The 55,793-nt window shown below is 61.7% G+C and carries 60 protein-coding genes (2 of these 60 cut by a window edge); 29 read left to right on the top strand and 31 right to left on the bottom strand.

Translation table 11 applies throughout. From position 1 onward, the window contains the following. Positions 1-74, bottom strand: partial view of an ABC transporter substrate-binding protein gene (locus MOV14_RS02255; RefSeq protein WP_318537609.1) — the 5' portion only. 1,258 nt of this gene lie to the left of the window's left edge; the window shows 74 of its 1,332 coding nt (coding positions 1-74); it begins with the start codon at positions 72-74; the stop codon falls past the left edge of the window. Between the two features lie 20 nt (positions 75-94). On the opposite strand from MOV14_RS02255, the gene MOV14_RS09935 reads away from it, so the two are divergent. Then, on the top strand, positions 95-226 hold the full coding sequence (locus tag MOV14_RS09935) for a hypothetical protein (protein ID WP_326403750.1): 132 nt from the start codon (positions 95-97) through the stop codon (positions 224-226). A gap of 151 nt (positions 227-377) precedes the next feature. On the opposite strand, the gene MOV14_RS02250 is transcribed toward MOV14_RS09935, so the two are convergent. The 7 genes from MOV14_RS02250 to MOV14_RS02220 form a co-directional block, all read right to left on the bottom strand. Further along, the gene (locus MOV14_RS02250) at positions 378-1,577 is read right to left on the bottom strand and encodes a hypothetical protein (RefSeq protein WP_318537608.1); all 1,200 of its coding nucleotides are present in this window, start codon (positions 1,575-1,577) and stop codon (positions 378-380) included. A gap of 51 nt (positions 1,578-1,628) precedes the next feature. Further along, a complete protein-coding gene (locus MOV14_RS02245) occupies positions 1,629-3,743 on the bottom strand; it encodes a metallophosphoesterase family protein (protein ID WP_318537607.1) in 2,115 nt (704 codons plus the stop codon). A gap of 28 nt (positions 3,744-3,771) precedes the next feature. After that, positions 3,772-4,398: a hypothetical protein gene (locus MOV14_RS02240; RefSeq protein ID WP_318537606.1), complete on the bottom strand. Its 627-nt coding sequence runs from the start codon at positions 4,396-4,398 to the stop codon at positions 3,772-3,774. An 11-nt stretch (positions 4,399-4,409) separates the two neighbouring features. Further along, positions 4,410-6,254, bottom strand: coding sequence for an ATP-dependent DNA helicase (locus MOV14_RS02235; RefSeq protein ID WP_318537605.1), 1,845 nt, complete (start codon positions 6,252-6,254; stop codon positions 4,410-4,412). 96 nt (positions 6,255-6,350) lie between these two features. Then, the gene (locus MOV14_RS02230) at positions 6,351-7,205 is read right to left on the bottom strand and encodes an ABC transporter permease (protein ID WP_318537604.1); all 855 of its coding nucleotides are present in this window, start codon (positions 7,203-7,205) and stop codon (positions 6,351-6,353) included. Then, a complete protein-coding gene (locus MOV14_RS02225) occupies positions 7,168-8,007 on the bottom strand; it encodes an ABC transporter permease (RefSeq protein ID WP_318537603.1) in 840 nt (279 codons plus the stop codon). Before MOV14_RS02225 ends, MOV14_RS02230 begins: the two co-directional genes overlap by 38 nt. Then, positions 7,988-8,995, bottom strand: a complete 1,008-nt coding sequence (locus MOV14_RS02220; protein ID WP_318537602.1) for an ABC transporter ATP-binding protein — start codon at positions 8,993-8,995, stop codon at positions 7,988-7,990. Before MOV14_RS02220 ends, MOV14_RS02225 begins: the two co-directional genes overlap by 20 nt. Positions 8,996-9,107: 112 nt before the next feature. Between MOV14_RS02220 and MOV14_RS02215 the strand changes: the two genes are divergently transcribed. The 4 genes from MOV14_RS02215 to MOV14_RS02200 are packed head-to-tail and all read left to right on the top strand — an operon-like array spanning position 9,108 to position 13,062. Beyond that, positions 9,108-9,551 carry a PadR family transcriptional regulator gene (locus MOV14_RS02215; RefSeq protein WP_318537601.1) on the top strand — a complete coding sequence of 148 codons (444 nt, stop codon included), beginning with the start codon at positions 9,108-9,110 and terminating at the stop codon, positions 9,549-9,551. 37 nt (positions 9,552-9,588) lie between these two features. Then, positions 9,589-11,163 (top strand): COG1361 S-layer family protein, encoded by a 1,575-nt coding sequence (locus MOV14_RS02210; RefSeq protein WP_318537600.1) that lies wholly within the window; start codon positions 9,589-9,591, stop codon positions 11,161-11,163. Beyond that, positions 11,160-12,338 carry an ABC transporter permease gene (locus MOV14_RS02205; RefSeq protein WP_318537599.1) on the top strand — a complete coding sequence of 393 codons (1,179 nt, stop codon included), beginning with the start codon at positions 11,160-11,162 and terminating at the stop codon, positions 12,336-12,338. The genes MOV14_RS02210 and MOV14_RS02205 overlap by 4 nt, the downstream gene beginning before the upstream one ends. Beyond that, complete coding sequence (locus tag MOV14_RS02200; protein ID WP_318537598.1) at positions 12,331-13,062, top strand: ABC transporter ATP-binding protein; 732 nt, start codon at positions 12,331-12,333, stop codon at positions 13,060-13,062. The genes MOV14_RS02205 and MOV14_RS02200 overlap by 8 nt, the downstream gene beginning before the upstream one ends. Here the strand turns inward: MOV14_RS02200 and MOV14_RS02195 are convergent. Further along, complete coding sequence (locus MOV14_RS02195) at positions 13,059-13,391, bottom strand: hypothetical protein (RefSeq protein WP_318537597.1); 333 nt, start codon at positions 13,389-13,391, stop codon at positions 13,059-13,061. The genes MOV14_RS02200 and MOV14_RS02195 overlap by 4 nt on opposite strands. A gap of 614 nt (positions 13,392-14,005) precedes the next feature. Next, positions 14,006-15,232, bottom strand: coding sequence for a hydrogenase formation protein HypD (gene hypD / locus MOV14_RS02190; protein ID WP_318537596.1), 1,227 nt, complete (start codon positions 15,230-15,232; stop codon positions 14,006-14,008). A gap of 77 nt (positions 15,233-15,309) precedes the next feature. On the opposite strand from hypD, the gene MOV14_RS02185 reads away from it, so the two are divergent. Then, positions 15,310-17,268, top strand: coding sequence for a molybdopterin-dependent oxidoreductase (locus tag MOV14_RS02185; protein WP_318537595.1), 1,959 nt, complete (start codon positions 15,310-15,312; stop codon positions 17,266-17,268). On the opposite strand, the gene MOV14_RS02180 is transcribed toward MOV14_RS02185, so the two are convergent. Together MOV14_RS02180 and MOV14_RS02175 are read right to left on the bottom strand one after the other, a co-directional pair. Continuing rightward, positions 17,243-17,536: a ferritin family protein gene (locus MOV14_RS02180; protein WP_318537594.1), complete on the bottom strand. Its 294-nt coding sequence runs from the start codon at positions 17,534-17,536 to the stop codon at positions 17,243-17,245. The genes MOV14_RS02185 and MOV14_RS02180 overlap by 26 nt on opposite strands. Positions 17,537-17,571: 35 nt before the next feature. Beyond that, on the bottom strand, positions 17,572-18,030 hold the full coding sequence (locus tag MOV14_RS02175; protein WP_318537593.1) for an NUDIX hydrolase: 459 nt from the start codon (positions 18,028-18,030) through the stop codon (positions 17,572-17,574). 285 nt (positions 18,031-18,315) lie between these two features. Between MOV14_RS02175 and MOV14_RS02170 the strand changes: the two genes are divergently transcribed. Together MOV14_RS02170 and MOV14_RS02165 are read left to right on the top strand one after the other, a co-directional pair. Beyond that, positions 18,316-18,453, top strand: a complete 138-nt coding sequence (locus tag MOV14_RS02170) for a hypothetical protein (protein ID WP_318537592.1) — start codon at positions 18,316-18,318, stop codon at positions 18,451-18,453. Between the two features lie 45 nt (positions 18,454-18,498). After that, positions 18,499-19,494, top strand: coding sequence for a hypothetical protein (locus tag MOV14_RS02165; RefSeq protein ID WP_318537591.1), 996 nt, complete (start codon positions 18,499-18,501; stop codon positions 19,492-19,494). Between the two features lie 77 nt (positions 19,495-19,571). On the opposite strand, the gene MOV14_RS02160 is transcribed toward MOV14_RS02165, so the two are convergent. Then, a complete protein-coding gene (locus MOV14_RS02160) occupies positions 19,572-19,811 on the bottom strand; it encodes a hypothetical protein (protein ID WP_318537590.1) in 240 nt (79 codons plus the stop codon). A gap of 97 nt (positions 19,812-19,908) precedes the next feature. Here MOV14_RS02160 and MOV14_RS02155 point away from each other — a divergent pair, with 97 nt between their 5' ends. Continuing rightward, positions 19,909-20,403 carry a nitroreductase family protein gene (locus tag MOV14_RS02155; protein ID WP_318537589.1) on the top strand — a complete coding sequence of 165 codons (495 nt, stop codon included), beginning with the start codon at positions 19,909-19,911 and terminating at the stop codon, positions 20,401-20,403. Here the strand turns inward: MOV14_RS02155 and MOV14_RS02150 are convergent. From MOV14_RS02150 to MOV14_RS02130, 5 genes are all read right to left on the bottom strand, one after another. Then, on the bottom strand, positions 20,321-20,818 hold the full coding sequence (locus MOV14_RS02150) for a YkgJ family cysteine cluster protein (protein ID WP_318537588.1): 498 nt from the start codon (positions 20,816-20,818) through the stop codon (positions 20,321-20,323). The genes MOV14_RS02155 and MOV14_RS02150 overlap by 83 nt on opposite strands. Before the next feature lie 3 nt (positions 20,819-20,821). Then, on the bottom strand, positions 20,822-21,718 hold the full coding sequence (locus MOV14_RS02145) for a VIT1/CCC1 transporter family protein (RefSeq protein ID WP_318537587.1): 897 nt from the start codon (positions 21,716-21,718) through the stop codon (positions 20,822-20,824). 42 nt (positions 21,719-21,760) lie between these two features. Then, the gene (locus MOV14_RS02140; RefSeq protein WP_318537586.1) at positions 21,761-22,699 is read right to left on the bottom strand and encodes a carbohydrate kinase family protein; all 939 of its coding nucleotides are present in this window, start codon (positions 22,697-22,699) and stop codon (positions 21,761-21,763) included. 2 nt (positions 22,700-22,701) lie between these two features. Beyond that, positions 22,702-23,514: a class I fructose-bisphosphate aldolase gene (gene fba, locus MOV14_RS02135; RefSeq protein ID WP_318537585.1), complete on the bottom strand. Its 813-nt coding sequence runs from the start codon at positions 23,512-23,514 to the stop codon at positions 22,702-22,704. A 192-nt stretch (positions 23,515-23,706) separates the two neighbouring features. After that, the gene (locus MOV14_RS02130) at positions 23,707-25,284 is read right to left on the bottom strand and encodes an NAD(P)H-hydrate dehydratase (RefSeq protein ID WP_318537584.1); all 1,578 of its coding nucleotides are present in this window, start codon (positions 25,282-25,284) and stop codon (positions 23,707-23,709) included. A gap of 249 nt (positions 25,285-25,533) precedes the next feature. On the opposite strand from MOV14_RS02130, the gene MOV14_RS02125 reads away from it, so the two are divergent. Next, complete coding sequence (locus tag MOV14_RS02125; RefSeq protein WP_318537583.1) at positions 25,534-26,838, top strand: MATE family efflux transporter; 1,305 nt, start codon at positions 25,534-25,536, stop codon at positions 26,836-26,838. On the opposite strand, the gene MOV14_RS02120 is transcribed toward MOV14_RS02125, so the two are convergent. The 3 genes from MOV14_RS02120 to MOV14_RS02110 form a co-directional block, all read right to left on the bottom strand. Next, on the bottom strand, positions 26,835-27,827 hold the full coding sequence (locus MOV14_RS02120) for an AIR synthase family protein (protein WP_318538117.1): 993 nt from the start codon (positions 27,825-27,827) through the stop codon (positions 26,835-26,837). The two genes, MOV14_RS02125 and MOV14_RS02120, sit on opposite strands and share 4 nt — an antisense overlap. 18 nt (positions 27,828-27,845) lie before the next feature. Further along, positions 27,846-28,334 carry an ECF transporter S component gene (locus MOV14_RS02115; RefSeq protein WP_318537582.1) on the bottom strand — a complete coding sequence of 163 codons (489 nt, stop codon included), beginning with the start codon at positions 28,332-28,334 and terminating at the stop codon, positions 27,846-27,848. Positions 28,335-29,057: 723 nt separating this feature from the next. Continuing rightward, positions 29,058-29,198 (bottom strand): hypothetical protein, encoded by a 141-nt coding sequence (locus MOV14_RS02110; RefSeq protein ID WP_318537581.1) that lies wholly within the window; start codon positions 29,196-29,198, stop codon positions 29,058-29,060. A 326-nt stretch (positions 29,199-29,524) separates the two neighbouring features. Here MOV14_RS02110 and MOV14_RS02105 point away from each other — a divergent pair, with 326 nt between their 5' ends. From MOV14_RS02105 to MOV14_RS02095, 3 genes are all read left to right on the top strand, one after another. Then, positions 29,525-31,027 (top strand): transposase, encoded by a 1,503-nt coding sequence (locus tag MOV14_RS02105; RefSeq protein WP_318537580.1) that lies wholly within the window; start codon positions 29,525-29,527, stop codon positions 31,025-31,027. 205 nt (positions 31,028-31,232) lie between these two features. Next, complete coding sequence (locus MOV14_RS02100) at positions 31,233-33,173, top strand: DNA polymerase domain-containing protein (protein ID WP_318537579.1); 1,941 nt, start codon at positions 31,233-31,235, stop codon at positions 33,171-33,173. A 143-nt stretch (positions 33,174-33,316) separates the two neighbouring features. Then, entirely contained in the window at positions 33,317-33,700 is a 384-nt protein-coding gene (locus tag MOV14_RS02095) for a hypothetical protein (protein ID WP_318537578.1), read from the top strand. Here the strand turns inward: MOV14_RS02095 and MOV14_RS02090 are convergent. Further along, the gene (locus MOV14_RS02090; protein WP_318537577.1) at positions 33,678-34,409 is read right to left on the bottom strand and encodes a class II glutamine amidotransferase; all 732 of its coding nucleotides are present in this window, start codon (positions 34,407-34,409) and stop codon (positions 33,678-33,680) included. The two genes, MOV14_RS02095 and MOV14_RS02090, sit on opposite strands and share 23 nt — an antisense overlap. Before the next feature lie 105 nt (positions 34,410-34,514). Here MOV14_RS02090 and MOV14_RS02085 point away from each other — a divergent pair, with 105 nt between their 5' ends. After that, positions 34,515-35,078 carry a TMEM165/GDT1 family protein gene (locus tag MOV14_RS02085; RefSeq protein WP_318537576.1) on the top strand — a complete coding sequence of 188 codons (564 nt, stop codon included), beginning with the start codon at positions 34,515-34,517 and terminating at the stop codon, positions 35,076-35,078. On the opposite strand, the gene MOV14_RS02080 is transcribed toward MOV14_RS02085, so the two are convergent. Next, a complete protein-coding gene (locus MOV14_RS02080; protein WP_318537575.1) occupies positions 35,067-36,110 on the bottom strand; it encodes an iron-containing alcohol dehydrogenase in 1,044 nt (347 codons plus the stop codon). The genes MOV14_RS02085 and MOV14_RS02080 overlap by 12 nt on opposite strands. Positions 36,111-36,222: 112 nt before the next feature. On the opposite strand from MOV14_RS02080, the gene MOV14_RS02075 reads away from it, so the two are divergent. The 7 genes from MOV14_RS02075 to MOV14_RS02045 all read left to right on the top strand — a co-directional run bounded on the left by MOV14_RS02075 (position 36,223) and on the right by MOV14_RS02045 (position 43,579). Then, positions 36,223-37,518: a phosphoadenosine phosphosulfate reductase domain-containing protein gene (locus tag MOV14_RS02075; protein WP_318537574.1), complete on the top strand. Its 1,296-nt coding sequence runs from the start codon at positions 36,223-36,225 to the stop codon at positions 37,516-37,518. 37 nt (positions 37,519-37,555) lie between these two features. Continuing rightward, positions 37,556-38,620, top strand: a complete 1,065-nt coding sequence (locus MOV14_RS02070; RefSeq protein WP_318537573.1) for an extracellular solute-binding protein — start codon at positions 37,556-37,558, stop codon at positions 38,618-38,620. 102 nt (positions 38,621-38,722) lie between these two features. Continuing rightward, a complete protein-coding gene (locus tag MOV14_RS02065) occupies positions 38,723-40,282 on the top strand; it encodes an ABC transporter permease (RefSeq protein WP_318537572.1) in 1,560 nt (519 codons plus the stop codon). Positions 40,283-40,295: 13 nt separating this feature from the next. Continuing rightward, positions 40,296-41,360 (top strand): ABC transporter ATP-binding protein, encoded by a 1,065-nt coding sequence (locus MOV14_RS02060; protein WP_318537571.1) that lies wholly within the window; start codon positions 40,296-40,298, stop codon positions 41,358-41,360. A 283-nt stretch (positions 41,361-41,643) separates the two neighbouring features. Further along, the gene (locus MOV14_RS02055; protein WP_318537570.1) at positions 41,644-42,126 is read left to right on the top strand and encodes a hydrogenase maturation protease; all 483 of its coding nucleotides are present in this window, start codon (positions 41,644-41,646) and stop codon (positions 42,124-42,126) included. Positions 42,127-42,233: 107 nt separating this feature from the next. After that, positions 42,234-42,944, top strand: a complete 711-nt coding sequence (locus MOV14_RS02050; RefSeq protein WP_318537569.1) for a hypothetical protein — start codon at positions 42,234-42,236, stop codon at positions 42,942-42,944. 5 nt (positions 42,945-42,949) lie between these two features. After that, entirely contained in the window at positions 42,950-43,579 is a 630-nt protein-coding gene (locus MOV14_RS02045) for a hypothetical protein (protein ID WP_318537568.1), read from the top strand. A 7-nt stretch (positions 43,580-43,586) separates the two neighbouring features. On the opposite strand, the gene MOV14_RS02040 is transcribed toward MOV14_RS02045, so the two are convergent. Next, positions 43,587-44,999, bottom strand: coding sequence for a hypothetical protein (locus tag MOV14_RS02040; protein WP_318537567.1), 1,413 nt, complete (start codon positions 44,997-44,999; stop codon positions 43,587-43,589). Positions 45,000-45,194: 195 nt separating this feature from the next. On the opposite strand from MOV14_RS02040, the gene MOV14_RS02035 reads away from it, so the two are divergent. The 3 genes from MOV14_RS02035 to MOV14_RS02025 are packed head-to-tail and all read left to right on the top strand — an operon-like array spanning position 45,195 to position 48,348. Continuing rightward, positions 45,195-46,619 (top strand): ABC transporter substrate-binding protein, encoded by a 1,425-nt coding sequence (locus MOV14_RS02035; protein ID WP_318537566.1) that lies wholly within the window; start codon positions 45,195-45,197, stop codon positions 46,617-46,619. A 41-nt stretch (positions 46,620-46,660) separates the two neighbouring features. Then, a complete protein-coding gene (locus MOV14_RS02030) occupies positions 46,661-47,521 on the top strand; it encodes a carbohydrate ABC transporter permease (RefSeq protein ID WP_318537565.1) in 861 nt (286 codons plus the stop codon). Further along, positions 47,518-48,348 carry a carbohydrate ABC transporter permease gene (locus MOV14_RS02025; protein WP_318537564.1) on the top strand — a complete coding sequence of 277 codons (831 nt, stop codon included), beginning with the start codon at positions 47,518-47,520 and terminating at the stop codon, positions 48,346-48,348. Before MOV14_RS02030 ends, MOV14_RS02025 begins: the two co-directional genes overlap by 4 nt. A 10-nt stretch (positions 48,349-48,358) precedes the next feature. Here the strand turns inward: MOV14_RS02025 and MOV14_RS02020 are convergent, their stop codons facing one another. Further along, the gene (locus MOV14_RS02020; RefSeq protein WP_318537563.1) at positions 48,359-49,054 is read right to left on the bottom strand and encodes a 4Fe-4S dicluster domain-containing protein; all 696 of its coding nucleotides are present in this window, start codon (positions 49,052-49,054) and stop codon (positions 48,359-48,361) included. Between the two features lie 75 nt (positions 49,055-49,129). Here MOV14_RS02020 and MOV14_RS02015 point away from each other — a divergent pair, with 75 nt between their 5' ends. Then, positions 49,130-49,435 carry a winged helix-turn-helix domain-containing protein gene (locus MOV14_RS02015; protein ID WP_318537562.1) on the top strand — a complete coding sequence of 102 codons (306 nt, stop codon included), beginning with the start codon at positions 49,130-49,132 and terminating at the stop codon, positions 49,433-49,435. 232 nt (positions 49,436-49,667) lie between these two features. Here MOV14_RS02015 and MOV14_RS02010 read toward each other — a convergent pair whose 3' ends face one another. Beyond that, positions 49,668-49,862: a hypothetical protein gene (locus tag MOV14_RS02010; protein WP_318537561.1), complete on the bottom strand. Its 195-nt coding sequence runs from the start codon at positions 49,860-49,862 to the stop codon at positions 49,668-49,670. Positions 49,863-49,889: 27 nt separating this feature from the next. Next, positions 49,890-50,045, bottom strand: coding sequence for a hypothetical protein (locus MOV14_RS02005; protein ID WP_318537560.1), 156 nt, complete (start codon positions 50,043-50,045; stop codon positions 49,890-49,892). 177 nt (positions 50,046-50,222) lie between these two features. On the opposite strand from MOV14_RS02005, the gene MOV14_RS02000 reads away from it, so the two are divergent. Next, positions 50,223-50,435 carry a hypothetical protein gene (locus MOV14_RS02000; protein WP_318537559.1) on the top strand — a complete coding sequence of 71 codons (213 nt, stop codon included), beginning with the start codon at positions 50,223-50,225 and terminating at the stop codon, positions 50,433-50,435. Here MOV14_RS02000 and MOV14_RS01995 read toward each other — a convergent pair. The 4 genes from MOV14_RS01995 to MOV14_RS01980 form a co-directional block, all read right to left on the bottom strand. Then, positions 50,432-51,358 (bottom strand): hypothetical protein, encoded by a 927-nt coding sequence (locus MOV14_RS01995; protein WP_318537558.1) that lies wholly within the window; start codon positions 51,356-51,358, stop codon positions 50,432-50,434. The genes MOV14_RS02000 and MOV14_RS01995 overlap by 4 nt on opposite strands. Positions 51,359-51,483: 125 nt before the next feature. Beyond that, on the bottom strand, positions 51,484-51,885 hold the full coding sequence (gene hepT / locus MOV14_RS01990) for a type VII toxin-antitoxin system HepT family RNase toxin (RefSeq protein ID WP_318537557.1): 402 nt from the start codon (positions 51,883-51,885) through the stop codon (positions 51,484-51,486). Beyond that, positions 51,872-52,321 (bottom strand): nucleotidyltransferase domain-containing protein, encoded by a 450-nt coding sequence (locus tag MOV14_RS01985; protein ID WP_318537556.1) that lies wholly within the window; start codon positions 52,319-52,321, stop codon positions 51,872-51,874. The genes hepT and MOV14_RS01985 overlap by 14 nt, the downstream gene beginning before the upstream one ends. Positions 52,322-52,405: 84 nt before the next feature. Beyond that, complete coding sequence (locus MOV14_RS01980) at positions 52,406-53,947, bottom strand: APC family permease (RefSeq protein ID WP_318537555.1); 1,542 nt, start codon at positions 53,945-53,947, stop codon at positions 52,406-52,408. A gap of 210 nt (positions 53,948-54,157) precedes the next feature. Here MOV14_RS01980 and MOV14_RS01975 point away from each other — a divergent pair, with 210 nt between their 5' ends. From MOV14_RS01975 to MOV14_RS01965, 3 genes are all read left to right on the top strand, one after another. Continuing rightward, positions 54,158-54,355 (top strand): hypothetical protein, encoded by a 198-nt coding sequence (locus tag MOV14_RS01975; protein ID WP_318537554.1) that lies wholly within the window; start codon positions 54,158-54,160, stop codon positions 54,353-54,355. An 81-nt stretch (positions 54,356-54,436) separates the two neighbouring features. After that, positions 54,437-54,964, top strand: a complete 528-nt coding sequence (locus MOV14_RS01970) for a hypothetical protein (protein WP_318537553.1) — start codon at positions 54,437-54,439, stop codon at positions 54,962-54,964. A gap of 304 nt (positions 54,965-55,268) precedes the next feature. Further along, on the top strand, positions 55,269-55,793 hold the 5' portion of the coding sequence (locus tag MOV14_RS01965) for a prenyltransferase/squalene oxidase repeat-containing protein (protein ID WP_318537552.1). The gene runs 408 nt beyond the window's last position; 525 of the gene's 933 nt are visible here — the first part of the coding sequence; its start codon is at positions 55,269-55,271; its stop codon lies off the right edge, out of view.

Raw genomic sequence — 55,793 nt, 5'->3', positions numbered from 1 at the left:
CTTTTGGCGACCTCGCTGTTGAGGAACATCCTCCGCGCAACATCCTGTATCGTCTGCTCATGCCTAGTAATCACGTAAAGGGTGACGCCTTGAGATGGGGGTGTGGGCTGGCTTGGCTGTGACGGCTGAGATGGCTGAGATGGCTGGCTGGGCTGGCTTGGTTGCTGAGGTTGGCTTGGTTGTGTCGGCTGGGTTGGCTGTTGCGGCTGAGAGGGCGGAGCTTTAGGGGTAAAAAGCACAAGGGCGATGAGTAAAACTGCGACGGTGGCAACCACCAGGATGGCGAGATTTTTTCTACTCAGCCTGACCACCGTGCTAACTTCAGCAGTGAATTATATACGTTTATCTTTGGGAGAAAAGGAGAGGATAAAAAATGCTTAACTTTTGACTTGAGTTTCAGAAGTCTGGGTTTTCGGCTTCCTGAGGAAAATTAAGGCTAGAGCAACAATGATCAGTAGGGCTTCGACAGCCGAGATGATCAGAAGCGTGTTAACGGTCCCGGACAGCGAATCCAGGGCCGAGGAGAGCTGAGCTACCTTGGAGTTAAGTGAGTCGAGGCTAGACTTCAGAGAGTTTACATTGGAGCTAAGCGACTGGATGCTGGAGGACTGGCTGTTCACCGCCGAGTTGAGGTTGCTGATTGAAGCAGAGAGCTGTTGGAGCGTTTTCTGGTTGGGGAGCTCCGTCACCACGTAGACCCACCACCTGAAGAGGTTCGTCACGAAGGTTGGGCCGTCGAGAGGCACGCCGTAGTACACCGAAGCCCAGGCTGGCTCGTAGTCACCGTATAGCGACTCCCCAGCCACGACGATCAGGACGTTCTTGTCAGTCCAGTACTCGGCCGCGTACATCACGAAGTCGTGGTCGCCCGTGCCCTTACCGTAGGCCATAAGGTCGTACACGTAAGGGGTCGGCGGTGTGTTGTCCCCCATGTAGCTCTTGTGCGCCCACACGAGCCTGAAGAGCCCGGGGAACGTCTCCTTGACCGGGTCGTGATACTTGCCCTGCGCGTCAACCCAGACAACACATCCAGGACCATGCATTAGGACTGGGAGCGTTACGTCCCTCTTGATGAGGTCTGTGCGAAGCAGGGGGTCTGCATCAGGCTCGACGAAGGTAAGCATCCTGTAGTACGCCTTCGCCGTGACGTCGGGGTTGTCGCTGTACACAGCGCCGTGCTCAAGCCTGAGCTTAGTTCCGATCGCTGCTAGGAGGTCGTTGATCTGCTGTATCGTCTTCTGGCCTGGGCCGTAGTCGCTATCGCCCGCGACGTAGAGGACCTTGTTGCCGGAGGCGAGCCAGTTCTTTATCGCAGTCATCTCATCGGGGCTGAAAGCCACTGTCGGCTGCCCGAGGAGGAGGATGTCCACGCCTTTCAACTGAGAGGCGTTGATGGGACCCGTGATCACCTTCCACGTGACGAACGTTATGTTACCCATTATGTAGTTTAGGTACTTGTTGCTCTCGCCGTGACCTAGGTCGACCGCGACGACGACAGGCTGAGCTGTAGCCTTTGGGAGGGAGAAGGCGAGGAGAACCGCGAGCAGTAGCCCGAGTGTTAGGAGTTTTTGCTTCATCAGGGGTTATGATGGCGGGAAAAATAAATAATTTATGTTGTTAAGGGGGTCTCAGCGCCTCTGCTTCAGCTCCCTAATTACGAGAATCACCAGGAGAACTGCCGCGGCGGCGACTAGCGTTACAAGCATCACCGTGGCCGGTTGCGCTACAGGCTGTGGCGACGGCTGGCTGGGTTGTGGCGGCTGTGACGGCTGGGATGGCTGAGATGGCTGGCTGGGCTGGCTTGGTTGCTGAGGTTGGCTTGGTTGTGTCGGCTGGGTTGGTTGGCTTGGTTGCGTCTCCGGGGGTTTCTCGGTTTTCTCGAGTAGAGTGTACTCGGCCGTGGCGAGGTTGCCTGCGTAGTCCACTGCTCGCAGCACGAGCTTAGCGCCCCCCGCTCCAGCAGGGATTGAGCCTGTAACCTTGAACGTCATGCTCCTCACGGGGTCGGCCAGAGTGCTCGGTGAGTAGAGGCTCACGCTCACTGGCTGCTCCGCCCCGTCCACCACGAGCGACGCTAGGAAGTTGGCTACACCCCACCCTTCATCGCTGGCGTCGATGAATGCCTGGAACTGGCCCCCAGGAGCTGGCTTCTCGGGGAATAGCATCTTCATGCTGATTTTCGGCGGCTCGGTATCGAGGGCGTTGGCCAGGGCAACCGCGAGCTTGCCGCCCGGCGGTAGCTTGACCCTGACTGCAACGTAGAGCAGGTCTCCCACGCGCAGCGTGTCCAGTACTTGGAAGCTGGCTCCGCCGCTCGCGTCGAGAAGCTCGGGCGTGAAGTCCCCGGACCACGGCAGGCACCAGACCACAACGTCATCCAGGTCAAGGTACCCGAGCCTGTTCTCGAGCGTCAAGACGTAGGCGTGGGGCCAGAGGTAGAGCGCTGATGGGGTGAACACCTGGTTGGAGACCCCTAAGTCGTTTTTCGGCGGGTATACGCCAATGGGTATGGAGTTCTGTGCCAGCTTCCTGGAGTCGTAGCTGAAGCCGATGAAGGTGGGTGGCTTGACGGGGAATGTTATGTTGCCGCTCTTAAGGTCTATCTCGAAGAGCGCGAGCCCATCGTAGATAGCGCTTCCCATGCCGAGGGTAGTCGTGGTGACGAAGTTCGTGGTCTTGCCGGTCCTCGTGCTCGTGTACTTGACGTAGAGGTCGCGGTGGACGTGCCCCGATAGCACGAGGTTCACGCCGTAGGTTTCGACGAGCCTGAGGAAGAAGCGCGTCGCCTCCATGTTCCCGCTCCAAGAGGAGTATATGGGAGAGTTCGGGTTGCTCTGCGGATCGTATGGAGCGATCACGCTCTGGTCGTCGTACGTCGTCTTGAGCTCACCCTGGTAGTAGAAGACGGGGTGGTGGACCAGGACCACTTTGTAGGGGACGCTGGAGTACTGCTTGAGGACGCCCTCCGCCCACTGGAGCTGGCTCAGCGGCGGGTATCCCTGCTCAAGCGAGTAAAGCCCGACGATGAGGAGCCTATCTCCTATCAGCCTGTACCAGGTTGTGCTCCCGTAGTACTTGGACCACATGTCGGGCGGGGTGTCGTGGTTTCCCGGGATGACAAGGATAGGGAAGCCGTAGAGGAACGCTCTCTCGTAGCTGTAAGCCCAGCGGTACTGGGGCTCGCTGGCGGTGTCGCCTACGTCGCCGGTGTCGATGATCAGGTCGGGTTTCAGCAGGGAGGCGACAAGGTAGCCTGCGATCCTGTTCATGTCGCCCGTTATCACGTCCGGCTGTCCTGCGCCGTAGTGCTGGTCGGTGATCTGGACAACTCTGAGCGTGGTTTTCGAGACGTTTATCACCCACACGCTCCTCGGTAGCTCGAGCTTCCTCTGCCCGACTAGAACGAGGTCGTAGACGCCTGGCTTCGCACTGCTAGGCACGGAAACCGTGACTTTGCCGTTTGAGTAGGTGACGCTGAGCGAGTAGTTCAGGAGGCTCAGCTTACCATCGGTTACCGTGGCGGTGAACATGTAAGCCGCGCTGGGCTGAGCAGCGTCTCCCGTCAGCGTGAACGTGAAGCTGCCGCCCGGAGTCACCGCTGCAGGCTTCCCGAGGCTGATGTCGCTGGAGTACGCGGGCACGGCTAGCGGGGAGAAACCGGGCAGCGCCGGTTGAGCCAGTGCCAGGAGGGAGAAGAGCAGTGTAAAGGCGATAGTAAGTGCAGCAATATGCTCTTTCCTCATCAGGTTAGTACAGCACCTGAAAGTATAATTACTTACCGGTCAGCTCAGCCAGCTTCTCAAGCGCGAGCCTCGACACGGAGACGGAGTAGCCGAAGCCGCTGACCCAGACAGGCAGGACACCGGCCTCAAGCAGCCCCGCCGCGTAGTCCAGCGTCACCGGAGAGTAGTACACCTTGACCCGCGGGAAGGCATCGAGGAGAGCGCTCGAAAGGCTAGAGAGGATGTTACGGCTCAGAGACTCCTTCTGGACCTCCTTGAGCATGCCGGCCTCAGCCGCTCGAAGCCTCTGCGTCCACACGTCGGCCACGTGGCCGCCGTACAGCTCCCCGGGAGAGCTCAAGTAGGATGCCAGACCAGCCACGACGATTTTAACCTCGCCGCTCGGCGAGACTGAGGCGACTTCCCCGCAGTCGTTGGTGTATCGCCTCAAGCAGACCGAGAAGCCCCCCGAGGGGTTGAGGACGCCTATAACCCTGAAGAACGTCTTCCTGCCGGCGTAGTGGACCACGACGCTTCTAGGTCCGGTTTTCGCTGGCTCGATAGGGAGGCCCAGAAGCGCAGCCCTCATCAAGGCCTCGAAGGCTATCTCGCCTAAAGCCCTGCCGGCAATCCTCTCAGCCTCCTCGGTGAAGACTCTCTCGTACTGAGTCGTCATGATACCACCAACTACAGCCTGATTCTCTCCCAGGGGGGTTCAACAGCGTCAAGACGGTCGTGAGTTATAGGCTTTACCAGCTCGCGGACGTAGTCAGGCATGAGCGGCATGTACTGCTGGTAGCGGTAGTCCCCCAGCACGATCACCGCCTGGTCTCTTGGGCTCCTGAGCGCCCTCCCGAGGGCCTGAGCCGCCCTCCTCAAGGCGGGGTAAACGTAGGCGTACAAGCGGCCCTTCTCCTCGCCGTATAGCCTCTGGTAGTACTCTATGTAGAGCCTTGTCTTGGTCGTCGGCTTCTCGAAAGGTATGCCGACGAGGAACACGCACATCAGCTCCTCACCCGGGTAGTCGGCGCCCTCCGCGAACCTACCCCCCATGGGCGCGACCAGCAACCCGCTCCCGCTCTGGGCGAGGGACTTGAACTTCTGGAGAGTTTCCCCAGCCTCTAGCCCGCTCATGTCGCGCCGCTCGACGAAGACGGTGTACCCAAGGCTCCGAGCGGCCTCAAGGAGCCCGCTGGCCATCAGCTTGGCCTGGATGCGGTAGCTGGCGGTGAAAACAGCGGTGTTGCGCCTGACCCTGCGGAGTGTCCGAGCGATCGCGTCCACGTACTTTCCAGCCATCTCGTCGCTGAGCTCCTCCCCCCGCGTCGTGAGGTCTTTGACGAGGTACACGGATGCGTTGGTCTCGTCGTAGGGGCTTGGAACAGTTACCGGGTAGTAGTCTCTCACGCCCACCGTCTCGGCGAACGCCTCGATGGGTGCAAGGGTCCCCGACATGAATATGACCCTCTTGAAGGACCTCCACACCCTCGAGAGAACTTCGCCTGCGCGCATGTCCCATATGTTGAGGTAAAGCCTACCGTTGCTCCTCTCGACAATCAAGGCTATGCCGTCAACCCCCCTCGCCTCAACCGCGGCCTTAAAGAAGCTCGCGAAGTGGTAGAGGCTCGACTGAGGCCTCTTCCCCTCTTTGAACCTCCTCTCGCGAATAGCCTCGCCCGTCTTCAAGGCGTCCTCCAGCCTCTTCTCGAAGTCGGCGGGGAGGAGATCCTCGGGGTCAAACACCTCGCTCTCCTCCTCCTGCAGGCTCGAGTACTTCTCCTTAACCCTGCTTCGAGTGTAGTCGACGAGCGCGGCGCTGTCCTCGTCACCCGCCTCGAGCGCCTCGCTGTAGGCCCTGTCCATAGTCCCCTCGGTTATCGTGTCCCCTCCCAGGTTGAGGTTCTGGAGGTTGTGCGCCTCGTCCACTACGAGTATCGACTCCTTGAAGGGGAACTCCGTCCTGATGCTCCAGCTCAGACCCTCGTCCACGACGTAGTTGTAGCTGAGGGCCACGACGTCGGCCAGCTTCAGCAGCTCGCGCTGGAGGAAGTAGGGGCAAACGCCCATCCTGCTCGCCTCCTCGAATATGTACGTGTACGTCAGCGCCCCCACGTCGACGAACCTCTGCAGGTCAACTCCCTCGCGGAGCCGCCTGTAGTAGGGGCACCTGCTCCTCTCCCTGCTGCAGATGTAGGACACGTCGCTGTAGTCAAGGTTCTCGCCGAACCTCCGGGCGAGGAGGCACATGTCCCTCTTCCCGCGGAGGCTCAGTGCGACGAGCCTGACGCCGCTCTTCTCCCTGAAGACCCTGAACTCCTCCACGGGCCTGTCAGTTTCGCTCCCGGTTCTGACAGCCCACACCACCCTGCCTCCCCGCTCGAGGAAGGGGAGTAGGGCGTAGATCACTACGGGCGTCTTCCCGAAACCCGTGGGGGCCTCGAGGATGACGTTGCGCCTCTTCACCTGCTCCGAAATAATCTTAGCTACCTCCAGCTGGTGCGGCCTCGGCCTGTACGGAAACCTCGCCTCCATCCCGAACAGCTCGTAAATTCGTGTAAAGGTTGGTTAAAAGCCCATTCCTGGGCTTTGCGTTGGCGGATCAGGGCTTGAGCTTAGATGCCGCGTGGCCTAGTACTGCCCGAGCTCCCCAGTCCTTTTGAGCCTCCGCTCGATGGCGTAGATCGAAGCCAGCCCTGCGGCAACTAGCGCCGCCGTAAGCGCAAGGAGCAGCGCCCACTCGAGCTCGACGGGCAGCAGGGTTGGCGTGCGGAGGGCGTGGTACCTCAAGAGCTCTGATAGGTACGTGAAGGGTATTGCCAGCGAAACCAGCTGGAGCTCTCTAGGCAGGCTTGAGACCGGGAAGAAGACCCCGCTGAGTCCCAGTATCACGAACTGCAGGATGTTGTTCAGGGGGCCGACGTTCTTGTACTTGAGCACTAGTGCCCCGTAGATGAGGCCGAAGCCCATAGAGGTGAAGAGCCCGACCAGCAGGACCGCGGCGACCGGGAGGACATCGTGCAGTATCACGCTTGTGCCGAAGAGAAGCACGAAGAAGAAGTAGGTGTAGGCTAGCGTTAGCCCTAGGCCCACGATCCTCGAGAACAGGTTCCTCGAGAAGAGGACGGCGCGGTTGGCGTTGGTGAGGAGGATGAACTCGAGCGTTCCGGTCTGCTGCTCCCGCCTTATAGCCATCCCGAAGCTCCATAAGCCGGCCGAGACAACGTCCCATAGGATCATTGCCCAGAAGAACATGTTGAGGACCTTAGGGTCGCTCCACTCCTCTCTGGGGAGGAACATGAGTATTGGGAAGAGTAGGAGGACGAGCCACGCGGGCGTCGTTATGATGTCGGAGACTAGCCACGCAGGGTACCTGAAGTAAGTTTTTAGAGCAACTTTGGCGGTCCAGGAGATCTCGAGCGCCAGCGCTCTTATGCCTCTCACGAACCTAGTACTTCGATAGCTCGCCCCTCCTCCTCGCCTCATCCTCCCACCTCGTGTAGGTGAGCCGGCCAAGGTAAAGGTAAGCTAAGCCTAGCGAGACCATGATCCCTACTCTTTCGGCCAGATTCAGGCTCGAGGAGCCGCCGGCGACTATGCCTCTCAAAACCTGCGTGGCGTGCGTCGTGGGGAGCAGCGCGGAGACCGCTTGAACCACCCGCGGGAACACCTCCAGGGGGTAGTAGTAGCCCGAAAGCATGGCGATGAAGGCGTTAACTGTGCTGGCCACAGCCCACACTTCCTTGAACCTGACCGTGAGGGCTGCAACCACGAGCCCCAGCCCCGCTAGGGGAAGGAGGCCCAGGAGAAGGACGAGCGCCGACTCGACCCACTCCACGGGGCTGAGAAGGGATCCTTGTAGCGCAACGACGACGGTCAAATCGATCGTGAACACCAGGAGCATGAGAATAGACTGGGCAACAGCATGCAGCAACCACACCACCACGGTGCTATTGGGGGTCAGGTAGTGGAGCTCGAAGGTTCCGATGAGCTGCTCTTCTCGTATCACGCTGGACGTGTTCTCAACCATCACCATGCTCGCGATCATCAACACCCCTCCGAGAGTCATGTACAGGATGGGGTTCTGAACCCCGGTGTTCGAGGCAAAGTTCGCCGTAGCTGATGGGCCGGCGACCGCGTAGCCGATCCCCACGAAGAGGCCTGACATCATGAAGGGCAATGCCAGGACCATGAACAGGCTACCAACGTACCTTGTCAGGAGCTTGGCCTCCTTGGTTAATATGCCCCTGAAAACCCGCAGAATACCATTACTGTTCTTCGCCGCCAAGCCTCTCACCCGTGTAGTAGACGAAAACGTCCTCAAGCGTGGGCTCCACGGTCCTAACGCTCAGGATCTTCAAGTCTGTCCTAAGCAGGGTGCTTAGAACATCCTTCAGGACGTGCCCACCGTCGAAGATCACCCTGATGCTTGCCCTTCCCGATGACGGGTCGACAACTTGAGACGCGTAGTTCAGTACGCCGTCCACGCTCTTGAGGGCAGGCACCTGTCCATCGTCATGCAGCCCGAGAACCTCAACCTCGACGACGTTGTGGTTCGATATGCTTCTCTTGAGCTCCGAAGGGTTGCCTACGGCTATTATCCTCCCCTTGTTTATGATCGCCACTCTGTCCGACAGCACGTCAGCCTCGAACATGTTGTGCGTAGTGAGGAGAATGGTCTTCCCTTGCTTCTTCAGCTCCGTGACGACCTCCCGGACCTTCCTTGCCGAGTTGGGGTCGAGGCCTATCGTCGGCTCGTCAAGGAAGAGTATCGGGGGGTCGTGCAGCAGAGCCCGAGCTATGTTTAGCTTAGACTTCATGCCGGTGCTGTACTCCTCCACCAGCCTGTCGGCATCCTCCTCCAGGCCAAGCAGGGACAAAAGCTCGTCGACTCTGTCCTTCGCCCAGCCTGGGTCCAAGTGGTAGAGGCTCGCGAAGTACAGTAGGTTCTCCCTCCCGCTGAGCTTCCAGTAGAAGCCACGGTCGCTGTAGAGGCTCACGCCTATGCTTTCCCGAACTCTTCTCGCCTCCCTGACGACGTGGTACCCGTTCACCCAAGCCTCGCCGGCGTCGGGTAAAAGTAGCGTGCTCAGGATCTTTATTGTGGTCGTCTTGCCAGCTCCGTTTGGTCCGAGAAGCCCGAAGATCTCACCTCTTCTAATCTCGAACGAGACCCCGCTGAGCGCCTCGACTGTTCTCTTCCTCCCGCGGAAGATCGCTGAGCCCTCGCGCGTGGTGAACCTCTTAACTAAGCCCCTGGCTTCCACAGCGTGCATCGAGGACCACCTGTATATGTAACTCCCATCTTATATATCTTTTGACTATTACAGATTGTAGCCATGCCAAACCCATTTAACACCCCCTGCAGGTTATCGGTTACTGATATAAATGCACGTGTTCATGGCGCGCTTCGCGAAAAACCCGCTCCGAGTGCTGGTACTGACGCTGCTGAGAAACAAGCCGATGAGCGGCATCGAGATCATAAGCCAGGTAGAGGCCATAACAGGGGGGCTTTGGAGGCCGTCTCCCGGCGCGGTCTACCCCCTGCTCCACGAGCTCGAGCGCGAGGGGCTGGTGAAGCACACAGAGGTAGGGGGGCAGAAGGTTTACAGCCTCACCGACAAGGGGCTCGTCGAAGTGGAGGAGTGCGGCTTAGGCCTGAAGCCGGCCTCTATCGAAGACGTGCTACAGGTGATGGAGGGGTACGTGGATTTCCTGAGAGACTTCTCCGCACGCACAGCCCTCAGTAGCGAGCTAAAATCCAGGATCTCGAGGATCGCTAAGGAGCTCGATGAAATAGCAGGCCGCAACGCGTACACCGGAAATACATAAAGCTTATTAACTGCGAAGGCTTGTATCGGTGACCGATATGAGGGAAAAAACCCTAGCTGTACTGTCCGCTATTCTGATACTCGTAGCCATCGCCGCATCAGCTCCCCCGATCCAGCCCTCAACCGCGAGCACGAGGGGAGGCACCGTTTACGTATTCAACGTAGAGTCCATCAGCGTGACTGGCGGCTCCGGCACCACGCGGACTGTGACCGTAACGCTCTCGTACTTCGGGAAGTACACGCTGCTAGCCTCCTCCATTGCGCTGCAGCCTCAGTGCAACGCGAGCGTCCTCTCGGAGCAACCCGTCCAGCTGGGCTCCTGGAGGCCCGGCACAGCAAAGGTCGCCACCTTCACGCTTGACGGCGCCCGCGCCCCTGCAGTCTGCCCCGTGAAGCTGCTTATCACGTGGGAGGACAGCTGGGACGACGCTAGCAGCATGAACACTCAGGCAAGCGGGTCCACGAGCCTCGACGCGTCGATCACGGCCTGCTGGTCCGAGGATCTGCGCGTGAGCCTGATGCCCCAGATGGTTTACATGAACTCGATCAACGGAGTGCTCCTCGACGTGGTGAATAACGGCTCCTCAACCCTGAGGAAGGTCTCGGTCACCGTCACTGGTCAGGGGGTCACGATCCTGAACGCCTCCGTCCCCCTAACCTACCAGCTTCAGGAGCTTCCAGCCGGCGCGCACTTCACCGCCCCGCTGAGCGTTGTACCCCAGTCCAGCTTCCCAACGGTGACGGTCACGCTATCCTACGTCGACTGCACCGGCAACGCTAAGACAACGGCTTACAGCATACCACTGTACGCGAGCCAGGGCCAAAGCATCCTTGTGGTGCCCTCTCCGTCAAGCGTCCTCGCCGGCTCGAGAAGCAACGTCACGCTCAACGTCATCAACCTCGGGAGCGTCGAGGCGAGCAACCTCCAGGTGATCCTAAGCCTCCAGGGCAGCCCGCTCGCAATTGACCCGGTGATGGCTAACCTGGGGAGTCTGAAGCCAGGGGAGACGAAGTCATTCACCGTCCGCGTGGACGTACCAAGCACCGCTTCGGCGAGCGTCCCTGTAACCTACCAGGCGGTCTACTACACGCCCGGCGGAGGGCTGACCTTCACCCAGGGCTCCTTCACGCTCTTCATCCTCCAGCGCTCAAGCCTCTCGATCACCTCGATCGAGGTCGTGCCTCAGAGGGCTGAGGTAGGCACCAACGTGGTGTTCGCGCTCAGCATAATCAACGACGGCACGTACCCTGTCTACGCGGTCAACGTCACCGCTTACCCGCCAGAGGGCCTAGCCTCAGCCAGGTCCCTGTACACCTTCCTCGGCCAGCTGAACCCCCAGGTTCTGACGAGCGTGCCATTCACCTTCAGGGCGGTGAAGGAGGGTAGCTACGAGGTGAGGTTCAGGGTCACGTACCGCGACGCTTACGGCAAAACAGCCTACGTGGAGAGGACGGCTGTCGTCGAGGTCGTCCCAGCTTCCTCAGCCCCGTCAAGCAGCAGCTCGCAGCACTCGTCCTCCAACGGCTACTTGGCGCTTCTGGTCGTAGCTGTCGTTGCGGTTGCGGGGCTCTACCTCTACTGGAGAAGACAGCGGAGGGGTGCGGCTGGTTGAAGGCATCAGACTACTTCTACCTGGCCTTCACCAGCATTAAGGAAAAGCGGGGCAGGGCTTTGGGAGCAATCATAGGAGTCATGATAGCCGTCGTGGCCCTCAGCGCGGCGCTCGGCATAGGCGAAAGCTTCCAGAAGAGCTTCGTGGAGCAACTGCAGAGGACTATAGCGGCCAACAGCATCATCGTGACGGGGGGCTACGCAGGCGGCTTCACGGACGCCGACATAGCCTACTTCAAGAGAATACCGGGGGTGAAGGATGCATTCGGTATAGCCATGACGACGGGAACAGTGTACGCTTCCGGTGGAGAGCAGTCCGTCACAATAGTGGCGATAGACCCGCAGCACCTCCCCATCTACCTAGGCGTGTCGGATATGTCCCAGGTGGTGGAGGAGGGCTCTCTGGAGCCCAACGGGCTCGGCGTACTCGTCTCGAACAACCTCTGGAGAGACCCCAACACAGGTCAGAAGCTGCTCGACGTCGGCTCTTCCCTCGTGGTACGGCTCCGCTCCAAGGACGCCCAGCTGGTAGTGGTGGGCCTCATGAAGCAGGCCTCGACGATAATGGGCGGCCCAACAGGATCTTATTACATTTACATGGATCCCAGTGCGTACTTCAGCTACGTCTCGAACACTAGGAACTACGGTGGCGTCATAATACTCGTCTCAGACCTGAATAGGCTCAACGAAATAACCAGCGAGGTCAAGGCGGTTGCGCCGCCGGGGTCGAACATAATATCCGCGGCCGCGATGGTCAGCCAGTTCACAGCGCTGGTCGGGGCGCTCCAGACGTTCATAGCCCTTATATCCGCGGTCGGCATGGGGGTCACGGCCCTCTGGATATTCGACAGCACCACGATAAGCGTCGTGCAGAGGACTAAGGAGATAGGCATACTAAAAGCCCTGGGGTACACCAGCAACGATGTCCTGCTGATATTCCTCCTCGAGGCCGTCATCGTGTCGGCTATAGGCATAGCCGGCGGCCTCGCCCTCGCCGCCATAGCCTCGCTCCTAGTTAAGATACCGATGTTCACCTTCGAGCTGAGGCTGACCCTCTCCCCCAACGTACTGGCGACATCGTCCCTATTACCGCTTGCGATGAACGCCCTAGCCGCGTACATACCGTCTAGGAGAGGGGCTGCGCTTCGACCGGTGGAGGCGCTCAGGTATGAGTGACATCATAAGGCTCGAGAACGTCTGGAAGATCTACGATGGCTCAACAGGCCAGGTCATCGCCGTAAAAGATGTCACGATGAGCGTGAAGCAGGGCGAGTTCTTCGCGATAATCGGGCCCAGCGGGAGCGGCAAGACGACGACCCTTCACCTAATCGGGGGCCTTGACCGGCCGACGCAGGGCAGGATCACCGTTGCCGGGGTCGACATAACGTCGCTGAGGAGCGACGAGGAGCTGAGCAGGTACAGGAACGAGACCGTCGGCTTCGTGTTCCAGCTCTTCTACCTAATCCCGAGGCTCAGAGTCGTGGAGAACGTCGAGCTACCTCTCATAAAGAAGGGCATCCCGAGAGAAGTGAGGAGGAGGATGGCCCTAGAGGCCCTGAGGATGGTGGGCCTTGAGGGCGTCGAGTGCAAGTTCCCGAATCAGCTGAGTGGGGGTGAGCAGCAGAGGGTGGCGATAGCCAGGGCCATCGTCTCCAAGCCAAAGATCCTGCTGGCGGACGAGCCCACGGGCAACCTCGACGCCACGAACTCCCAGATGGTGATGGACCTCTTTAAGAAGCTGAACAGGGAGCAGGGCATAACCATCGTCATGGTGACCCACAACCTCGAGCTCATCTGGAACTGCAACAGGGTGGCGAGGATGCACAGCGGCTCGCTGGTAGACATCTACACTCCTGACAGGTACGATGAGCTCATCGCGAGCTTCGTGAAGAAGGGCTAGGCTAGAAACCTCTCAAGCCCCCAGCCCCTGCTGGACTCGAGGTCGGCTCTTATCTTTTCCACGAGGTCCTCCCACCTCATGCTCCCCTCGATGGCCCACCGGGCTATGAGGGGGGTGTACGGCTTCAGGAATGCGAGGAACCTGGGCCATGTGAAGCCCAGCCTCCGCAGCTCGCTACCCCAACTACCCCAAAGGTGCCTGGCGAAGAGGTTGCCGCTCCACACGGCGACGCCCGCGGCGCGGGGACCGAGATCCCGGGAAAGCGCCTTGAACAGCTCGTTGATACGGGTTTTAACCTCTACGGGCTCGGGTGGAGTCTCCAGTGGCAAACCCAACACTCCATTTTAGCTAAACCGCGCTCGTGAAATAAGTATTTTTCACGTAAACCTCCAGCAGCTCGGTTAAAGAAAGCTTGAGGGAGAACCGCGCGCAACCCGGATCAAGCCTTAAACCGCGGCAATACCCCCGGTTTCACGCTCTTAATTTACGGGTTTTTGCACGATTTAAATCCCGCTGGAAGGCGAGCCCCTTAAGCCTCTCTTTCTCCTTGGGACTCAGCGGGTTTGACATGACTAGATTGATGACCCTATTGGCTTCCCGTATAAGTAGGCGGGCGGACTGAGGCCTCAGAACACTCTCTGAAGCTAAGTACTCGATGAAGAACTCCTGTGGATCGTGAACGCTACCCCCAGCCTGCCTATCTTCGCTTTCACGCCCTCGACTGCGTCCTCGATTCTTTCGAGTCTGTGATCTATTTCCCGAAGCCTATATTTAATGCTCTCGAACCCCCAGCCAGTACGCCAAGCCCACAATTGTCGCTAAGCACCCAATACCTCCATAGCCGAAAGCAGCGCATGGACGTCTACCATCTCGTCTCTGTCTCTTCAAACGAAGTGCACGTCTTGGTGGAGCGGAATCAGTGTTTTCACGATGCCTGAGCCCCCTACTTCAACCCGAGCTCGCGTGCAATGTCATCCGCGACGCCGCCGCCCCCGAACCGGGCCCAAACCGCGCATGTCCCCTCCAGCGAAACCATGCAGGGCCCGTAGGGCTTCTCGGGGGTGCACTTCTTCAGGAACATGGGGCAGTCCGTTGGCTTCGCCTTGCCCAGGGTGACCTCGGCGCACCGGCAGCCCGGTGGGGTGTCCTTCCTCCAGTCCTCCGGCTTCAGCTCCGGGATGCCGAACTGCTTGAAGGCGTCCAGGCTCGAGAAGGCTTCCCTGAGCCTCAGGCCGCTGAGCGGCAGGAAGCCTATCCCGCGCCACGCGTCGTCGACGGCGTAGAAGGCCTTGTGGATCATGGCCTGGGCCTTGAGGTCCCCGGCCCACGTCACAGCGCGGGTGTACTCGATCCTCACCCTGGCCTCCCGCCTGGCGAGCTGGCTGAGAATCTCCGCTATCGACGCGAGGACGTCAATGGGCTCGAACCCCGAGACGACGACAGGGATCGAGTAGTTCTCGGCGACGGGCTCCCAGGCCTTTGCACCGGTTATGGTGGAGACGTGCCCGGGGGCGATGACGCCCATGACGGGCGGCTCTGGCGGCTTCTCGCGCAGGATGTCGAGCGAGTAGAACATCGCCGGCGGCGTGAGCTTGACGAGGCTCAGCAGCTTGAGGTTCTCGGGTACGTGCCCGCTGAGCACCGCCTGAGCGTAGCCCGGGGCGACAGTCTCGAAGCCTATCCCGAGGAACAGGGAGTCCTTGCCGTGCCTCCTCGCGTCCCTGACGGCATCGGGCAGGCCGGTCACCATCTTGACGTCCGCCCCCCTGCTTCTCGCCTCTTCCAGGGAGTAGAAGCCCCGCACCTCGTTGATCGTCCTCAGCTTGAACGTGTCCCCGTACGTGTACACCCTCACGCCGTCCAGCGCGAGCCTGATAGCCTCCTCGATGTACCTCGATGGCGTGACGCAGACGGGGCACCCGGGCCCCGCGACCAGCTCAAGCCCGTCGGGCATGAGGCTCCGTAGCCCGAAGTGCACTATGGTCCACTCGTGGGTGCCGCAGAAGTCCATGATCTTCAACCTGTCGACCCCGAGGACCCTCGTGGCCTCGCGGAAGCGCGAGTGGATGACGTCAACAAGCTTCCTGGCCAGCTGCTCGTTCCTCCTAAAAGCCTCCTCGATCAGCTGGGTCCTGGCTATGAGCTCAGCGGTGCTCGTTGCAGAGTCCACGGTGTCGTAGCTCGCTTATCGTGATTTATCATTTCCGCCGGTCAAGCTTTTAATAGGCGCCCGGCGCTCACATCGAGATGAACCCTAGAGCAGTTGTAACCGCCTGTCCGAGGGACTGCTACGACACCTGCTTCATAGAGGTCGATACCCGAACCCTGGAAGCGAGGGCCAGCCCCCTCAACCCCGTCACCCAGGGCTTCCTGTGCCCGCGCGGGAGGGCGGACAAGGCTAGAGTCCTCTCGGAGGAGAGGGTTCTGTACCCGCACGTCAGGGCCAGCGGCAAGGGTTCGGGGTTCGTGCGCGCCTCGTGGGACGAGGCCCTCGATCTCGTCGCCTCGAGGCTGAGGCGGGTGCTGGAGGAGCACGGGCCCGAGAGCGTTCTGCACGTCGAGTACGCGGGGAACATGGGGCTTCTGACGTGGTACTACCCGCAGAGGCTCTGGAACAGGATCGGAGCCGCTAGAACGGACTACAGCATCTGCAGCAGGAGCGGGCACGAGGCGCTGTCGCTCCACTACGGGCTGAGCTACGGCAGGCCCCCAGAGGACATGCAGGGCTCAAGGCTCCTCGTTTTCTGGGGCTTCAACGCCGCGGTGAGCGCGGTCCACCTGTGGCAGCTGGCGCTCAAGGCAAGGTCCTCCGGGGCGCTCATCGCAACCGTCGACCCGCGCAGGAGCGAGACGGCCAAGAGGAGCGACCTGTTCGTCCAGGTGAAGCCCGGGACCGACGTCGCCCTCGCGTACGGCGTAGCAAGGGAGATCATAGAGATGGGGCTCGTCGACGAGGTGTTCGTGGCGAGGTACACTTACGGCTTCGAGGAGTTCAAGGAGGAGGCCTTGAGGTGGACCCCGGAGCGCGTCGAGAGCATTACAGGCGTTCCCCCGAGCACTGTGAGAAAGCTGGCGGAGTCCTACGGCGCGCTCAAGCCGAGCGTAACGCTCATCGGGTTTGGTGTGCAGAAGAGCAGGCAGGGCGCCGAGGTCGTGAGGGCCGTCTCGCTGATTCCCGCCCTAGTGGGCGTCCACAGGGGGTTCTACTACTCGAACAGCAGGGGCTTCTACGTCAACTACAGCGCTCTTACGCTGGAGGACACCTACAGGCCCTCGAGGGTCGTCAGCCAGGTGGCCCTCGCGGACCTCGTTGAGAGAGGCGAGTTCAAGTTCATCTTCATCTACAACTCCAACCCCGCCCTAACGCTCCCCAGGTCTGACAAGCTGGCCAGGGGCTTCTCGAGGGAGGACGTCTTCCTGGTGGTGCACGACACCCACTGGACCGAGACGGCTAGGATGGCGGACGTGGTGCTACCGGCCCCCACATTCTACGAGAAGGACGACGTCGTCATACCCTACAGCCACCGCTACGTCGTCTTCTCCAGGAGGGCGCTGGAGCCCCTAGGGGAGTCGCGTGACGAGGTCTGGCTCACCTGCGCCCTCGCCGAGAGGCTCGGCCTCCCCGAGGTCTGCGCAGACCCCATCCAGGCGCTAAGGTCGGCCCTAGAGGGAGCCCTGGAGGGGAGCTTCGAGGACCTCCTGAGCGGGAGAGTGTTGAGGCTCAGGTACCGCCCCCTAGACGAGTACCAGACCCCCAGCGGGAGAATAGAGCTCTACTCAACGGCCGCCGCACAGCGGGGGCTGAGCCCCCTCCCGGTGCAGGCTGAGGCGGGAGGCGAGGGCTTCGTGCTCCTGAACACCGCTCTTCCCCTCTACACCCACACGCAGTTCCGGGACGTCTATGGGGAGATCCCCCCGGTCGTGCACGTAAACCCTGAGGACGCTCGGAGCCTGGGGTTGGCTGAAGGCGAGGTCGTCGAGGTGTTCAACGAGAACGGGGTCGTCGAGCTGAGGGTGCACGTCACGAGCGACGTGCCGAGGGGCGTCCTCTGGTCCCCCCGCGAGCTCGTAGGCCTGAACGGGAACCCCCAGAACGTCCTCGTTAGCGCGGAGACTCAGCCAATCGGAGGAGGCCCCGTCTTCAACTCGACGACGGTGATAATCAGGAAAAAGGAGTTAGCTACTTCTCCCCTGAGAGCTCCCTAACCTCCTCCTCGCCCGCCTCCAGCTCCTTAACCTGCTCGGGATCGATTCTCTTGAGGAGGGAAAGGAACTCGCCCACGTGCGTCTTCTCCTCCTTCGCCACGTCCATGAAAACCTTCCGGACGAGAGGGTCGTCTGACGCGCTGGCAAGCTGGACGTACAGGTTGATCGCGTCCAGCTCCGCTATAATGGCGAGCCTCAAGGCCTGCGCGATCTCCTCCCGGGAGAAACGCCTCCCAGGGGGGACTTCAAGCGGGTTCTTCGACAGCATATGCAACCTAGCGCGCCGCACCTATTTATCATTTTTCACCCGAAGATTGGCACATACCTAACACCGCTGCGAAGAACCTCCCCCACTATCATCCTCGTGGACCTAGCCACGTCACCCCTCCCAGTAACCTCAGCTGCGTCAAACCACCCCACGTCGACAGCGTCGCCACCTGGCCTCAGCTCCCCCGAGAGCCGCGAAGAGTCGAACACAACAGCCACGAGAACATAGTGGAACCTAACACCCCCGTTCTCCCTCACAATGATATCAGCCACCCCAGCCACACCCAGCACCGGCGCAGACAACCCCGTCTCCTCGAAGAGCTCCCTTGACGCGGCCTCTGCCACACCCTCACCAGCCTCCACAGCCCCACCCGGCAGAGCCCAGAGCCCGGCACCCGGCTGACCACCCCTCTTAACGAGCAAAACCCTCCCGTCGCGTACCACAAGCGCGCTCACACCGGCGATAGCATAAGCAGGAAACTCACGCCCAGACATCGAAAAACCCAACAAAAAAACTAAAATAAAAAGCAAGCGCTTTAACGAATCGAAGAGGGCGCAAGCCTCCTCCCCTCCGCCTGGCAAAGCAAAGCCAACATTCTCAATCCCGGTTTAGCCAGATCAAATTCTTTCATTTTAAGAACATTATTCTGAAAGCAGGTTTCCGGGAAAAATAAAAACGCGAAGAGAATCTTGCTGTAAAATGGAACTCAAATCAAGCACTTAATGATACAAAGTAAAAAGATTTTTCCCCGTGAACCACGCACATGCAGCTCGATAACCATGAAACCATGGCTCAGAATATTCCTCGAGCAGCTCAAAACCCCAGCCGTACTCGCGATCCTGATCTTACTCGCCCTGGCGGCTGCAACAGGCATCGCCGATTCGGCAAAGAACAGCCCGTTTCCGACTCCGAAGTGAAGTTTTAAATACTGGTTTTTTCCCTTTGTTTTTTGGCTGAGGGGAATGGTTGTTAGGGTTGACGTTAAGAGGCTACTTTACGCGCTCCCCTATTCGAGGACTCTGCGCGAGCTAGCCAGGAACGCAAAGGTCTCGCACACCGCTGTCAGGCGCGTTGTAAAAGAGCTCTCGAAGGAGGGTGAGTTCCGCGTCGTAACGGATGATAATTTCTACAACCTCACGAGGATCGTGGCTTTCGTAGACAAGGTACCCGAGAGGCTGCCATTCGGCACCACAGGCGTTAGGACTCTAACCTCACTCGAGGGCAGGAAAGTCCTAGTCATGGCCTACCTCCCCAGGCCCCTAGCTGAGGACTACATCAAGAGCCTCTCCGAGGAGGCCCACGTCCTAGACTGGTTCGCCTCAACAGACTACGTCGCCTGGCTGCTGCACCCCGAGCTAGAATCCATAGCGCCAAAGGATTTCGACAGCCTTGTTGACAGGGCACACGAGCTCATACCCCCAAGGACCAACCTCAGGCCCCTCCCAGTCCTCGACCAGATCGACCTAGTGCTGCTCTGGGGGAAGCTCCTCCTAGGCCCCTTCGCGAGGCCCACCGAGATATTCAACCGCCTACTCGCTGAGGGCGAGAGGGTTGAGGCGCCGTCGAAGCAGGTGCTCAGCTACCACTACCGCGTCCACATCCAGCCGGGCTGGAGGTACAACACCTACTTCAAGTACACCAGCCAGGAGGAGCTACCCTTTACCGCGTACTACATGAAAGGCAAAGAAGCAGAGAAAGTAGCCAGGGCGCTGGCACTACTACCTAGGCTAGGGATGTCTATCATCGGCCAGGGCAAGGCGCTCTACCTAGGCCAGCCGCTCTGCGCATACCACCCACTCCTCGTCGAAATACCACAGACCTACGTCGTAGAGCCACTAACAATGTACATGAAACTAAACCTGTATACTCGTGTGCCCGAGCTCTGGAGGCTGCTAGACCCAGAGACCAAGCGCTGGCGCTGGGTAGAGCAGAAGATCGAGCTTAAGCTTCAGCAATAAGGGCCTTTTTCTCCTCTCTTTTCTCCAAGACGACGTAGACTTGGCCCTTCCTCCTCATTACCTTGGCGTTGAGCCTTTTAGCCAGCGCGTGCTCGACCTGCTGTAGAATAGCTGCGACACCATCCAGTTAGGCGGCTTGCACCTGTGCGCTGAGCCCGTATGGTCGGGAACTCCAGGGTGCCTTTCACGTACGAGGTGTAGGCGTACCTGACCAGGGTCCTTAGCTTCAGGGTCAGCGTCCTGGACTTCGCGCCCGCTAGGAGCTGCGAGGCTACGAGCTCCACCTGCTTCAGCATGATCTGCCTCTCGTCGAGCATTATGAGATAATGTAAACTTGGACTCTTATAAATGTTTCCGTTAAAAAGCTTAGAACTTCAGAAAAGAATATGTAAGCCTGTTTACATTGTTCCCTGTATGCCGGATTGCTCGGAGTTCCTCCTCTCGAGGAGGAGCGTTCGGAAATTCACGGGCGAGCCTGTCCCCGAAGAGCTCGTCCGCAGAGCCCTCGAGCTCGCGCGCTTCGCGCCCAGCGCCCACAACCGGCAGCCCTGGAGGTTCTACGTCGTCCGCGACAAGTCCAAGCTGGAGCATCTCGCGAGGATACACAGGTGGTCTAAGCCCATCGAGGGGGCCCAGCTGGCCATCGCGGTTTTCTCGGACTCATCAGCCTCCCCCGACTCCCACCTTGTCGACGGCTCCATCGCGGCAACGTACCTCTGGCTGGCCCTCCACTGCGTCGGGCTGACAACCGTGTGGATATACACCCTCAACGCGGTCGAGGAGATACGCAGGATCCTGGGCGCCCCCAGCAACCTCTACCCGATAGCTATCTTCCCCGTCGGCTTCCCCGCTGAATCGCCCCCGCCGAGGCCGAGGAAGCCGCTAGAGGAGCTGGTTGTGAACGTGTAGCCCCAAGCTCCAGGCCCCAGCTCTCCTTCAGGAGCAGCGGGAACTTCTCCACGAGCGAGCCGCACCTCGCGACGACGTCCATGGTCACGGAGGCGGCCCTCGGGCAACGGGGGTCCGCATGCACCCACGTGCCCGGCGAGTAGACCAGGGGGTAGAGCCTGCAGGCAAGGGGCCTGTCCTCGTACACCCTGCACCTACCGGTCGCCTCCTCGAGGAACACGCAGGCGCCGTTAACCCTCTTGAGGACCGGCACTCCCTCAACCCACTCCACGTAGCCCTCGACGTCGCCCAGCATCGCCTTTAGCCTCTCGTAGTCCTCTCTCAGGAGGGGCACCACCGCGTTCCGGCAGCACTTGGCGCAGAACGCTCCGCCCGCTCTGCAGTCAACCCTGACCTCGCAGTCGAGGCCGGGCATACTTTACAGGGAGAGCCCCGTGACGCTCTTCACCAGCTCCCCGAAGAAGTACCCTATGGTCACCACCAGGAATATGACGCCCACGTTCTCGAGGTAGTCCCTGGCGAAGGCCCTCTCCATGATCACAGAGCTGTAGAAGGAGAAGAAAGCCAGGATCAAGAAGGCCAGGAGCAGGGACGCTGCGAGGGCGGATACGATTGGTAGTCCCAGGAGGAACGGCGCCGTGAGGAGGACGACCGTCAGCATGTACATCACCCCCGTGACCGCCGCGGTGGAGCCCGGGGACTTCCCCCTCTCCTGCTTCGACTGCAGGTACGCCGCCGCAGCCATCGACATGCTGGCGCTCACCCCGACGATGAGCCCGGCGATCCCAGTGTAGATCGAGGAGGAGGTGTAGCCTAGGAAGCCGGCGTGGACCCCGGAGAGCTCGATGATAGCGTCGCTCATCCCGAGCGCGATTGCGCCAAGGTGGCGCACGGCGAACTCCTCGATCTGGTTCGCGAGGGCGTTTTCGTGGCTCCTCTCATCCTCAATGATCCTCTCAAGGATCCTCGAGTCATCCTCAGCGAGGGCTCCGGACTTCAGGACCTCCTCGTACTCAGCCACCACGTCCCCCTCGTGCCTCTCGAGGAGCTTTATCGTGAAGACCTTCCCGAGGAGCCTGGAGGTAAAGTTGAACAGCCTCAGCCTGAAGGTTTCTCTCGGGCCCAGCTTAACCTCGTCGGACAGCCTCTTCCAGAACTCGTAGTGCATTCTCTCCTGCTTAGCCATCTCCAGCAGGATGCTCTTGTTGGCAGGGTTCCGCTCGCGCTCAGCCATCGCCTGGTAGAGCAGAGAGTCGAAGAGCTCGTCAAGAGCGAACTCCCTAGCCCTCTCGGCTAGCGAGGCACCCCTAGCCATGAGAAACACCGAGTTACACGGACCAGCGGGGTGATTTATCTTTTAGCCCTGGGGCTCGAAGCCTATCTTCCTGAGCTCGGCCTCAACCTCCTGCATCGTGGGTATCTCGTGCGAGCCGAGCCGAGTCACCTTAATGCCTGCCACGACGGTGGCGAACCTCACCGCGTCCCTCAGGGGGTACCTTTTCAGGCCCATCAGGATCCCGGCGGCCAGCGCGTCGCCGGCTCCCGTGGTGTCGACGACCCTTCCAGGCAGGTACGCGGGGGCCTCGAACTCCTCGTCCCTTGTGGAGACGTAGACGCCCTTGCCGCCGCGCTTCACGACGACTATCCTGGCACCGGCCTCGAGCAGGGCGTCCGCAGCCCTCCTGAGGTCCTCCTCCCCCGTGATCTCGCGGACCTCTATCTCGTTCGGGAGAACCAGGTCGGCCAGGGAGATGATGGGCCTGAGCTTCTCAAGCCCAAGCTTCGCCTGAACCCTCCCGGGGTCCCATGAAACGAAGGCCCCCTTTTCCCGAGCGACCCTGGCGGCGTGGGTGGCGGTGTCGATCCTGAGGCTGGCGATGTGGACGAACTTCGTCTTCTCGAACACGCTCGTGTTCACCTCCTCTGGAAGAAGCTCCTCGGCGACACCCTTGTGCCCGTACATGATGATCTGGCCCGTGGAGTCAATGATTACTATCGTGAAGCCTGTCTTGCCGTTCATAGCCTGGATCTTCACGTTGGAGACGTCTACGCCCTCCCTCACGAGGTCCTCGAGCGCGTTCTTGCCGAAGTCGTCGAACCCTACCTTGCCGATCACCGTGGACCTCCCGCCCAGCCTCCTGACGCCGATAGCCACGTTGGCCGCAGAGCCCCCGACGCCGTGGCTCTGGCTGCTGATCCTGCTCTCCCTGTCGGGCGTCGCGAAGCGGTCGACGCAGAACCTCAAGTCGAGGAGGATGTGGCCCACGGTGACGACGTCGTAGCCGCTCTGGGACATCCCTACTCAGCCCTCTTCAAAGCCTCCTCGGGCTCTAGGCCCTCGTGGACCACCGCCGCGATGGCCCGGGCCGCCCCCCTCGGGTTCTCGTGCTGGAATATGTTCCTGCCCACCACGACCCCCTGGGCGCCGGCGTCCATGACGCTCTTGACCACGTGGAGGAAGTCCAGGAGGGTCTTCGCCTTAGCCCCGCCGCTCATGAGCACTGGGACGCCCGCCGCGACCTCGACGACCCTCCTGAAGCTCTCCGTGCTACCCGTGTAGTAGGTCTTGATCAGATCCGCCCCGCTCTCGATAGCCGCCCTAACGCCGTAGCGCACAACCTCGACGTCGTACATGTTCTTGATGGTGGGCCCCCTGGGGTAGGAGAGCTGCAGGCAGGGCAGCCCGTACTCCTCGGCCGCGCTCTTGACCGCGAACCACTGCTCCAGCATCTTGTCCTCGAACTGGCTGCCCCAGTAGACCGTAGCCGCCACCGCGTCGGCCCCGAGCCTAACGGCGTCCTCAACCCAACCGAACTGGCTCTGTAGTAGCCTCTCCTGCTCCGGCCTCAGGCTCGTCTTGCTCGTTACCTTGACGATGAGGGGCACCTTGCCGGCCCACACCTCGCTCGTCAGGTACGCCATCCCCGGGAGGAGCATGACCGCGTCCACCTCGCCGACGACCTTCTCGAGTATCTTCCTCGGGTTGATCGTCTCGCCTGGGAAGTCCGCTGGGCCGTGCTCGACGCCGTGGTCGAACGCGAAGATCAGGCTCTTCCCGTCGGGAAGTATCCTTCCGAGCCTCAACCGCTTGCCTACAGATGCGTAGCTCATTAACTGCACCTCTTCTCTAGGGCTAAATACTCCTATTTTTAGGATACTTAATTACGGAGAGTAATACCGTTCAAGGCCCCCAGCGGCGCGCGTTTGAACACGTCTTCGAACAAGGTCTGGGCAGGGCGGGAGAGGCTTTACCGCTAACCCTGACCAAAGAAAAGCGATAACCTGTCCAGCCCGGCACGGCGCTCAGATCTCGGCTAGGGCGTAGAGCGACTGAACCTCCTCTAAGCTCTCCCTGAGGAGCTTCAGGGCTCGCGGGAGCGCGGCCATTATGCGGGAGGCGGTGACGCCGTCAACCCCCTTCTCCACCGCAACTAGGTCGCCCGCCATCCCATGCACGAAGACGCCCATCCTGACGCTGTCTTCGACGCTGAAGCCTAAACCGTACATGGCGGCGATCGCCCCCACGAGCACGTCCCCCGAGCCGGCCTTAGCCATCCCAGGGTTGCCGGTCATGTTCACGAAGACCCTCCCGTCCGGGGTGCCGATGAGCGTGTGCGCTCCCTTAAGCACGATGTATGCGCCCAGCTCACTGCAGGCCCTCCTGAGCACCCCGATCCTGTCGCGCCGGATGTCGTCGACGCTGAGCCCCGTCAGCCTAGACATCTCCCCGAGGTGGGGTGTGAGCACAGTAGCCTCCCGCCTGCCCTTGACCACGTTCAGGCTCCTCGAGACCGCGGTGAGCCCGTCGCCGTCGACGATCACAGGCTTCTCAACCCTCGCAACAAGGTCCCGGACAAGCTGTGCGGTCTCCTCGTCCGTGGAGAGCCCCGGCCCCACGACCACGATGTCAGCCCACTCGGCCAGCTCGAGGATCCTGTCCAAGCCGCCGCGTGACAGGGAGCCGCTGGGCGTCTCGGGGAGCCCCTCGTACACGACCTCGCTCGCCCGCGAGGCAAGGTGGGGGACGATCGAGGAGACCGTGGCCAGCCTCGAGTACCCTCCCCCCGCCATCAGGAAGGACATGGAGGCGAAGAGTGGGGCCCCGAGGTAGCGCCTCGAGCCGGCCACGAACAGGGCCTTCCCGTAGTCGCCCTTGTGTGTGTCGGGCCTCCTCTGGGGCACGGGTAAAGGCTCGTTCGTCTCAATGCTCAGCGACGGGTCCTCGAGGAGCTCCCTCGGGTAGGATATCCTCGCGACGTAGACTTCCCCGGCCAGCTCGGCCCCTGGGTAGAGGAGGAGCCCGGGCTTCGGGAGGCCGAAGGTCACGGTGTAGTCGGCCCTGACGGCCGCGCCCATCACCTGACCCGTGTCGCCGTTAACCCCAGAAGGTATGTCCACGCTCACGACGAGCGCGCCGGAAGAGTTCACGGCCTCGATAGCCTCCCTGTACACCCCCTCAACAGGCCTGTTAAGCCCTACACCGAACAGGGCGTCGACGGCGACGTCAGCGTACTCCAGCGCCTCCCGCAACTGCTCGAGCCCCTCAGGACCCAAGACCCCTTGAACCCTAACCCCGCACCTCCTAGCCCGCTCCAGGTTAACCTGTGTAAGGCTGCTCATCCTCGACTCCTCCCCGACGACGAAAGCCTCGACGTCCGCCCCCTCCGATGCCAGGTGCCTGGCCGCCACGAGCCCGTCTCCCCCGTTGTTCCCGACGCCCGCCACCACGGCCGCGCTGATGCTCCTGGTCCCGAACACCTGCAACACCAGCCTCGCCACCGCAGCGCCGGCGTTCTCCATCAGAATCTCGTGGGAGATCCCGTACCTATCGCTAGCTTGCTCGTCGATTCGCCTAATCTCCTCGACGGTGGCCACCTTCATTTCTATCAGCTTTAATCTCGGGGCACCGCCTTATACCGTTTTGCCATGTAGCAGATGAGCCGGGCCGCTCAAACAACCAGTTGGGGCGTCTCCACTTCGCTCCACGGGGTCTGAGTGTACGGTGAAAGTGAAACCGCCTAAAAGCTGCGGCAACGGGTCGCAGGTAGCTCCGTGCTGAGCCTGCGGGACGGCGTAGCGCTCACTGGGGGTTAAAATGTATTTATTGTCAGGGGCCATTGTAGGGATCCGATGAGCAGTAAGACGGTGAGCGGTCTAGCGCTACCCATATTGATCAGCGTGCTCGCGGACTCGCTTCTAAGCCTCGTCGCCCTAAGCGTGGTCTCACGTCTCTCCACGGCCGCTGTGGCCGCCACCGGCCTCGTCTCCTACCTCTTCTTCCTGGTGAACGCGCTGTCCACGGTGTTCACGGGCGGGCTCATGGTCGTCGCCTCCCAGGCTATCGGGGCGGGTGACCTCGAGGCCGCCGGCAGAGCCACTGGGGAAACCATTCTCCTCTCCATCCTATCGGCCTTAGTCACCTTAGCCACAGCCACGGCTTGGCTGCCCGGCTACTTGGCCGCGGTGTCGGCTGGGAACGAGGAGGTCGTGCGGCTCGCCCTTGAGTACGCGCAGGCCCGGCTGCTCTCGCTACCAGCCCTAATGGTCAACGTGAGCCTAAGCGCGGCCTACAGGAGCGCCGACAACCCCTGGCCCAGCGCCTACTCCTCGATCATAAGCGTCTCTACGGGCTCCCTGCTGATCCCGGCCCTCACTCTGGGCGCGCCGGGGCTCCAAGCCATGGGCCTGAGGGGGGCTGGCCTCGCCACGTCCCTGGCGAGCTACGCTGGCCTCTCGGCGTACGCCGTCTGGAGGCCCCCGTTCAGGATAAGCCTCGCTTTCCCCAGCGCCCTGAGCCTCAAGGTGCTCGTGCTCGGCGCGCCGACTGCCCTCGAAAGGTTCGTCGCGAGCGTCGCCCAGAACATCTACATCAACGCGGTGGCTAGGGGCGGGGAGGTGGCCCTCGCAGCCCACAACATAGGGATCACCGTCGAGTCGCTCGTAATACAGCCCAGCTTCGCCGTCAGCCTCGCGGCGCTTGTGAGAGCGGGGCAGAACGTGGGCGCCGCTAGCATCGAGGAAGCGGAGAGGAGCCTCAAAGAAGGCGTGAAGATAGGGGTCCTGTGGATGGGCGCCGCCGCACTCGTGCTGGCTCTGATCTCGCCGCTCGTCGGCCACCTGTTCACCGACGACCCGGAGGTCGCTAGGATGGTCCAGATCTACCTCATCCTGGCTGCGGCCAGCGAGGTAGGCCTAGGCGTGAGCAGCGCCATATACGGGGCTGTCAGGGGCATGGGCAGTGTGTGGCTCCCGCTCGCCATAAACAGCTTCACGGTGGTGTTCCTCAGGGCCATACCGGCTCAGATCCTCGCATCTAGGTACGGCGCGGTGGGGGCGTGGGCGACGCAGAACACGGACATGTACGGGCGCGCACTGCTCGCGCTGCTCACCTGGAAGCTGCTGGGGCCGAGGAGGCTGGCTAAGAAAGTGGTTTAGGTTTCCCCGTAGAGCCTCCAGAGCTCGTCGACTACTGGCTCCAGGATCCTCTCCACGGACCCGTCCCGCCTGTAGAGGGTAACCCCTTCGCCTCTCTCGAGGCGCCCTATAGGCGCCGCGGTTATACCGGCCTCTGCGAGCCGCTCGATTAGCCTGTCCAGGCTCGCCTCCTCGACCGCTATGAGGAGCGAGCCCGAGCTTATCAGCTTAAGGGGGTTCACGCCCAGCGCCCGGCAGATCTCCGCGGTCTCCTTCCTCACGGGAACCCTCTCCTCGAAGACTGTAGCCGAGAGCCCCGAGGCGATAGCCACCTCCTGGACGGCCCCGAGAACGCCGCCCTCCGTCGCGTCGTGCATCGCATGCACTCCCCCGGCTTCGACCGCTATCATAGCCTCGCGCACGACGCTCAGCTCCAGCACGAAGCCCCTAGCGCGCTCGACGACCTCCTCGCTCACCCTCCCCGCAAGCCTGTCCCCGAAGTCGCTCGCGAGTATAGCCGTCCCCTCGACGCCCGCCCCCTTCGTGAGCACGAGAACGTCCCCCGGCTTGGCGTTCGCCGTGTACACGACCCTGTCCCTCCTGGCCACCCCGAAAGCCGTGGTGGCCACTATAGGCCTGTCCAGCCTCGGCGTAACCTCGGTGTGGCCGCCGACCACAACAGCCCCTATCTCGTCCGCCGCCTCCCTGATCTGCCTCGCAATACCCAGAGCCGCCTCAGAGGTAGCCCCCTCGGGGAGCAGGATGAGCGTGGTCAGCCACCTGGGCCTAGCCCCGCGCGTCGCGACGTCGTTCGCGGAGACGTGCACCGAGAACCAGCCGATGTTCTCAACGGCGCCTGTGATAGGGTCGGTGTGCACCACGAGCACCTGGTCCCCGAGGTCGACCAGGGCCGCGTCCTCGCCCACGCCGGGCCCCAGCAAGACCGACGGGTCCGGCCTCGCAACGACCGATAGAAGCTTCCTCAGCTCGCCGTAGGGGAGCTTACCCACGGGCAACCGCAAGGCGCCTCACACCCTCCCCAGCACCCTCTTGACCGCCGGCCCCACGGTGACCGCGACAGCCGCACCCACCGCGGCCTGAACCACGTTACCGGGTAGCTCGGCGAAGGCGCCGACGCCGTAAAGCGCGTACTCCACGGCGAAGTACCCGAGAACCATCACCGCCCCGCCGACGAGGCAGCCGGCAAGCGTCCACAGCCGGCCACCCCTCCTGGCGAGGAGACCGACGACAAAGCCCTCAGCGCCCTTGATGAGGAGGGTGAAGGGGGCCCAGCTGGCGTAGCCGGACAGCAGGTCGGCCAGGGCCGACCCCAGACCGCCTGCCAGTCCCCCGACCAAGGGGCCGAAGAGCACGCCGGAGAGCATGACCATGGTGTCGCCAAGGTTGATGTAGCCGTGAGTCTCGGGCACCGGGACCTGGACGGCCATCGTGACCGCCGCGGTTAGGGCGGCCATGACGCCCGCCTCAGCTACGATCAAAGCCCTCTTAGCCCTCATACGGTGCACTAACACCGCGAGGCCCCTTATATGCATAGCAATGCTATTTTTCAGCTCTTCCCTTGTTTCCTCCCGTGCTCGACCTGCGCTTTCCCTAGCCTCTTTTAGGGCTTGGAGGGAGGCTGTGGGAAGGTGTCCGGGCGCGTGCTCAGGCGTGTAGTCATTGTAGCTGTTAAAGGCTCCCGCGCGGGGGCTGAAGCGCTTAAGAAGGGAGAGCTCAAAAAGGAAAGAGAGGAAAAGAGGCTTTACTGTATCAGCCGAGTGGCTTAATGCGGAGGTACTTTGAGAGGCTCAGCTCTCCCTGAGACCTTCCTCCTCAACCTCTCCTCCTCGACCGGCGTAGCTCGGTAGTCCGTGACTTTAACGAGCACAACATGTGTGAACGCTTATAATCTCTCTAGCGCTTAGCTTTGATGGTAGAGGTAAGCGTCGATGTCTGGGAGAGCGTTGCGAGGCGGCTGGAGCTGACTGGTCTCGCAAAGACCTTGTAGTGTCTCCGTGAGCCGAAGTCGCTCAGTAAGGCGTTATGCCGCCTTGAGGCTTATTAGGCGCGGAGCCTCAGCTGCCTCCGGTGCAGCATCACCGTAGTGATGTGCGTGCATTTTTCGCCTTCCTGACGTAGCTGTACGCGCGGAAGAAGCAGTCGCACCTGCACCTTCCGTCGCTCACCTACACGTTGTACCAGGGGTAGGTGTCGCCCAGCTCCGCTAGCCCCTTCACCAGTCAGTGCTCATTGGCCACTTTCTCCACCTTCCCAGCGAGGAGCCTGTACGTGGCCCTGTAGAACCACTCCTCAGGCTTGTCCGGGAATGAGGACTGCAGCTCGCCTAGAGCCTCCAAAAGGTCACCGTGCTCCTCGACCACCCTGCTATCGTTGCAGTAGCCGTATAGGGTTCACCTCACCAGCTCCCACGCCAGCCTGCTCTCACCGCTCCTAGACCTCAAGCGAGAGCACCCACAGCGCCCTCTCCGTGAGCGAGACGGTAACGCCGGCGGGTGCGGAGCCCTCTTCAGGGAGCCTTAGTCCACCAGCCTCAGGTAGTCACCCAGCTTAGCCGCCCTTAGTCGGCGGTTGCCCCCTTGTTTGCTGTGTTTTCACTTTCGGGGTTCATTTTCGGCGCAGGGATATAAGGCCGCGTAGCGCAACTATACGCGGGCTCAAGCACAGACAGGGCCCGGGGCTACAACATGTGCTCAGCTCCCTGGAAGTGGTAGCGTGGGGCTGGGAGAACAAGAGGGGCGGAGAGGGGCTGGTCGAGGCCTACAGGGTCTGGAGGATCAAGACTAACAATGAAGAGAGGCTGAGGCTTCAGCGGCTGTACCTCAGGGTGTCGAGCGCGGTCAAGGAGGCGTGCAAGGTCCTCAAAGAGAGGCACGGCGAGGCCTTCGGAAAGGAGCCGGAGAAGTTCAGCAACGAGCTGATCGGGGAGGCCTCGAGGATCGCAAGGCTGCCTAAGGGCCTGCTCTACTACGCTGTGGAGTGGTGGAAAATGCTCGCGGAGGCCAGGGGGAAGTCAAGGAGGCGGAGCAGGTTCACTCCGCCGCCGATGCCGCTGCTCGTCAAGGTGGTCGACAACGGCGAGAGGCTTCACGGCAAAAGCGATGCACTTGCAGTTCTTGACGCCTCCAAGGGTGCGCTACGCATCCCCAGCGTTAAGGTCGCGGTGAGGCTGAAGCCCTCGCTGGTCAAAGCGGTGCTAGAGGATATCCAGAGGTTCAGCGACGTAAAGCTCACGCTGCAACTAACGGCGAGGGGTAGGCTGAGGCTGGTGGCGCACCGTAAGGTCAAGAAAGTGTGGTGGAACGGCAACAGCAAGCTCGCGGTCATAGCCTTAGATGTGAACTCGAATCACGGGTTGTACTTGATGACCTTCGCCTTCGACGGCGAAGTCAGGCTCTTGGCTCAGCGCGTGTTTAAGCCTCCCAACACCACCATGCTGAAGCTCCTCGCGGCCATCATGCGTAGCTACTCCAAGGTTAAGAGCTGGGATGAGGCCGTAGAGAGGTTCAAGGTGAGAAGGGATGTCAGGGGGTTGCGGAGGGAGGGGAGGGGCTACGCGGTGGGGGAGGCGCTGAAGCTTGCCGAGAGGCTGAGAGCAAAGATAAACCTAACGCCGGAGAGGGCTGAGAGAATAGCTAGGCAGGCGTCGAGGAAAGTGAGGAAGCTCAACGAGGACTGGGTCAGAGGCGCGCGCAGGGAGGTGAGAGAGCTTGTGAGGAAGTTGCGGAACCAGGGTTACACTGTCGTCATCGTCGCGGACATGCCCCGGGCCGAGTCCCTGAGGGGAACGAAGCTACAGCGAACACTGCTCAGAACGGCAAAGAGGCTTGAGAACCTCGCGGCATACGAGGGCGCCAGGTGGTTCCAGCCTGACAATAACATCTCGGGCAAGCAGTGTCCCATCTGCGGGAAAGAGGGGGTGGAGGTGCAGAGAAGGTACTACCGCTGCCCGAAGTGCGGGCCTGGTCTACGGGAGGGACTGGGCCGCAGCCTTCAACGCCGCAAAGCTCTTCCTGAAGGCCTGCAAAGCCGAAAAGCAACTAGAGGCGCTGGGCCAGTGGCTCCAGAGCCACAAGACAGCCCTAACGCCGGCAGGCCCCGGCCCCAGTTCCCCCGGCTCCCCGAGCAGGGGCGGTCCGGGGGTGCCGCGCGCGGCGCGAGGAGGGGATGTGCCCGCGGCAACGCGGGCTGAAGGCCGCCCAGCCAGGGCGGCCACCCCGCAAGGGGCACCCATGACCCTAGGGGGCTCTCGGATCAGTGAAGGGGGCAGATGAGGCTAGGCGCGGCCTTATATTCACTGCCCGGGTTTTGAACGAAAACAATAAATAAGGATTTGCAACACCCCCCAGGGCTCAGCCGGCAACGGTTTTCTACGCCCAAGGGGCTTAAGCGCTGGGATGAGGGAGAGCTTCCTCTACGACGTCTCGTACTCCGACAGGGAGGCCAGGCTCTGGTTCAAGGGGCTGGACGGTGCGGTGCGCGCCGAGAAGCTCAGGTTCTACAACTACCTCCTAGTCAAGAGGGAGCAGGTGGCGGGCCTTGAACTCCCGGCTTACGACGCCGAGGAGGTGGAGCTCAAGCTCTTCCCCAGGGGCTCCTCGACCTTCATCAAGCTCTACTTCGACAGCGTTGAGGAGTACAGGCGCGCCAGGAGCGCGCTGGAGAGGCTCGGCGTCGAGACCTACGCCTCGGACATACCGGTCGCGCACAAGGTCCTCGCCGAGCGCAGAGTGACCCCGATGACCGTCCAGGGCGCACCGGACAGCGTGGAGCCGCTCCCCCTGCGGGTGATGAGGTTCTCGCTTTCGCGGCTGGAAGGCGGGAAGCTTCACCTGAGCGTCCACGCCGAGGAGGGCTTCCCCGTCCAGGGCCCCCTGGAGGAGCTGGTCGAGGCCCTGGCCTCGGAGATAAGGAGGTTCGACCCCGACCTCGTGGCCTCAAGCCTGAGCTACGCGGAGCTGAGGAGGCTGGCGGCTCAGGCGCGGCGCATGGGGCTCAAGCTGGGCAGGGGCGACGGGCTCCTGGAGGGCAGGGTCTTCGTGGAGTACAGCCTGCTCGCCAGGATCGGCCTCGCGGGGCTGGAGGAGAGGAGCAGGTTCACCGTGCTTCCACCCGCCCAGGCGGCGCGCGTCAGCTACGGGAGGATGATCGACATGAGGCAAAGCTACGTGCTCCTCACCAGGGGCTACGCCGTCCCCAGGAGGATGAACCTCAACGTGCCTGTGAGGACCGCCTGGGAGATACACCTCTACGACAGGGGAGGCCTCATCATAAGGCCCCGGCCAGGCCTCTACCGGGGAGTCGCGGTGCTGGACTTCGAGTCCATGTTCCCGAACCTGATAGTCAAGCGCAACATAAGCTACGAGACCGTCACGAGGAGGGGCGTGAGGCGCAGCCCGAGGGGCCTGCTCCCCGAGCTCATAGAGGAGGCGCTCTCCAGGAGGCTTCGCTTCAAGAGGTTCGCAAAGCTGTCGGCGGGCGAGCTGGCGAGGTGGGCCGAGGAGAGGCAGAGCGAGCTGAAGATGATCCTGGTGTCCAGCTACGGCTACAGCGGCAACAACTACAACAGGCTGGGCAACCCCCTGACCTTCGAGTGGATAAACAGGGCCTCGAGGAGGGTGATGCTCCAGGTCTTGGGCCTCGTCCAGAGGCGCGGCTACAGGGTGGTCTACGGCGACACGGACAGCGTGTTCCTCACGAAGCCCGGCGCCGAGCCCGAGGACTACGAGAGGCTCGCCCTCGAGCTCTCGGAGCGGACAGGCCTGCCGATGAGGCTCGACGCCTACTACGAGTGGCTCTTCCTGCTCCCCGAGAGGGGCGGCGCAGCCGGGGCTGCTAAAAGGTACATAGGCTTCGCTGGCGGGAGGGTTGTCGCGAAGGGCGTTGAAGCGGTCAGGAGCGGGGTGCCGGAGTTCATCAAGAGGGCCCAGCTAGAGCTTGCCCGCGCCATCGTCGAGGCGGCGCAGCGCGGGGGAGAGCTGGAGGCCCGGGCGGAGCTGGAGCTCGGGAGGCTCGCGTCCTCACTGCGCCGCGCTAGAGCCGAGGAGCTCGTGGCGGGCGCCACGCTCAGAAGGGAGGAGTACGCCGCCAGGACCCCGGCCTTCGTGGCCGCCCAGCAGCTCAGGGCTAAGGGGTACAGCGTGACGGTGGGGGACTACGTCGAGTACGTTTGGGTCGACTCGCGCAACCCGAACCCCTACCTCAGGGTCCAGGCTTGGAGGCTGTACGACGGCAGGGGCCTGGACATGGCGAAGTACGAGGAGATGCTCACGAGGGCTCTATTACCCCTGCTGAAGTCAGCCAAGGTTGCCTCCGCGCGAATCCCCGGCAACGCCTAGCACGTTCTCCGAGGTCCCCGAGCCCCAGCCTAAAACCTCGCAGTCTCGATAGCTACGAAAACCCTGCTTGTAAGCAAGGGTTGTGCAGGGCCCTTAGGGAGGGCGCTCAACGTTTATTTCGGGGTTTGAGCAGTCACTCATGGATGGACGAGAGAGCCGAGAAGGCCAGGGAGATAATGAGGGGCAGGGTGCCCAAGGGCTTTGAGTCCCTAGCCCACGCCTACAGGGAGCTGAGGTCCGAGTTCCCCGACAAGAGCGACAGCTGGTTCTTCAGAGCCCTCTACCGGGCTCTAGCCGGGGTCGAGCGCCTCAGGGACGGCCACTGGCTGGTGAAGGGCTTCCCGGAGCTCGGCGACAGGAAGCCCGTCTACAACGTCTGGCTTCACGAGGGCAGGTACAGGTGCGACTGCTTCTACAGGGCGCACGGCTGGGCAAGGGAGAAGCAGATATGCACGCACATAGCAGCCGTGATGCTCTGGAGGAGGCAGACGAGGCTCAGCGAGTTCAGGGAACTTGGTACACGGTAGGGGTCAGCGTCCTGTCGACGACCAGGAGCTTGCCGTTCCCCACCTTAACCCAGCCCTCGAGCCCTCCCACCGGCTGAGAAGCCACCGCCACCAGCTCAACCCCCTCGATCATGAACCTACCCATGTGGAGCGTGAAGTACTCCTCGTCCCCGCTCCTGAACTTGTTGAGGGCGTAGAGGTGAGAGCCGTCGCTGAGCAGGAAGTTGAGGCTCGTGTAGTCGAAGCCCCCCAGGTCAGAGACAGCCGCGAGTATCCCGCTGACAGCGCTCCCAGCCTCCTCGATGCGCTTCAGGAGTAGCTGGAAGAACGCCTCGGAGTCCGTCGCCCCCTGGAGGAGCGAAGCCCTCTCGCCAAGAAGCCCCCTCAGCCTGTCGTACGGCCTGATCGTCCCGTTGTGGGCGAAAGCCCAGCCATCCGAGACGAAGGGGTGCGTGTTCGCGTACCCTACCACGCCGTACTCGGGGCTGGCCTTCCGCACGTGCGCTATCACGAGCATCGACCTGACGCCTTGGACAACCCTCTTCGCCTCAGCCGAGGCGTGAAGCGCGACGGGCTCCTTGTACAGCTCCCAGCCAGCGTTACTGGTCCACGCGATGCCCCAACCGTCCCCGTGAATGTGGGAAAGGGTGTGGAGGTTGACGTCTCCTGAGTAGAACGCGAAGCTCGGGCTCAGGGGTCTCCGAGATATGTAGCCGAAAAGCCTGCACACGCTTAACAAAGATTATTAACGTTTAAAAACGTGTCTACCCTTTCCAGCGGTAGCTCGAGCCGTGAAGGCGTAAACCCTTTAAAGCCAGCGCTGCTTTGGCGAAGCGTGGCGGAGGAGCTGCTAAAGGCCGTTGCTGGGTCGAGCCTGCCGGTGTTCCTCGCAGAGCTCGGCGACAAAACCATGCTGGCAACCGCAACCGTGGCGGCGCTACACAACCCCCTCCACGTGCTAGCGGCATCATCCACAGCCTACCTCCTGGCGAACGTGGTCCCAGTCTTCCTCGCCTCCGGAGCGGCCAGCCTCTTGTCGGGCTACACCTGGGCGCTTAGGACGGCGGCTGGGGCTCTGTTCGTGCTCCTCGGCGTCCTCACGCTGTCGTCGAGGCAAGGAGGAGGCGAGTGCGGGAGCCTGGGGGCGGCTTTCAGTGCGATACTGCTCTCCGAGATAGGGGACAAGACCCAGCTCACCACCCTAGCCGTCGCCCTCGCATCCTGCAACCCCACCGCGACGCTCCTCGGAGGCGTGCTCGGCTACCTGGCCGCGAACGCCCTCGGCGTCTTCCTTTCCCGCAGCCTGTCCCGCAGGGTGAGCTTCGACAAACTCAGAAAGGCGTCAGGCCTCCTGTTCATACTGCTCGGGCTCGCGGTCGTCCTCTCCTCACTCCTCTGAGCCAACCGTCGCGGCGACAACCTCAAGGGCCTCGCGCTCGCCCAGCCCGAGCTTGTGCAGTATCGTGTACCTATCCCTCAGCCTAGGCGCCTCCACGAGCGCCCGGGCGGCCTCCTCCACCGACAGCCCGATCCCGGAGACCGCAGTGGGGGCACCGGCCCTCCTGAGGATGCCCTTTATCCTCCTCCAGTCCAGCCCGTGCAGGTAGGCGGAGATCACGGCGCCCACACCGACCTGCTCGCCGTGCAGGCCACCCCTCCCCGGGTAGAGCTTGTCGACGGCGTGGCTGAAGAGGTGCTCAGAGCCGCTACACGGCCTACTGCTCCCGGCCACCGACATAGCCATGCCGGCGAGGAGGCCCGCCTCGGCCAGCAGCCGCAGGCCCCTCTCCGTCCAGGACGAGACCTCCCCTATGTTGTCGACAACAATCGAGGCCGCGGCCTCTGCGAGCCTCAGAGAGGACTCGGGGATCTCCTCGCCCCTCTCCCTCACCGCGAGCCTCGCGTCCGCCACGCTCGTCACCTTCGCCACCAGGTCCCCTACGCCGCTGGCCAGCAGCCTCCTGGGAGCCTTTGAGACGACCTGGAGGTCCACGACGACCGCTCTTGGGGGCGTGGTGAAGAGGGAGAGCGGGTTGCCGCTATCGTCCTTCAGCGCCACGATCGGGCTCGCGAACCCGTCGTGGCTTATCGACGTGGGGACGCTGACGAAGGGCTTCGAGGACTTGTGGGCGAGGTACTTCGCCACGTCGACGGGCCTACCGCCGCCCAGCCCGATCACGCAGTCGTACCCAGCCCAGGGTATCTCAACGTGAAGCTTGTCGAGCGTCGGCTGGTGGTTTGTGGAAACCTCCACGAAGCCCAGCTTAAAGGAGCCCGCGAGTAGCCCCTCGACTCTGGGCCCCAGTAGCCCCCTGATGGTGGCGTCCGTGACGATGAGCACCGAGCTGCAGCCGATACCCCGTAGGATCTCCGGTAGCCCCTCGACGCTGCCCGAGCCGATCGCCACGATCCACGGGAGCCTGAACTCCAAGCGCAACCACTTAGTTAGCTTCAGTAAAACCTCATAAATAACTCTTATGAGCTAGCCAAAGCGGGCTTGAGGGTCAAGCGGGTGAGTTCGGCTGGCTCGCGCGCTTGTCAGAGTGGTCGTCAGGGCGAGGGGCGACGCGGACGCCCTTGAGCACGCTCTGAGGCACTACGTTGGCTCCGAAGCGGTCGTAGAGACCCTCGGGGGCGCCCGCGAGCCCGAGGAGGCCGCGAAGGCCCTGGACCGCGGCTTCAGCGGCCTAACCATAGTCATGCTCGGCAGGGAGGACGAAAAGCTCAGGGCCCTAGAGGCTAGGTACCCGTTCAACTACGTCTTCTACACCGTGCCGAAGGCGAAGCCTAGGAACGAGCGCCTGCACAGGCTGCTGGAGCACTACCTGAGGGCGAAGGCCGTCTTCAGGCTCTCGCTAGGCTGGCTGGAGGAGAAGGGGTCCTACGTCATCAGAGGCGGCGAGACCCCCGAGGCGTGGGAGTACAACCCGAGGTACGATGCTTACCTCGCTACACCCGGCATGCGCTCGCTCGCCAAGAGGCTCCTTAACGTCGAGGCAACCCTCATCCTCAAGAGGCTCGAGGGGGAGCACCACCTCTACTCGGGGGCGAGGCTAGCGGCAAAGCTCAGGGTGAGCTACCGGGGCCTCGACCTGCACTCGGAGAGGCTCGCGGAGGGCGGAGTCGAGGCAGCGAGCGTGGAGGAGCAGGCGGAGCTCAACAGGTCGGCGCTTGAGGCACTGGAGCGGGGGAGCGTGGATTTCCTCAGGTCCCTCGAGGCGGACCACGTCCTCGTCCCGTGGAGCGGCGGCAAGGACAGCACAGCCGCGCTGCTCGTAGCCAGGAGGGCTTTCGGCCCGAAGGCGACGCCGGTCTTCATAGACACGGGCATGGAGTTCGAGGAGACGCTGAGCCACGTCAGGGAGGCATCCCGCGAGCTAGGGGTTGACCCCGTGCGCGTCCGCGCCGAGGTCAGGGAGGCCCTGGAGGCAGGCGCCCCGCTCCCCAGCGTGGAGGACAGGTGGTGCACGAAGCTGAAGGTCGCCGCGACGCAGAGGCTCATCGAGGAGTACGCGAAGAGCGGCACCGTCCTAGTCGTGGTGGGCGACAGGGAGGCGGAGTCGCCCTCGAGGCTCGAGCGGCCAGCCCTCCTGCGCCACGGAGACCACCTCGAGGCAGCCCCCATAAAGCTCTGGAGCGCGCTCCACGTCCAGCTGTACCTCGCCCTGAACAGGGTGCCCGTGAACCCCCTGTACGACTACGGCTTCTTCCGCATCGGTTGCTACGTGTGCCCCGCCCTGAGGAGCTGGGAGCTCAGAATCATGCTCGAGGACAAGAGGCTAGAGTACCTGAACACGAAGCCGTTCTTCAGGCGGTTCTTAGAGCAAAGGCTCGGTTAGGAAAGTTATTTAAAACCTTGAAGTGTTAGCCTATTTAATGGCCAGCAAAAACGTTTATCTAATCATTATCGCCGCCGTCGCCGTCGTAGTTGTAGCCGGAGTAGCGTTCCTAGCCTTCAAGCCTGCAACCCCCGTGCAGCCGAGCGTGGCGAAAGTGACCCTTCCCACAGGTGAACAGATCGAGATTCCACCAGGCCTTAAAGGCCACGTCATGCTGTACACGTCAATACCTCAGGAGATAACCTCCGGGTGGCAGAACGACTGGAACCAGTTCTTCTCCAACTACACGCAGCTGGAGATCTACCGGGCCGGCACGGGGACCGTCGTGTCAAAGATACTGGCCGAGGAGCAGGCTGGCGGAACGAAGGCAGACGTGATATACCTTGCAGGCATCTTCGACTACCTACAGCTAGTCGACAAGGGGGTGATAGGAAACATACCCGATGTCCCCGAGCTCAAGAGCATCCCAAGCCAGTACATCGACCCCAAAGGTAAGTACGTCATAGGGCGCCTCCTCGTGATGGTGATCGTCTACAACCCGGACCTTGTGAAGGATCCCCCTAAGTCGTGGCAGGATCTCCTGAAGCCCGAGTGGAACGGGAAGATAGCCATAGCTAACCCGCTGGTGTCGGGCTCCATGCAGTACGCCACCCTGGCGCTCGTCTCCCAGTACGGCTGGGACTACTTCAGGAAACTAAAGCAGAACAACCCCCTGCTCCTGCAGGACGTCCCCGACGTCGCCAGGTCAGTGGCCCAGGGTGAGAGGCCGGTGGGGGTAACCCTGACAATGTACCTTAAGACTTACACAAACCTCAAGTACGTCATCCCGCAGGAGGGCGCGATCGTGATACCCAGCCCCCTTGGGATAGCGAAGAGGTCTGAGAACTCGACCGACGCGGTGCTGCTATTCCGCTACCTCCTAACGAAGCAAGCGGCCACGCACCTGGCTAACGCCTACACGTACGGAACGAGGACCGACGCGCCCACGCCCCCAGGGCTACCCGCGATCTCAGAGATCAAAAGCTTCCCAGCCAGCATCGACAGCCTCAAACCCTACGTGCCAGGGCTCAGAGGGAACTGGACGTCGATCTTCGGAGGATAGCCTACACGGTGGTAGGCTATTTCGAAGCCTTTCTTTACCTCTCCTGTTTCGCTACTCACCCTGATTCTCCTGGCTATCGTCGCCTACCTGATACTCCCTCCGGTGCTCGTCATCGTTATCGATGTCCTGCGCTTGCTGCTCTACAACGCTCAAGCGGCCTGGGAAATAGTGTCCACGCCCTACTACCTTCGAACCCCGCTCGTAAACTCGGTCGTCGTGTGCGCGGCCTCGGCTCTGCTCTCAACGCTGATAGGGGTGGGGCTCGCCTGGTTGCTCGCACGTAGAAGCTTCCCGGGTAAGAACGTCGCCCTAACCCTAGCTATAGGCCCCTACGTAATGCCCTCATTCGCGCTCGCGGCCGGCTGGATAATACTGTGGACCAGAAACGGCTTCTTCGAGAAACTCACAGGGCTAACAAGCCCGGTAAACCCTTACGGCCCCCTCAGCCTGATCTTGATACTCGGCATCCACAACTACCCCCTCGTGCTCCTCAACGTGTATAATGCATTGCTGAACCTCGACCCATCCCTTGAAGAGGCATCCAGGATACACGGTGTTTCACCCTTGAAGACCGCCATGAGTGTAACCCTCCCGCTCGTCACCCCAGCAGTTCTCTCGGGCTTCATCCTGTCCTTCGCGTACTCCATATCCGAGTTCGGCGCCCCCGCCGCGCTGGGGATGCCCGTGGGTTACAACGTCATGACCACGGCGATCTACTCCTTCATGTACACCGCGCCCGTCAACTACGAGGCCGCGGAGCTTCTCTCACTGACCCTGACAGTATTCGGTACCTCCCTTCTGGTGCTAAACGCGATAATCCTAAGGAGGAGGAAGTACACAGTCATAACCGGGAAAGCGGCCAGGTACGAGGCCCCCTCCAGGAGGCTGTACCCCCTGGCGCTCCTCGCCGTACTCCTCGCCCTCATCTACCTTCCACTGGCATCCCTCGTCTTCGCCTCATTCATCAAGAACATCGGCAAACCCATCACGCTGGACAACATCGGCTTCGACAACTACATCCACGTACTATCCATGCGCAGAACCAGCGCCAGCCTCCAGGCCTCGCTCATCGCGAGCGTCACCGCAGCCTTCGCGGCAACGGCCCTCGGCTTCCTCGTCGCCTACAGCTACGTGCGCTACCCCGGGGCCCTGGGCAAAGCCCTCGACTTCCTCGTGTTCCTCCCCTTCAGCATCCCGGGCCTCGTTATAGGCGTAGGGCTCATCATAGCTGGAGGGAAGGTCTACCCCAGCTTGTACGGGACGATGCTGATCCTGATACTAGCGTACATCGTGCGCTTCCTGCCCTACGCTTCCCGCACCATAAGCTCCGTCATACTCCAGATCGACGAGTCGCTGGAAGAGTCCGCGAGGATCCACGGTGTGCCCTTCACGCGAGTGCTCGAGAAAATAGTTCTCCCCCTCACGAAGGGAGCCCTCTTCAGCGGCTGGGTTCTAGTCTTCAACAGCTCAATGAAGGAGCTGAGCGCCAGCGCCATCCTATCGTTGCAGGTTGAAACAGCGCTCGTCACCGCATACATGATGTTCTCGGAGGGCTTCTTCGGAGACGGCACCGCTCTCACGTCGATAGTCATGTTCACCACCCTGCTAGTAACGGCTCTTGCATCGAAAATGACTAAAAAGAGCATAGTTGAAATGGCTTAGAGGGGTGAATTTCGTGAAGCTCCTATACCTTGAGGGCGTAACGAAGAGGTACGGTAACGTCACAGCGGTTAACAACGTCACTCTCGAGATCGAGAAAGGCAAGCTGGTAAGCATACTCGGCCCAAGCGGCTGCGGCAAGACGACAACCCTCAGGATCATCGCAGGCTTAACCACACCAGACTCCGGCCGAGTATACCTCGAGGACAGGGACATAACGTTCCTGCCGCCCGAAAAGCGCGAAATGGGTATGGTGTTCCAGAACTACGCCCTCTGGCCCCACATGACAGTCTACGAGAACGTGGCTTTCCCCCTGAGGGCCAGAGGCCTCAGCAAGGACGAGATCGAGAGGAGAGTTAGAGAGTACCTTGAGCTCGTGAGGCTCTACGAGCTCCGCGACAGGTACCCATACCAGCTGAGCGGCGGCCAGCAGCAGAGAGTAGCGCTAGCCAGGGCGCTCGCCGTCAACCCGAAAGTCCTCCTGCTGGACGAGCCCCTCAGCAACCTCGACGCCAAGCTGCGCGACGAGATGAGGGTTGAACTGAGGGAGATCCAGAGGAAGCTGGGGATAACGGCAGTCTACGTCACCCACGACCAGGTTGAGGCCCTAGCGCTCTCCGACTACATCGCCCTTATGAAGGACGGCAAGGTCGTCCAGTTCGGGACCCCTAAGGAGGTGTTCTTCAACCCGGCGGACGAGTTCGTGGCAAGCTTCCTCGGCAGGACCAACCTGGTTCCAGCCAAGGTAGAGCGCGTCGACCCTGAGGGTAAGCTGGTACTGGTGAGAGTCGGAGACGCGCTGCTTAAAGCACCGCTACGCCAAAGCCCCACATCCGGTACTGTGCTCTTAGCCGTCAGAGCCAGCTTCGCCGAGCTGCTGCCCGCAGGGTCACCGGTAGCGGATAACGTGCTGGAGGCAACCGTGAGAACGGTCCTTTTCACCGGTGAGAAGTACGAATACAGCGTGGAGCTCGATACCGGAAACGTTATCCGAGTGGAATCAACGAGTGAATATCCTCAGGGAGAAAGAGTGAAGATCAGGATCCCCTTCGAGAAGCTCGTCTACATTCCAGTCAGCTAGCACCTCCGTCACCGCTACGAAACGCAACTTCCGCACAATAGGCGTATTTTCTCCCTGAAACCTCCCCAGGCAATATAGCAACGCTCACTCTGTCTGGCAAGCTCAAAATAGTGGCAACAGCAAAGTCTAACCTGTTCCCACCTTGAGAGCTAGCCGCGAGACTCTGCTTGGATTTTACCGATGGTGTATTGTCGCCAAAAGCCTGCTGTAATTGTACGATCAGCCATAAAATCCTTAAGGAAAGAGTAATAAATAGTGCTGACTGAGTTGGGGGCGAAGCTTCGTGGAGAACTTTCGCATCACGCTTGAGGAGCTTGTGGAGGAGATTAGGAAGGCCCGGAGGGTGGTCGTCGTAGGAGTAGGCAACACGCTGAGGGGAGACGACGGGGTCGGGGTCCTCGTGGCCCGGAGGCTGGCGGAGAAGGGCTTTAAGGGGAAAGTCATCGTGGCCGGCCCAAACCCCGAGCTCTTCATCAGAGACATCGCCTCAGCTAAGCCGGACCTCACCGTCTTCGTGGATGCCGTCGACGCGGGACTCGAGCCCGGGAGCATAGTCGTCTCACCCCTAACGGGAACTGGGACTGCCTTCCCGCCCCTGAGCACCCACGCCATCCCTCTACCCATGCTCGCCGCGCTTATAGGGTCGAAGTCCTACCTCATCGGGATCCAGGTCGAGAAAACAGATTTCTGCTCTAGGATGTCCCCCAGAGTCCGCGAAGCCGGAGAAACCCTCGTTGAGGTTCTACTGGCCGCGCTGCGGGACTAGCAGCCGCAAAGCCCGCACCAGTCTGGGAATCAGGGCGAGGGCGGCTTGCATACACTTAACCCTGAGCGCAAAGTTAATCAACCACCCGCTTCCCTTTTTCACATGGAATGGAAGTAGGCAGATTGCATGCCATACTAATCGGCGTTCTCGTGTCGCTAGCCATCGTCTCCCTCTCGGTCGGCCTCCTGGCCCCCAGTAGACCCCCGTTCGTCACGCAGCCGCCTCCTCCACCCCCTGTCCCGGCTAATTACACGCAAGGCCCCCAGCCCCAGGCCCCGCTCTCCAGCGAGCAGCTCTCCAAGGCACTCGGCATCCTCCAGAGCGACCCCTCGCTCTCCGGAGTTCTGTCCCGCGCCAGCTGGCGCGTCCTCACGGCGGCCCCATCCGCCTTGGAAGGTGGGAGGACAGGTGTCGTGATGCTGATCCAGTTCTCAGAGCCCGTATTGCTCTCCGGTGAATACACTCTGATGAATGGGGAGCGGGCTAGGGTGCAGCTGTGGACGCAGAGCGTGATGGTTAAAGTCGACCTCGACGCGGGAAGGCTCGTTGCGGTGGACCCGCTCCTCGCTAAGCCGCCGGCAGACGTTGCTGGGTTCGAGTGGGTTAAGGGGGCTAAAGAGAGGTGTGGCGCGTACGTTGCATCAGCGGGCGCCAAGCCCGGGAAGGTGTTGCTGGCGGGCGTCTACGTGACCGAAAAGTACCCGCAGGGCCTCGCTGTTTTCTACGTGGAGTCCACCGCGGGCGAGTACCTCATCTCCTACGACGTGGCCCGAGCCGCGGTTCTCGGGGAGGCTACGGGGCCGGTGATCAAGGGGTGAGGGGTGTGGCTCCGAGGCACCTGTTGCTCGTGCTGGCAATCGTGACGCTAGCTATCGCAACCGCAACGTGGGAGGCTACCACCTCCAACCTAACGGTGCTAGCGATCGCCGAGGACATGTTCTACAACTACGACTTCGCGTCGCAGAGCGTGAGCTCGAGCAACGTCGACTGGCCTGTCTGCCTCGTGTTCTACGGGAACGCGGACGTCAACAAGGTCAAGGGCATTTACTGGGGCGCGACGATCCTTGCGAACCCGATGTACGCCTACCTCAACGACGGCGCAGGCTGGGTGTGGGACCCGGACCGCGGGACAAAGGGCGTGGTCTACTCGTCCTACCTGGGAGGCTACGTGTACCTCCACATGCGCGTCTACGCGCCGAATCCGCCGGACTATATGAGCAACACCTACTGGGGCAGGTACGTAGTGGCCACGGCGCACTACGACCAGTTCCCGCTCGAGAGCTGGAGCGGCTACACGGAGTACGCTGAGAGACACCTCGCCTCGATAGCCTCAGCGAAGGGCTACGCGACGTTCGTCGACTGGGCCTACTTCTACAACCCCGAGCCCTACAGGGCAGAGGGTAGCCACATCTGGCTCAACGACGGCTACGCGACCGCCGTGTACGTGCCCTAAGGAAAAGTCACCTCTTTCTCCTCGCGTAACCCCTCAGGTAGCATAGCATGGCCGCGAGCTGAGCCACCGCATAGTGAAGCTCGGCGCCCGTAGCCGGCCTGAAGTCCTCCCTCCTGACCAGCTTCACCTCCGCGTACCTGCTGAGGACCATGCTCTCCCACAGGTCCACGGCAAGGCGGTCCGCGGAGAGAAGGGTCGCCCCCTTCAGCAGCTCGGGGTCGACGGCCGGGATCGCCACGTCGCAGCTCGCAGCGTTGCTGGGTAGCCGTGAGGCCTGGCTCTCGAGCGCTTCGAGAGCAAGCTTCGCCAGGAGCACGGTGTACCTGGCGCACGGCGACTTGCTATGGGTCAGCTTGTCCAGGACCTCGTAGCGGACGCAGTACGGGACGATTATCCTCGGCCCCCCAGGCCTCGCGAGGTTATGGATACCAATGTAAACCAGGTTGGTGTCAACTACGTAGACCCCGTGGGGGTTGAGCGTGAGGAGCTCGAACCCCGCTAGGCTGTAGAGCTCGCCCAGACTGCTCTTGAAGGCCTGCTCCCTGCTGGCGTCGCGGCTACGAAGGCACGCTTCACGGCCGCCGGCGAGCGTGTAGAAGGCCTCGAGAAAGAGCCTCTGCACCGCCTCGCGGGAAGCAGATCCCGTACCCACAAGGCACCTCGTGCTCTTCTGCATCTGCGGCAGGAGAGGCAGGGTGCGGGCCTCTGGCTGGCGTGGCGTCTCAGCTAGCTTGCAGACCTGTACAATAGACTGAGGCGTCTTGAGGTAGACTGCGTGCGATACGCTCTTCTCACCGGCCTCGTCGCACAGCTCCAGTGCGAGCTCCGGCACTCTTGTGTCGTTGACCCAGAGGTCCCTGAGGGAGGAGTTGAGCCTGAGGGAGACGCGCGCCAGGGCTCGGGAAAGCTTCGTGATGATGTACGTGTTGTCCTTGTCGCCCAGAAAGTTCTCAGCCTGCTTGGCGTCAAACGCCCTAGGCTTCACCTCGGTCCGGCCGATGACGAGGATCGGCTGGAGGTACCTGGGCACGTAGGGGTAGAAGAGGCCGGTCCACGGGCCGAAAGGGAACATCACGTGAGCAAGGCTCGCGCCCACCTTGTCGGCCGCGTGGGTGAGCGCTACGGCCCCGAGCACAGAGCCAGCCGTGGGCACCGCGACGCTGTCTTGCGTGAGGGCCCCAGCGAGAACCTCCTTGGCCTCCGACAGGGAGCCAGGCAGGGGCTTAAGCGAGACCTTGACGCCGAAAAATCTCTCCACGAACCTCTGAACCCTGAGAGCCTCGTCCTGCGCGAACTCGCTGAAGAACACCTCTGCCTCCTCAACTCCGAACGACTCCACAACCCTGGCGATGCTGGAGGCCGCTGACTCGAAGACGAACGAAGGGGACCCGAGGACGAAGACAGCCTTGTCGAAGCCCATAGCCCCCTCAGCCTGAACGTCTGCAAACTAAATATTATACTCTCCCCTAAAGCTCCCGGTTCTCAAGGTTACTTCTAATTGGAACTCTCTATACACTCCAAAGGCACTTAAAAAATATACAAAGAGTTGCTTTATGTAGTTATTTTTTAAATAAATAGCAGTAAATTTAAATACAAGTTTTTCGAAAGAGTGCTCGTGGGCGAAAGGAAGCCCGAGGGAAAGCCGAGAACAACGCTTTACATCGCCATCGCCGTTATCGTGATTATCCTTGTAGCTATTGGGGCTTACCTATTAACGATCCCCCGAGCCCCACCGCCCACGACAGCGCCCCCCACGACTGCGAGGAAAATCACCTTTTACACGTGGTGGGCTGGGCTAGAGCGCTTCGCGATAGACGCTTTGATCTCGAACTTTACGGCGAAAACCGGTATACCCGTTGAGAAGACAGCCGTCCCGGGAGGCGCTGGGGTAAACGCTAAGTTCGCGATAATCGCTCTGATAATGGCTGGAAAGCCGCCCGAGGCTTTCCAGGTCCACTGCGGCCCTGAGATTATAAGCTACTTCTCAGCGGCCCCTCACGGTGCAGACGACTTCGTCGAGCTGACGAGCGCGGCCCAGGAGATCGGGCTCTACAACACGCCGGTGGGGCAGGTTTGCCTGCTCAACGGCAAGATGTACTCTGCCCCGGTGAACCTGCACAGGGCTAACCTGATCTTCATGAACAAGGACATCTTAGACAAGTACGGCCTGAAGCCCCCGACAACGCTCGACGAGCTGAGAGCGGTGTGCAGGACGCTCTCCGACAAAGGCGTCCCGTGCCTCGTGGAGGGAGGCGCAGACCAGTTCACCGTCTTCCACACCTGGGAGCAGATATTCCTCGCACTCGCAGGACCCCAGAAGTTCGTGATGTTCATGTACGGGACCCTGCCACCCGACGACCCCACGCTCAAGACAGCGACGGACATATTCCTCGAGCTCGCGAAGACTTTCCCATCAGACTGGATGTCGCTTGACTGGACAGCTTGCGTGGACAGGGTTGTAACCGGGAAGGCTTTCGCCCACGTTGATGGAGACTGGGCCGTGGGCCTCATCTACAACGTGTACCCGAACGTCAAGATGTGTTCGATCGACAGCATAACCCCGGACTGCAAGGTTATTGTGGCGCCCTTCCCCGGAACGCAGGGTATATACAACATGGTTATCGACGCTGTCGGCGTCCCCAAAGGCCCCTCGCAGGATCTCGGCCTGCAGTTCGCCAAGTACTTCGCGAGCAAGGAGGGTCAGAGTATCTTCAACCCGCTGAAGGGCTCGATCGCCGCCTACCCGGACATACCGACGAACATCTACCCGACCGATATACAGAAGTGGGAGGTGAAGGAGTACAGTATGTCCAAAGCCCAGGTGTTCAGCCTCACGCACGGGGCCCTGTTCTCCGACGTGTTCGCGAAGCTTCTTGGAGACTGCGTGGTATTAGCGCAGACCGGTCGCACTGACCTCTGGTACAACACCCTCTCAAGCGCTCTTGCAACCGAGCGCAAGGAGTGGGAGTCCTCGGGGCTCTTCATAGGGACGAGGGAGAAGCCGTTCGCCGGCTACCTGCCTCCGTGGGTGAAGGGGTAAGCTAAAAATAATCTTTTTCTCAATGTTTTTGGTGGTGCGTCTTGAAGATACCTCTCAGGCAGTTCGTGCTGCTACTCTCACCCGTTCTGCCGTTCGCGGTCCTGCTCTACTACTGCGTGTCCTGGAACGTGTGGTTCGCCCTCACCAACTACTCGCTACTGAACCCCGTGCCCAGGTTCGCGGGCCTCCAGAGCTTCATAGAGATATTCAGCGACCCGCGCTTCCTGAACTCCCTCCAGAACACGCTCCTGTGGGCGCTACTGCTAGTCGCCTTGGGGAACACGGTAGGCCTGCTTTTAGCCTCAGCGATCTTCCAGTTCACGAGCTCGAGGGTTAGGAGTGCTCTCACCACCTTCTTCATATACCCGCTATCGCTGTCGCTCGTCGTCGTGGGCATCACGTGGCGTTGGCTCTTCGACGCCTACAAGGGCTTCAACGTCATCTTCTCCCAGCTGGGGCTCCCGCAGGTGAGGTGGCTGGAGGGCCAGAACGCGTTCTGGAGCATGGTCCTCGTCTCCCTGTGGGTCTACACGGGCTTCATAGCAATGCTCTACCTAGGCATGTTCTACAACGTTGACCGGTCCACGATCGAGAGCGCTATGGTCGACGGCGCAGACATGTTTACGATAATGGCGAGGATCGTCATACCCGCCTCCCGGCAGGGGCTCATCATCTCGACGGTTTTCCTGCTACTCTTTGGCCTCCAGATGTTCGACCTGCCCTACACTGTCCTCTACCTAAACCCGTTCACGATGACCGTCGTAATGTACTCTTTCGAGAGGTACGTCGCCATGTACTTCTACCAGGCCTCGGCGGCCGCCCTAGTCCTCGTCATGATCTCCGCGTTCATCGTCATACCCTACTCCCTCTACGGGCTGAAGAGGTGGGTTATGGGGAGGTGATCGAGGTGCGCGCGAGCCCGGCGAAAATCACGGCAACACTTGTGGTAGCGGTCGCCATGCTCGTATGGACCATCCCCATATACTCCCTCGTCGTCGGCTCGATGAAGAGCCTACAGGACGTGATGTCGTCCCCCGTGTTCTCGCCTCCCCGGGAGCTGGACCTTACCACGCTTGCAAGCGTGGCGGCAGAGCTGCTCACACCAATGGTGAACACCGTGGCGATAGTTCTCCCCACATCCCTGGTCGCAACCTTCCTGGGGGCCCTCGCCGCCTACGCTATCTACAGGAGGTCGGACAGGCTGAGCGACACGCTCATGGTGCTAGTAGCGATAGCCACGTACATACCCTACCAGGCCACTCTCGTCCCGCTCGTCAACATCGTGAAGGCATTCAACCTCTACAACACCCTGCCCGGCGTGATCCTCGGCTTCATGATATACTACGTCCCTATGGCCGCCCTGCTGATGTCCATCTTCATAACCGTAGTGCCGAAGTCCATGATCGAGGCGGGCCTCGTCGACGGAGTCTCAGAGTTCACCATGTTCACGAGGATAGTACTACCGGTACTAGGCCCCGGGCTGGTGTCCACGATGGTGTTCCTGGTAATACAGACCTGGAACAACTTCTTCATACCGCTCATACTAACAAGGGGCTACGAAATGCACGTAACGCTGAAGGTGTTCAGCTACGTCGGCCAGAGCGGGACACTCTACAACCAGATGTTCGCCGCCGCGCTCATAGCCTCGCTACCCACGCTCATCATATTCATCGTCCTGGGGCGGTACTTCGTGAGAGGCCTAATGGTAATAGGCATGGGCGCGAAGTAGGGCGCGCTGGCTACCCGATAGCCAGGTGCGGCTTTTTCCTCAGCTTCTCCTCCACCTCGGCTCTCAGAACGCTGGGGTCTATCCTCGAAGCGGCGTCACGAACGACGCGGGCGTCGGGGAAGCTGATCGCGCTTCGCGGGCAGTTTACCTCGCAGTTGTTGCAGCCGACCATGCAGTTGTACGGCTGCAGGAGAACGGCCTTGCGCCTCTCCCTGTCGAAGCCCCAGACGAGCCTCGCCTGGCCACACGTGACGACGCACAGCCCGCAGCCTATGCACTTCCCCTCGTCGAGGGAGGGGTACCACGGTATCTCCTTCCGGTCGAGCCCGTGCCAAGCCTTGAAAGCCGGGGATGGCTCCGCTGAAGGCTCCCTTCTCTCCGCCAGGAACGGGTACTTGCTGAGCCTCTCCTCAAGCTCCTCGCGCGCGCTCTTGAACACCGTCGCCCCGTGCTCCCTGAGAACGCCCTGAATGAACTCCCTCGCGTCGGAGGGAAAGGTGATGGCTTCAGCTGGGCAGAGCTTCCCGCAGGTTGTGCATCCCATCACGCAGTCGCCGGGCTTAGCGACGACAGGCTTGCCGGACTTCCTGTCCCAGTGGAAAACATCATGGCCGCACGTGACAAAGCATAAGCCGCAGCCCGTGCACTTCGAGTAGTCTATCGATGGGTGCCACTCGAACCTCTCCCTCGGTAGCCCGTGCCACACGGCCTCAGCCTAGATTTGAAAATTTTTAAGCTTTGAACACGAAATGTGTTTAAACCCCGGCGCTCTTCCAGACGCGTGAACCGGAAGAAGCGGTGCTTCCGCGAGATCGCCGCGGATATACTATCAGCCCTATCGCAGAGGCCCATGAAGCTAACTGAGATCTCACTGAGCGCGAACATCCCCACGGACAGGTGCAGGAGGGTGCTGGACTTCCTACGGGCGAGGAACCTCGTCTCGCTCACCGGCAGAACATACAGCATCACCTCTAGGGGCGCCGCGTGGCTCGCCGAGTTCAGGAGGCTCCAGGCCCTGTGCTGTGGCTCCTCCGAGGTCAAGATAGAGGAAGCGCTCGAGCCCCAGTCCACGGGTACGCCCCGCTAGCGCTCAGTAAGCGCTCAATTAAAAACGCTCACTGATCCCTCTCCTCGACCACCCTCTCCACCTGCCTTCTGAGCTCCTCCAGTTTCCCCAGAGTACCCTCCTCCCTTGACCTCCTCTCGAGGTACTCTCAGTCCAACCTATCCCACTGCGCGGCCATGACCATCGCGGCTTTCTCGCAGTGTAGGTCAGACTGCCAGTAGACGCACGCGTTCAGGCACGAGACGACCGACTCCTACGGCGGCTCGACGTAGACAGCCTTCCCGTTCACCGTGAGCCTGACAGGCGCCTTAGGCCTGCCGTAGCTCCTCGACACTATGTCGATCGCGTACTCGAGGCCCCCATATACCCACACTCTGCTCCTCCACTCCTCCAACAGCCCAAGGGCTCTCCGCGGGAGGTCCGCCGCCCCCTCAACAACCACGTCCACGTCGCCCGTCCTGTAGGCACCGCCGCTTTAGATCTCGACCGCGAAGCCGCCCATAATGATCAGCCTGCCCAGCTCCCTCTCCTCGAGGAAAGTGTTGACCGTGGCCAGCACCTCGAGGACGGAGCCGCTAGCCAGCGCCTTCCCTATCTCCTCGGCTAGCTCTCGCTCTAAGCTCTCCCCCAACCCAGTCCACCCCTCGGAAGAGCTCCCAGTAGAGGAGCGCAAGCGCCGCCGCCTTCTCAATCTCAGGGCCCCCCGGCCTCCGCCGACCTCATACTGGAGACCGGGCTGCCGCGCTACCAGCAGCTCCACGCCGAGAGGGCCAGGCTGGTCTACAGCGCCGTCAAGGCCGAGCCACTGGTGAGGGACCAGAGCGTAAGGAGCAACACGGTCGCTGCCTTCCTCCCGCCGAAAGCGAGCGACGCGGTTAGGGAGCTTGCCACTAGGGGCTACGTAGTCGCAGGCGGTATGGGCGAGCTGAAGGGGAAGGTGGTCAGGGTGGGGCTCATGGGCGAAATCGAGCCAGGAGACCTGGAGGCCGTCGCGGCGGTCCTCAACAAGTACGCGGGCTAGGGCCTCAGCCTGACCTCGCCGGCGTACCTCAGCGTCGAGAGGGTGTTCTCAACGTCAACCCTAGACGCAACGCCTACCCCGCTGAGGCTGTAGGTGTAGACGCGCTTCGCGAGCCCCGGGTTGGCGTCGACTGTGCTCAGCGCGTGGTTCCAGGTGTTCACGTAGAGCGTGAGCTCGGGGCCGCTGAAGGCCTCCAGACCCTCCAGGTGGGCTGAAGTGGAGAAGCCGGCGCCGCCGCTCCCTATGGGCGCTACGCTCCTGAGGCCGAGCGTCCCGTTGAGTACGAGCGCCAAGCCCTGGAACTTCACGTAGCCCCCCTGCTCCGAGAGGACCACGTAGAACGTCTCCACGTCCTTAATCCTGCCCCACGAGACCAGCCTCCAGGCGTCGTACCAGAGGTCCTCAGTTGACCCAGGTAACCCCCTGTCCTCGTCACCGAACACCACAGTGACCTCAACGGCGGTAGCCCCATCCGCGCTGAAAGCGCAGGCGTAGACCCCCTCGACCCCGTTCCCGGCTTCTACGTCTACAGCGGGCTGTACGATCCTCAGCACTAGCGGGGGTGGTGGGCCGCAGGTCACCGGCGGGGGTGGAGCCCCGGCCCCGGAGCTCACCGACTTCCCCCAGCTGAAGTACTCTGGGGGCATGCTCGGCAGGCCGAGCCTCGACAGTATGAGGTTGAAGAGCTCGAAGGCTCTCCCCCTGTCGAACTCTGCCTCGGGGTCCAGGACCATCCTCCTGAGCGACTCAACAGCCTCGCGGAACCCAACGTCGTGAGCGTAGGCTTCGAGGAACCTTTCCTCGAGCCCCTTCACCTCGCTAGTGGCGGAGCGGGGCTGGTGGACGAAGAGAGCGGCGAGGATAGCGGCAACCGTGATAACCGAGAGGGTGATCAGCGCAACACGGAGCCTGGAGCGAGGCACGCAATCCAAAACGGGGGCTTGCGATAAAGCTTTGCGGCGCAGGGGTTGCCTATCCGCAGGGCTCCTTGCCGCATCGCGCGCCGCGCCTCCCCGGGGGGTTACGGGTCGATCCCCACGCGGTAACTCTACTCCGCAAGCTTAACAGCCAGCAACATTATGTCGCGGTACCTCCTCTCCTCGAGTATCGTCCTGAGGATTTCCACGGAAACGCCGGTGTAGCCGTGAATCGCGACGTTCCGGAAGCCGATGACCCTCCTCAGGAGCGCCGCCTCGCTCTCCGAGAGAACCCCCGCCTCGTAGAGCACCTTCGGGATGTCCCTGTAGCGCTCAACGTAGCCTAGCCCAGCCTCAGCGATCACGTGGGAAGCGAGGTCTATCAGCGCCTGGGAGGACGTCTGGAGGACGTGCAGGACTGAGTTGAGGTGAAACTCGTCCCCGAGGAGGCCGGAGACGCCGAGCTCCCCCACTTTGCCGTCCAGGAGCGAGACGTTCCTCTCGATGAGCTTGAGGAGGCTACCGAGCTTCAAGGCCCAAGCCCACCCTGCGCTTCAGCGCCTCAATGTACCTCCGCTCTAGGTCCATCTTCTCGCGGAAGACCTGGAAGTCGAGGAACTCCGACAGGACCCTCAGCCTCAGCTCGCTGCAGGCTGCTTTCTCCGCGCAGTAGACCGTCACCCCCCTCACCACCGCCTTGTAGGCGAGCCCGATCGGCAGGTCATCCGAGTCGAGGAACACGACGTCGACGCGGTCCTCCGGGACGCCGAACGCCTCGGAGGCCAGCTCCGCTATTTCGGTAGCCAGCAGAAGCCTGCCCTCAGCGTCCACCTTCTTTGGTAGCACGGCCACGTCCACGTCGCTCAGCCCGCCAGCCCTCCCCTCAGCCACGGAGCCGAACAGCGACACGAAGACAACCCTGCCAGCCAGCCTGCTCGACACAAGCTCCCTAAACGCCTCGACGCCCACACCAACGCCTCGACCGCCTCCCTTATAAGCCTAGCTCGCGAACCCTGCACCTGCGGCACGGGGAAAGCGGGAGCGCGGCGCCCCTCACTCGGCTTTGGCCGGCCCGACCGCGGAGTAGTAGCCCCAGGCGTAGAACGCCGTGGCGACCGCAAGCAGGACGGCTGTGTCCCAGGGGGTGGGGATGAGGCCGAGAGGCTCAACCGGGAGGAAGTTGCTGTACGTGAAGGTCTTGTCGCCCAGCAGCGAGAGAATCGGCACGGAAGCCACGTAGGCGAGCAGCCACAAGGACCTCCTGAGCTCCGCGGCGCTGAGCCTCGAGAAGACCCTGTAGACCGGGACGGCGAGGAGCATCAGCAACGAGCCGGTGAGGGTCCAGGGCCAGCAGGCCCAGTACATGTAGAGGGTCGAGAGGGCGAAGCCCAGCCAGCCCAGCAGCAGCGGCGCGGGGGCCCTGAACGGCCTCGCTGCATCCCGGAGCATCCTCCGGGATACGGGGAGCGACAGGGAGCTCGTCGCGTATGCTAGGAACGCGGCGATCATCGACAGGAGCACCACGCTGGGGAAGGAGGGGACGGCGAGCATCACCAGGCCGGTCAGAAGGGACGAGAAGACCAGGGCGTTGGCCGGCGTGCCGAACCTCGGGTGGACCTCCCCCAGCCTCGCCCAGAGCCTCGACTCCCGCGCAAGGGCGAAGGCAACCCTGCCCTGAAGGAGCACCCAGGCGGAGAAGCAGCCCAGCGTGCTCAGCGCGGCGCCGGTGAACGCCAGGTGGGCCACGGCGGGCATGCCGAGTGACTGGGCGACGTCCGCGAAGGGGGAGGAGAGGTTAGCCAGGGAGGCCCAGTCCCCCTCCCGCAGGCCGAGGAGCCCCCAGTCCACGGAGCCAACGAACGCGGCGAACGCGAGGGCGTAGACCAGCGTCACCAGCGAGACGGTCAGGAGCAGGCTCCTCGCGATGTTCCTGTCGGGGTCCAGCGCCTCCTCGCCAACCAGGCTCACCGACTCGACTCCGGCGTACATCCAGAACCCGAACGCCACGGCGAGCGCCAGGCCCTGCGCCCCGTAGGGGGCGAGGCTGGAGAAGTTCGAGGGCTTGAAGCGGAGCAGCAGCGCCGCAGAGACCGCGGCGATCGCAGCGACCTTCGCCACCGTCAGCGCTAGGCTCAGGCCCGCGCCGAGCCTAACCCCCCTGACGTTCACGTACGTGACGACGGTCAGGATAGCCAGCGAGAGGCCCACCCCGTAGCCCGTCAGCGTGAGGCCCTCCGCGAGCCAGGGCGCGTAGAAGGAGAGGTAGAGGACGAAGGAGTATATGATCGCGGCCGTCCCCACGACGCAGGACAGGTAGTAGCTCCACCCCGTCACGAAGCCCGCGAAGTCGCCGAGGACTTCTCGCGGGAAGTAGTACACCCCGCCGGCCCTCGGGAAGAGCGTTCCCAGCTCAGCGTACACCAGCCCGAGCATAAGCGTCGCGCCGCCCATGAGGAGCACAGCCAGCACCGCGGAGGGGCCGGCGACGGAGGCTAGTAGCCCAGGAGTCGAGAACACGCCCGAGCCCACCATGCTCCCAACGCTCACTCCGGTCAAAGCCGCCAAGCCGAGGACGCGCCTGAGCTCCCGACGCATAGCCCTTAACCCGTCCGAGACCTTTTTTGAGCCTTTCCAATCTATACGCGTCGGTAATCAGCACCGGAGAGCACGCGTAGCGCAATCCTCCCAGGCGAGATGAGCCCCGAGCATCCCACCGCAGGTTGAGGGTCAGAACGGAAAGCCCCGCCATGGTTTTTTAACACATTGGAAAAGGAGCACCATAAAAGCCTGAGCCACGTATGGTTCATGATGGTTAAGAGGGTCGAGCACGCTGGCGGCGAGCTCTACGCGTGCGAGGTCTGCGGGCTCGTGTACAGGGACTTCGAGCACGCTTTAGCCTGCGAGGAGTTCTGCAGAAGCCACCCCGGCCGCTGTAGCCGATCAGCGTCCGCGAGGGCCGTGGGGCGGCTTCTCCCAGACGGGGGCCTCCAGCTCTTCCGCTGAGCGGGCAACGACACGTGAAAATGGCTAGATATCGCGCCCTCGACATAAAGGAATACAAGCCTCCCCCTGAATGGTGCAACCGTGCGAGCAGCGAAGCCCAGAGCCCTGAAGGTCTCGCTCGCCTCGACCCTGGGCGTCCTCGCGTTCCTCACAAAGCTCCTGCTCCCAACCCCCTACGACAAGCTCCTCATAGTCCTGCACGCGTACCTCCTAGCCCTCAGCTCCCTCATCGCAGGCGGCTTCGGCGCCACATACACGGGCCTGGTCGTGGGGGTCCTGACGACGTGGTGGAGGCCCGCCTTCTTCCCACTAAGCCTAATCTTCGACGCCTTCTACGGGCTCACCACAGACCTCCTCATCAGGGCGCTGAAAGCGGAGAGCCGGGCCAGAGTGCCTGCTGCGCGCCTGACAGCTGCTCTGGCCGCGAGCTCCGCGCTCACAGGCGTAACCTCGATGACGGCGGCGGTGGCCCTCGGCTTCCTCGGGATGAACCCGGCTCTCTACGCGGTCATCCTGGTCGCCGGGACGCTCGAGGGCGCCGCGGCGGGCTACCTGGCCTCAACGACATGGAACAGGTACCTCTCCAAGCACCTCGGCGCAAGCCGCTAGTATCCCGTGGGAATGGAGAAGCCCGTCACTTTAGCCTGGACTGCTCGCGCCGCTCTACCCGACCCCCTTCAGCGGCTCTGTGCCCTGGGCAGGGAGTAGCCTCCCACGAGGTTCCGCAGGGCCAAATGTCAGCGCGAGTTAGTTCACTCGTATAATTCAAAAAAACTTATTGTGTTGCTTGGCAGTTCGCCTGTGGGTGCTTAAACGTGCTCGGACGAGGGAGCGGGGAACAGTCTAAGATCATGCCCCTGGTTCGCTCAGTTTTCTCGTGCTTCACTTATAATGAGCGGTACGGTGGTCTGGCATGCAGGTGAGTGTAAGCGTTAACCTAAGGGCCGCTGTCGAGTACGTCCTCTCGAAAAGGGGCAGCGACGGAGGCTACCTGTTCTACCAGTACCTCGACATGTTCGAGTCCTCAGCGGAGGACACCTACTTCGCCTTAGCCACCCTGAAGGCCCTGGGGGTGGATCCGCCCGACAGGGAGAAAACCGTCCGCTTCCTTAGGTCCAGACAGCTTGAAGACGGGAGCTACAGGAGCGTAGAGGTGGCCTACTACGCCGTAAAGGCGCTGAGCCTTCTCGGCGAGACGCCCACCGACCCCGAAGGGGCCGCGTCGTTCCTGCGCCGAAGCCTAGCCCAGCTCCTCGCCAGGCCGGACCTCGAGCCTACAATCATAAACGAGGAGGAGCAGGAGGGCGACGGCCCCCTCAAGTCGAAGGACGCGACAGCACTGCTGACGCCAGCCGACATGCCGAGCGCGGCCGACGAGATCGCAATGAGCGTGGTGGCGCTGAAGGCTCTAGGCTACGACCTAGCCGGGCTGGAGGAG

This window comes from Infirmifilum sp. NZ (assembly GCF_022693705.1).
Taxonomy (GTDB): Archaea; Thermoproteota; Thermoprotei; order Thermofilales; family Thermofilaceae; genus Thermofilum.
The sequence above is the reverse complement of the archived record's forward strand: the minus strand, read 5'-3'. Positions and strand labels throughout refer to the sequence as shown.

Excerpts from the sequence above, each read along its gene's own strand:
- MOV14_RS09935 (WP_326403750.1), top strand. The coding sequence starts at position 95 with ATGGGGGTGTGGGCTGGCTTGGCTGTGACGGCTGAGATGGCTGAGATG.
- MOV14_RS02250 (WP_318537608.1), bottom strand. The coding sequence starts at position 1,577 with ATGAAGCAAAAACTCCTAACACTCGGGCTACTGCTCGCGGTTCTCCTC.
- MOV14_RS02245 (WP_318537607.1), bottom strand. The coding sequence starts at position 3,743 with ATGAGGAAAGAGCATATTGCTGCACTTACTATCGCCTTTACACTGCTC.
- MOV14_RS02240 (WP_318537606.1), bottom strand. The coding sequence starts at position 4,398 with ATGACGACTCAGTACGAGAGAGTCTTCACCGAGGAGGCTGAGAGGATT.
- MOV14_RS02235 (WP_318537605.1), bottom strand. The coding sequence starts at position 6,254 with ATGGAGGCGAGGTTTCCGTACAGGCCGAGGCCGCACCAGCTGGAGGTA.
- MOV14_RS02230 (WP_318537604.1), bottom strand. The coding sequence starts at position 7,205 with ATGAGGCGAGGAGGAGGGGCGAGCTATCGAAGTACTAGGTTCGTGAGA.
- MOV14_RS02220 (WP_318537602.1), bottom strand. The coding sequence starts at position 8,995 with ATGCACGCTGTGGAAGCCAGGGGCTTAGTTAAGAGGTTCACCACGCGC.
- MOV14_RS02215 (WP_318537601.1), top strand. The coding sequence starts at position 9,108 with ATGCACGTGTTCATGGCGCGCTTCGCGAAAAACCCGCTCCGAGTGCTG.
- MOV14_RS02210 (WP_318537600.1), top strand. The coding sequence starts at position 9,589 with ATGAGGGAAAAAACCCTAGCTGTACTGTCCGCTATTCTGATACTCGTA.
- MOV14_RS02200 (WP_318537598.1), top strand. The coding sequence starts at position 12,331 with ATGAGTGACATCATAAGGCTCGAGAACGTCTGGAAGATCTACGATGGC.
- MOV14_RS02185 (WP_318537595.1), top strand. The coding sequence starts at position 15,310 with ATGAACCCTAGAGCAGTTGTAACCGCCTGTCCGAGGGACTGCTACGAC.
- MOV14_RS02180 (WP_318537594.1), bottom strand. The coding sequence starts at position 17,536 with ATGCTGTCGAAGAACCCGCTTGAAGTCCCCCCTGGGAGGCGTTTCTCC.
- MOV14_RS02175 (WP_318537593.1), bottom strand. The coding sequence starts at position 18,030 with ATGTCTGGGCGTGAGTTTCCTGCTTATGCTATCGCCGGTGTGAGCGCG.
- MOV14_RS02170 (WP_318537592.1), top strand. The coding sequence starts at position 18,316 with ATGAAACCATGGCTCAGAATATTCCTCGAGCAGCTCAAAACCCCAGCC.
- MOV14_RS02165 (WP_318537591.1), top strand. The coding sequence starts at position 18,499 with ATGGTTGTTAGGGTTGACGTTAAGAGGCTACTTTACGCGCTCCCCTAT.
- MOV14_RS02160 (WP_318537590.1), bottom strand. The coding sequence starts at position 19,811 with ATGCTCGACGAGAGGCAGATCATGCTGAAGCAGGTGGAGCTCGTAGCC.
- MOV14_RS02155 (WP_318537589.1), top strand. The coding sequence starts at position 19,909 with ATGCCGGATTGCTCGGAGTTCCTCCTCTCGAGGAGGAGCGTTCGGAAA.
- MOV14_RS02150 (WP_318537588.1), bottom strand. The coding sequence starts at position 20,818 with ATGCCCGGCCTCGACTGCGAGGTCAGGGTTGACTGCAGAGCGGGCGGA.
- MOV14_RS02145 (WP_318537587.1), bottom strand. The coding sequence starts at position 21,718 with ATGGCTAGGGGTGCCTCGCTAGCCGAGAGGGCTAGGGAGTTCGCTCTT.
- MOV14_RS02140 (WP_318537586.1), bottom strand. The coding sequence starts at position 22,699 with ATGTCCCAGAGCGGCTACGACGTCGTCACCGTGGGCCACATCCTCCTC.
- fba (WP_318537585.1), bottom strand. The coding sequence starts at position 23,514 with ATGAGCTACGCATCTGTAGGCAAGCGGTTGAGGCTCGGAAGGATACTT.
- MOV14_RS02130 (WP_318537584.1), bottom strand. The coding sequence starts at position 25,284 with ATGAAGGTGGCCACCGTCGAGGAGATTAGGCGAATCGACGAGCAAGCT.
- MOV14_RS02125 (WP_318537583.1), top strand. The coding sequence starts at position 25,534 with ATGAGCAGTAAGACGGTGAGCGGTCTAGCGCTACCCATATTGATCAGC.
- MOV14_RS02115 (WP_318537582.1), bottom strand. The coding sequence starts at position 28,334 with ATGAGGGCTAAGAGGGCTTTGATCGTAGCTGAGGCGGGCGTCATGGCC.
- MOV14_RS02100 (WP_318537579.1), top strand. The coding sequence starts at position 31,233 with ATGAGGGAGAGCTTCCTCTACGACGTCTCGTACTCCGACAGGGAGGCC.
- MOV14_RS02095 (WP_318537578.1), top strand. The coding sequence starts at position 33,317 with ATGGACGAGAGAGCCGAGAAGGCCAGGGAGATAATGAGGGGCAGGGTG.
- MOV14_RS02070 (WP_318537573.1), top strand. The coding sequence starts at position 37,556 with ATGGCCAGCAAAAACGTTTATCTAATCATTATCGCCGCCGTCGCCGTC.
- MOV14_RS02050 (WP_318537569.1), top strand. The coding sequence starts at position 42,234 with ATGGAAGTAGGCAGATTGCATGCCATACTAATCGGCGTTCTCGTGTCG.
- MOV14_RS02040 (WP_318537567.1), bottom strand. The coding sequence starts at position 44,999 with ATGGGCTTCGACAAGGCTGTCTTCGTCCTCGGGTCCCCTTCGTTCGTC.
- MOV14_RS01980 (WP_318537555.1), bottom strand. The coding sequence starts at position 53,947 with ATGCGTCGGGAGCTCAGGCGCGTCCTCGGCTTGGCGGCTTTGACCGGA.
- MOV14_RS01975 (WP_318537554.1), top strand. The coding sequence starts at position 54,158 with ATGATGGTTAAGAGGGTCGAGCACGCTGGCGGCGAGCTCTACGCGTGC.